General features: G+C 66.2%; 49 protein-coding genes, 1 rRNA gene and 1 pseudogene (1 of these 51 running past the window's edge). 14 read left to right on the top strand and 37 right to left on the bottom strand.

Features of this window, described 5'->3' with window-relative positions:
- Nucleotides 1–694, top strand: partial view of a helix-turn-helix domain-containing protein gene (locus AB0H61_RS32955; RefSeq protein ID WP_357311655.1) — the 3' portion only. Its footprint begins 194 nt before the window's first position; the window shows 694 of its 888 coding nt (coding positions 195–888); the start codon falls outside the window, past its left edge; it ends in the stop codon at nucleotides 692–694.
- Between the two features lie 39 nt (nucleotides 695–733).
- On the opposite strand, the gene AB0H61_RS32950 is transcribed toward AB0H61_RS32955, so the two are convergent.
- Nucleotides 734–1,612, bottom strand: coding sequence for a LysR family transcriptional regulator (locus tag AB0H61_RS32950; RefSeq protein WP_357311654.1), 879 nt, complete (start codon nucleotides 1,610–1,612; stop codon nucleotides 734–736).
- 101 nt (nucleotides 1,613–1,713) lie between these two features.
- On the opposite strand from AB0H61_RS32950, the gene AB0H61_RS32945 reads away from it, so the two are divergent.
- A complete protein-coding gene (locus AB0H61_RS32945; RefSeq protein WP_357311653.1) occupies nucleotides 1,714–2,349 on the top strand; it encodes a DUF1579 family protein in 636 nt (211 codons plus the stop codon).
- Nucleotides 2,350–2,450: 101 nt separating this feature from the next.
- Here the strand turns inward: AB0H61_RS32945 and AB0H61_RS32940 are convergent, their stop codons facing one another.
- Nucleotides 2,451–3,425 carry a helix-turn-helix domain-containing protein gene (locus AB0H61_RS32940; protein ID WP_357311652.1) on the bottom strand — a complete coding sequence of 325 codons (975 nt, stop codon included), beginning with the start codon at nucleotides 3,423–3,425 and terminating at the stop codon, nucleotides 2,451–2,453.
- A 106-nt stretch (nucleotides 3,426–3,531) separates the two neighbouring features.
- Between AB0H61_RS32940 and AB0H61_RS32935 the strand changes: the two genes are divergently transcribed.
- Nucleotides 3,532–4,584 (top strand): nuclear transport factor 2 family protein, encoded by a 1,053-nt coding sequence (locus AB0H61_RS32935; RefSeq protein ID WP_357311651.1) that lies wholly within the window; start codon nucleotides 3,532–3,534, stop codon nucleotides 4,582–4,584.
- A 76-nt stretch (nucleotides 4,585–4,660) separates the two neighbouring features.
- Here AB0H61_RS32935 and AB0H61_RS32930 read toward each other — a convergent pair whose 3' ends face one another.
- The gene (locus AB0H61_RS32930; protein ID WP_357311650.1) at nucleotides 4,661–5,413 is read right to left on the bottom strand and encodes an AraC family transcriptional regulator; all 753 of its coding nucleotides are present in this window, start codon (nucleotides 5,411–5,413) and stop codon (nucleotides 4,661–4,663) included.
- 71 nt (nucleotides 5,414–5,484) lie between these two features.
- Here AB0H61_RS32930 and AB0H61_RS32925 point away from each other — a divergent pair, with 71 nt between their 5' ends.
- On the top strand, nucleotides 5,485–6,453 hold the full coding sequence (locus AB0H61_RS32925; protein WP_357311649.1) for an alpha/beta hydrolase: 969 nt from the start codon (nucleotides 5,485–5,487) through the stop codon (nucleotides 6,451–6,453).
- 19 nt (nucleotides 6,454–6,472) lie between these two features.
- On the opposite strand, the gene AB0H61_RS32920 is transcribed toward AB0H61_RS32925, so the two are convergent.
- Nucleotides 6,473–6,943 (bottom strand): DUF6194 family protein, encoded by a 471-nt coding sequence (locus AB0H61_RS32920; protein ID WP_357311648.1) that lies wholly within the window; start codon nucleotides 6,941–6,943, stop codon nucleotides 6,473–6,475.
- Between the two features lie 62 nt (nucleotides 6,944–7,005).
- Between AB0H61_RS32920 and AB0H61_RS32915 the strand changes: the two genes are divergently transcribed.
- Nucleotides 7,006–7,728 (top strand): MerR family transcriptional regulator, encoded by a 723-nt coding sequence (locus AB0H61_RS32915; RefSeq protein WP_357311647.1) that lies wholly within the window; start codon nucleotides 7,006–7,008, stop codon nucleotides 7,726–7,728.
- 42 nt (nucleotides 7,729–7,770) lie between these two features.
- Here the strand turns inward: AB0H61_RS32915 and AB0H61_RS32910 are convergent, their stop codons facing one another.
- The 6 genes and pseudogenes from AB0H61_RS32910 to AB0H61_RS32885 form a co-directional block, all read right to left on the bottom strand.
- Nucleotides 7,771–9,120 (bottom strand): diacylglycerol kinase family protein, encoded by a 1,350-nt coding sequence (locus AB0H61_RS32910; protein ID WP_357311646.1) that lies wholly within the window; start codon nucleotides 9,118–9,120, stop codon nucleotides 7,771–7,773.
- Between the two features lie 79 nt (nucleotides 9,121–9,199).
- Nucleotides 9,200–10,915: a SulP family inorganic anion transporter gene (locus AB0H61_RS32905; protein ID WP_357311645.1), complete on the bottom strand. Its 1,716-nt coding sequence runs from the start codon at nucleotides 10,913–10,915 to the stop codon at nucleotides 9,200–9,202.
- A gap of 8 nt (nucleotides 10,916–10,923) precedes the next feature.
- Entirely contained in the window at nucleotides 10,924–13,722 is a 2,799-nt protein-coding gene (locus AB0H61_RS32900) for a cation-translocating P-type ATPase (protein ID WP_357311644.1), read from the bottom strand.
- A 28-nt stretch (nucleotides 13,723–13,750) separates the two neighbouring features.
- Entirely contained in the window at nucleotides 13,751–14,641 is an 891-nt protein-coding gene (gene ppk2 / locus AB0H61_RS32895) for a polyphosphate kinase 2 (protein ID WP_357311643.1), read from the bottom strand.
- 152 nt (nucleotides 14,642–14,793) lie between these two features.
- Nucleotides 14,794–14,988: pseudogene (locus AB0H61_RS32890) on the bottom strand (three-helix bundle dimerization domain-containing protein); the annotation flags it as partial.
- A gap of 326 nt (nucleotides 14,989–15,314) precedes the next feature.
- Nucleotides 15,315–16,508, bottom strand: a complete 1,194-nt coding sequence (locus tag AB0H61_RS32885; protein ID WP_357311642.1) for a serine hydrolase domain-containing protein — start codon at nucleotides 16,506–16,508, stop codon at nucleotides 15,315–15,317.
- 518 nt (nucleotides 16,509–17,026) lie between these two features.
- Here AB0H61_RS32885 and AB0H61_RS32880 point away from each other — a divergent pair.
- Nucleotides 17,027–19,528, top strand: a complete 2,502-nt coding sequence (locus tag AB0H61_RS32880; protein WP_357311641.1) for an MFS transporter — start codon at nucleotides 17,027–17,029, stop codon at nucleotides 19,526–19,528.
- Nucleotides 19,529–19,542: 14 nt separating this feature from the next.
- On the opposite strand, the gene AB0H61_RS32875 is transcribed toward AB0H61_RS32880, so the two are convergent.
- From AB0H61_RS32875 to AB0H61_RS32850, 6 genes are all read right to left on the bottom strand, one after another.
- Nucleotides 19,543–20,139, bottom strand: a complete 597-nt coding sequence (locus tag AB0H61_RS32875; RefSeq protein WP_357311640.1) for a helix-turn-helix domain-containing protein — start codon at nucleotides 20,137–20,139, stop codon at nucleotides 19,543–19,545.
- Complete coding sequence (locus tag AB0H61_RS32870) at nucleotides 20,136–21,356, bottom strand: cytochrome P450 (protein WP_357311639.1); 1,221 nt, start codon at nucleotides 21,354–21,356, stop codon at nucleotides 20,136–20,138. Before AB0H61_RS32870 ends, AB0H61_RS32875 begins: the two co-directional genes overlap by 4 nt.
- An 88-nt stretch (nucleotides 21,357–21,444) precedes the next feature.
- The gene (car, locus tag AB0H61_RS32865) at nucleotides 21,445–24,921 is read right to left on the bottom strand and encodes a carboxylic acid reductase (protein WP_357311638.1); all 3,477 of its coding nucleotides are present in this window, start codon (nucleotides 24,919–24,921) and stop codon (nucleotides 21,445–21,447) included.
- A gap of 140 nt (nucleotides 24,922–25,061) precedes the next feature.
- The gene (locus AB0H61_RS32860; protein WP_357311637.1) at nucleotides 25,062–25,820 is read right to left on the bottom strand and encodes an acyl-ACP thioesterase domain-containing protein; all 759 of its coding nucleotides are present in this window, start codon (nucleotides 25,818–25,820) and stop codon (nucleotides 25,062–25,064) included.
- 68 nt (nucleotides 25,821–25,888) lie between these two features.
- Entirely contained in the window at nucleotides 25,889–26,245 is a 357-nt protein-coding gene (locus AB0H61_RS32855) for a DUF3703 domain-containing protein (RefSeq protein ID WP_357311636.1), read from the bottom strand.
- Between the two features lie 105 nt (nucleotides 26,246–26,350).
- The gene (locus AB0H61_RS32850) at nucleotides 26,351–27,196 is read right to left on the bottom strand and encodes a helix-turn-helix transcriptional regulator (protein ID WP_357311635.1); all 846 of its coding nucleotides are present in this window, start codon (nucleotides 27,194–27,196) and stop codon (nucleotides 26,351–26,353) included.
- 333 nt (nucleotides 27,197–27,529) lie between these two features.
- Here AB0H61_RS32850 and AB0H61_RS32845 point away from each other — a divergent pair, with 333 nt between their 5' ends.
- Nucleotides 27,530–28,420, top strand: a complete 891-nt coding sequence (locus AB0H61_RS32845; protein WP_357311634.1) for a helix-turn-helix transcriptional regulator — start codon at nucleotides 27,530–27,532, stop codon at nucleotides 28,418–28,420.
- A 70-nt stretch (nucleotides 28,421–28,490) separates the two neighbouring features.
- Here the strand turns inward: AB0H61_RS32845 and AB0H61_RS32840 are convergent, their stop codons facing one another.
- Entirely contained in the window at nucleotides 28,491–28,712 is a 222-nt protein-coding gene (locus tag AB0H61_RS32840; RefSeq protein WP_357311633.1) for a DUF397 domain-containing protein, read from the bottom strand.
- 170 nt (nucleotides 28,713–28,882) lie between these two features.
- Here AB0H61_RS32840 and AB0H61_RS32835 point away from each other — a divergent pair, with 170 nt between their 5' ends.
- The 4 genes from AB0H61_RS32835 (at nucleotide 28,883) to AB0H61_RS32820 (ending at nucleotide 34,299) form a co-directional block, all read left to right on the top strand.
- Entirely contained in the window at nucleotides 28,883–29,803 is a 921-nt protein-coding gene (locus AB0H61_RS32835; RefSeq protein WP_357311632.1) for a BTAD domain-containing putative transcriptional regulator, read from the top strand.
- Nucleotides 29,804–29,889: 86 nt separating this feature from the next.
- Complete coding sequence (locus AB0H61_RS32830; protein WP_357311631.1) at nucleotides 29,890–31,794, top strand: hypothetical protein; 1,905 nt, start codon at nucleotides 29,890–29,892, stop codon at nucleotides 31,792–31,794.
- Nucleotides 31,795–31,997: 203 nt separating this feature from the next.
- On the top strand, nucleotides 31,998–32,930 hold the full coding sequence (locus AB0H61_RS32825; protein ID WP_357311630.1) for a hypothetical protein: 933 nt from the start codon (nucleotides 31,998–32,000) through the stop codon (nucleotides 32,928–32,930).
- Nucleotides 32,920–34,299: a DUF4407 domain-containing protein gene (locus tag AB0H61_RS32820; protein WP_357311629.1), complete on the top strand. Its 1,380-nt coding sequence runs from the start codon at nucleotides 32,920–32,922 to the stop codon at nucleotides 34,297–34,299. The genes AB0H61_RS32825 and AB0H61_RS32820 overlap by 11 nt, the downstream gene beginning before the upstream one ends.
- 51 nt (nucleotides 34,300–34,350) lie before the next feature.
- Here AB0H61_RS32820 and der read toward each other — a convergent pair whose 3' ends face one another.
- The 12 genes from der to AB0H61_RS32760 form a co-directional block, all read right to left on the bottom strand.
- The gene (der, locus tag AB0H61_RS32815; protein ID WP_357311628.1) at nucleotides 34,351–35,766 is read right to left on the bottom strand and encodes a ribosome biogenesis GTPase Der; all 1,416 of its coding nucleotides are present in this window, start codon (nucleotides 35,764–35,766) and stop codon (nucleotides 34,351–34,353) included.
- Nucleotides 35,763–36,440 carry a (d)CMP kinase gene (cmk, locus tag AB0H61_RS32810; protein ID WP_357311698.1) on the bottom strand — a complete coding sequence of 226 codons (678 nt, stop codon included), beginning with the start codon at nucleotides 36,438–36,440 and terminating at the stop codon, nucleotides 35,763–35,765. Before cmk ends, der begins: the two co-directional genes overlap by 4 nt.
- Nucleotides 36,441–36,511: 71 nt before the next feature.
- Nucleotides 36,512–37,699 carry a pseudouridine synthase gene (locus tag AB0H61_RS32805; protein ID WP_357311627.1) on the bottom strand — a complete coding sequence of 396 codons (1,188 nt, stop codon included), beginning with the start codon at nucleotides 37,697–37,699 and terminating at the stop codon, nucleotides 36,512–36,514.
- Nucleotides 37,700–37,707: 8 nt separating this feature from the next.
- Nucleotides 37,708–38,559, bottom strand: a complete 852-nt coding sequence (gene scpB / locus AB0H61_RS32800) for an SMC-Scp complex subunit ScpB (protein ID WP_357311626.1) — start codon at nucleotides 38,557–38,559, stop codon at nucleotides 37,708–37,710.
- The gene (locus AB0H61_RS32795; protein ID WP_357311697.1) at nucleotides 38,556–39,368 is read right to left on the bottom strand and encodes a segregation/condensation protein A; all 813 of its coding nucleotides are present in this window, start codon (nucleotides 39,366–39,368) and stop codon (nucleotides 38,556–38,558) included. Before AB0H61_RS32795 ends, scpB begins: the two co-directional genes overlap by 4 nt.
- A 164-nt stretch (nucleotides 39,369–39,532) precedes the next feature.
- Nucleotides 39,533–40,477, bottom strand: coding sequence for a ParA family protein (locus tag AB0H61_RS32790; RefSeq protein ID WP_357311696.1), 945 nt, complete (start codon nucleotides 40,475–40,477; stop codon nucleotides 39,533–39,535).
- Nucleotides 40,478–40,817: 340 nt separating this feature from the next.
- Nucleotides 40,818–41,771 carry a site-specific tyrosine recombinase XerD gene (gene xerD / locus AB0H61_RS32785; protein WP_357311625.1) on the bottom strand — a complete coding sequence of 318 codons (954 nt, stop codon included), beginning with the start codon at nucleotides 41,769–41,771 and terminating at the stop codon, nucleotides 40,818–40,820.
- Nucleotides 41,772–41,782: 11 nt separating this feature from the next.
- Entirely contained in the window at nucleotides 41,783–42,439 is a 657-nt protein-coding gene (locus AB0H61_RS32780) for an NUDIX hydrolase (RefSeq protein ID WP_357311624.1), read from the bottom strand.
- 182 nt (nucleotides 42,440–42,621) lie between these two features.
- A complete protein-coding gene (locus AB0H61_RS32775; RefSeq protein WP_357311623.1) occupies nucleotides 42,622–44,343 on the bottom strand; it encodes a CTP synthase in 1,722 nt (573 codons plus the stop codon).
- 290 nt (nucleotides 44,344–44,633) lie between these two features.
- Nucleotides 44,634–45,578 (bottom strand): copper transporter, encoded by a 945-nt coding sequence (locus AB0H61_RS32770; RefSeq protein ID WP_357311622.1) that lies wholly within the window; start codon nucleotides 45,576–45,578, stop codon nucleotides 44,634–44,636.
- Between the two features lie 30 nt (nucleotides 45,579–45,608).
- Entirely contained in the window at nucleotides 45,609–46,823 is a 1,215-nt protein-coding gene (steA, locus tag AB0H61_RS32765) for a putative cytokinetic ring protein SteA (RefSeq protein ID WP_357311621.1), read from the bottom strand.
- A gap of 106 nt (nucleotides 46,824–46,929) precedes the next feature.
- Entirely contained in the window at nucleotides 46,930–47,127 is a 198-nt protein-coding gene (locus AB0H61_RS32760) for a hypothetical protein (RefSeq protein ID WP_357311620.1), read from the bottom strand.
- Between AB0H61_RS32760 and AB0H61_RS32755 the strand changes: the two genes are divergently transcribed.
- Entirely contained in the window at nucleotides 47,093–47,473 is a 381-nt protein-coding gene (locus AB0H61_RS32755) for an SHOCT domain-containing protein (protein WP_357311695.1), read from the top strand. The two genes, AB0H61_RS32760 and AB0H61_RS32755, sit on opposite strands and share 35 nt — an antisense overlap.
- Nucleotides 47,474–47,561: 88 nt before the next feature.
- On the opposite strand, the gene AB0H61_RS32750 is transcribed toward AB0H61_RS32755, so the two are convergent.
- Complete coding sequence (locus AB0H61_RS32750; protein WP_357311619.1) at nucleotides 47,562–48,851, bottom strand: NtaA/DmoA family FMN-dependent monooxygenase; 1,290 nt, start codon at nucleotides 48,849–48,851, stop codon at nucleotides 47,562–47,564.
- 543 nt (nucleotides 48,852–49,394) lie between these two features.
- Here AB0H61_RS32750 and AB0H61_RS32745 point away from each other — a divergent pair.
- A complete protein-coding gene (locus AB0H61_RS32745) occupies nucleotides 49,395–49,814 on the top strand; it encodes an SRPBCC family protein (protein WP_357311618.1) in 420 nt (139 codons plus the stop codon).
- 100 nt (nucleotides 49,815–49,914) lie between these two features.
- On the opposite strand, the gene recN is transcribed toward AB0H61_RS32745, so the two are convergent.
- The 6 genes from recN to AB0H61_RS32715 all read right to left on the bottom strand — a co-directional run bounded on the left by recN (nucleotide 49,915) and on the right by AB0H61_RS32715 (nucleotide 56,609).
- Nucleotides 49,915–51,684: a DNA repair protein RecN gene (gene recN / locus AB0H61_RS32740; RefSeq protein WP_357311617.1), complete on the bottom strand. Its 1,770-nt coding sequence runs from the start codon at nucleotides 51,682–51,684 to the stop codon at nucleotides 49,915–49,917.
- A complete protein-coding gene (locus AB0H61_RS32735) occupies nucleotides 51,684–52,697 on the bottom strand; it encodes an NAD kinase (protein WP_357311616.1) in 1,014 nt (337 codons plus the stop codon). The genes recN and AB0H61_RS32735 overlap by 1 nt, the downstream gene beginning before the upstream one ends.
- The gene (locus AB0H61_RS32730) at nucleotides 52,694–53,515 is read right to left on the bottom strand and encodes a TlyA family RNA methyltransferase (protein ID WP_357311615.1); all 822 of its coding nucleotides are present in this window, start codon (nucleotides 53,513–53,515) and stop codon (nucleotides 52,694–52,696) included. The genes AB0H61_RS32735 and AB0H61_RS32730 overlap by 4 nt, the downstream gene beginning before the upstream one ends.
- A gap of 1 nt (nucleotide 53,516) precedes the next feature.
- Nucleotides 53,517–53,789: a hypothetical protein gene (locus AB0H61_RS32725; protein ID WP_357311614.1), complete on the bottom strand. Its 273-nt coding sequence runs from the start codon at nucleotides 53,787–53,789 to the stop codon at nucleotides 53,517–53,519.
- A 49-nt stretch (nucleotides 53,790–53,838) separates the two neighbouring features.
- Nucleotides 53,839–54,747, bottom strand: coding sequence for an HAD-IIA family hydrolase (locus AB0H61_RS32720; protein ID WP_357311613.1), 909 nt, complete (start codon nucleotides 54,745–54,747; stop codon nucleotides 53,839–53,841).
- An 824-nt stretch (nucleotides 54,748–55,571) separates the two neighbouring features.
- Nucleotides 55,572–56,609 (bottom strand): hypothetical protein, encoded by a 1,038-nt coding sequence (locus AB0H61_RS32715; RefSeq protein ID WP_357311694.1) that lies wholly within the window; start codon nucleotides 56,607–56,609, stop codon nucleotides 55,572–55,574.
- A gap of 408 nt (nucleotides 56,610–57,017) precedes the next feature.
- Here AB0H61_RS32715 and AB0H61_RS32710 point away from each other — a divergent pair, with 408 nt between their 5' ends.
- The gene (locus AB0H61_RS32710; protein WP_357311701.1) at nucleotides 57,018–57,296 is read left to right on the top strand and encodes a hypothetical protein; all 279 of its coding nucleotides are present in this window, start codon (nucleotides 57,018–57,020) and stop codon (nucleotides 57,294–57,296) included.
- Between the two features lie 284 nt (nucleotides 57,297–57,580).
- Here AB0H61_RS32710 and rrf read toward each other — a convergent pair.
- Nucleotides 57,581–57,671, bottom strand: a 5S ribosomal RNA gene (rrf, locus tag AB0H61_RS32705); the annotation flags it as partial.

Below are 57,671 nucleotides of genomic sequence, written 5' to 3'. Positions count from 1 at the left end.
GATACTTGCCGCCCTTGCCCGCGCCCTGCGGCTGGACTCCGACGAACGCGACCACCTGTTCCGGCTCGCCGGACGCGAGCCCGCCGCGGAGAGCGGCACCGCCGCACACGTCCAACCGGCCCTGCTGGCACTGCTCGACGAGCTGCACGCCACCCCCGCACAGATCATTACCGACCTGCACGAAACCGTGGTGCAGAACCGGCTGGCCGTGGCGCTGCTCGGCCCGCCGGTCCCGGCCGAAGGTCACGCGACGAGCTTCGTCTACCGCTGGTTCACCGACCCGGCCAGCCGAACCGTGTATCCGGCGGCCGACCATCCGCACCATGCCAAGGTGATGGTGTCCGACCTACGTGCCGCTGTCGCCCGCCGCGACCACGACGCGCGCTCCAGAGATATGGTCGCGCGCCTGCGCCGGGCCAGCGCCGAGTTCGCCGAACTCTGGGATACCGGCGACGTGGCCGTCCGGCGCGGCGACCGCAAACGCATCAACCACCCCACGCTCGGCGTACTGGATGTCAACTGCCAGAACCTGTTCAGCGAGGATGGACGTCAACGGCTCCAATTCTTCACGGCCCCGCCGGGGAGCCCCGCGGTCGAACAATTGCGACTGCTCGCCGTCATCGGTACCCAGGATCTCACCGACGAACATCTCGACACCACGAATTCGGACCACAGACACGTTCGAATGCTTTGATACGCAACGCGTTCGAAGAGGGCCTGGCTCACCGCATCGCTACCTACCCGCGGCGCCCGCGGCCGCCTCGACGAAGTACCGGACCGCAGCGCGCTGATCATCTTTGCGCCAGGCGACCGCCATGACCGCAGGTTCGATACCGGTGACCGGCGTGACGCCGATTCCGGGGCGGCGGTAGATCTCCGCGTTTCCGGCGGACAGTAAGACGATGCCGCTGCCTGCCTCGACCGCGGCGAAAGTCTCCTCGGCGTTCCATACCGTCGCCCCGATCCGGACGGGATGGCTGCCGCGCTCGGCGAGAGCGAGCCAGTGATCGCGCAGTGATCCCACGCTTTCCGGCATAGCGATGAACGGTTCGTCGAGCAGGTCGGCGAAGTCGATTCCGTTGCGTCCCGCCAGCCAGTGATCATGGCAGAAAGCGACCCAGCGCGGCTCTCGGACCAGCACACGAACGTTGAACGAGTCGTGTCCGGGGAAGGGCAGCCAAAGGAAGGCGACGTCGACCTCTTCCGAGCCGAGCCCGGCGGTGGCGTCGTCCCAATTGACGTGCCGCAATCTGGTGCGCCAAGTCGGGTGAGTTCGCACAAACCCCTCGCGCGCAGCAGACAGCAGTCCCCGGCCGACGCTGGTGGATATTCCGACGGTAAGCACCGAGTTCTCCGCCGCCGCCGCGGCGGAGACAACGCGTTGCGCTTCGCGCCACTGCTCCAGCAGTGCTCGTGCCTGCAGCAGCAAGGCTGCGCCCGCCGCGGTCAATCCGATGCCACGCTTGTCCCGGACGATCAGAGCCACCCGGAGCTGCTGTTCGAGCTGGCGGATCTGTTTACTCAGCGCAGGCTGGGTGATGAACAGGCGCTCAGCAGCCCGAGTGAAGTTCAGCTCCTCGGCGAGAACCGTGAAGTATCGCAGGTCCCGCAAGTGCGCCTCCATAACCATTGGTTATCACACCTGTTATTGGACGGTCCACCGGTCACTGCCCACAGTGGTGCCATGGTTTCTGAGGTTCAGGTCGACTTTCCTTGCGACGAACAACACAGTCTCGAACACTGGCCGCTGTCGCGCTGCTCGCGCTCACGGTCCTCGGCGCCGGTTGTTCGGACCAGACCCAACCTCCCTCCGCAGCGGCCGAGTCGACCATCGTGCAGCCCGAGCAGCAGGATGCCGGACATAGGCGGCTGAACCAGCTCGTCGGCGAATGGACCGGCGCGAAGTCGACCTTCGTCGCCGGGGGCACCGCCGAGAACCCCGTCCGGCGCGAAATCGTGTCGCGCTGGCGGTGGATCGACAAGACCGGCAATAACTTCCTGCAGGAGGAGGCCGAGGGCACCGTCGGCGGGCCACCGTACTACCGGCTGGGTCTACTCGGCTACGCACCGACCGACAACCGCTACGAATGGACCACCGTGGACAGCGTCACGCCCATGACGATGAGCTACAAAGGGGCCCAGAACTCCGGCGGCGCAGCCGATATCACGATGGCGGGCGAGTTCACCGACCCCGGCATCCTCGGACCACAACTCACCGGCAAGACAATCCCGATGCGCACGTTGATCAAGCTGGAATCGCAGGATCGCGTGGTCATGGAGATCTACTTTTCGCCGCCCGGGGATTCGGAACGGCTCGCCGACCGCGTGGAACTCACCCGCCGCAGGTAGCGCCGCTGTGGGCCGCCGGTCTGCGCCGCTTACTGCGGTTCGCGCTGCCCGGTGGTCACCTATCTCGGGTACGGACGGAAGCGCTGAAGCTGTACCGCAGGCTAGCTCGAGGTGACTGGAGTATTGCTGGCGTGAAATGTGGTGCGGTAGGCCTGCGGTGAGACCCCGGTGAGGCGGGTGAAGTGATAGCGCAGTGTATTCGAGGCCCCGAACCCGGTCTCCTCGGCGATGCGGTCGATGGACAGGGTGGTGGTTTCCAATAGCTGCTGGGCGCGGTTGGTGCGGGCGCGCAAGAGCCACTGCAGCGGTGTGGTGCCGATCTGGGCGCGGAAGTGCCGGTTCAGACTTCGGATACTGGTTTGGGTGTGGCGGGCGATGTCCTGCAGCGTCAACGGGTGATGGAGATTGGCTTCCATCCAGTCCAGTGTGTTTTGCAGAAACGCGTCATGCCCGCCCGGGGCGGGGTACTCGATGAACTGTGCCTGACCGCCGTCGCGTTGCGGTGGCATGACGATGCGCCGCGCCGTTGCGGCGGCCTGGGAGGCACCGAGATCGCGCCGGAGCAGGTGCAGGCAGAGGTCGAGTCCGGCGGCGACACCGGCCGAGGTGAGCAGGCTGCCGTTGTCGATGAACAGCACCGCGGGGTCGACGTCGATACGCGGGTAGCGGTGGGCGAGTTCGGCGGCATACTGCCAGTGCGTTGTCGCGCGCATGCCGTCGAGCAGGCCGGTGGCGGCCAGGGTGAACGCGCCGATGCAGACCGATGCCAGTCGGGCTCCCCGCGCGGCGCAGGCACGGAGTGCGTCGAGCACCGGATCGGGCGGCGCGGCAAGGTAATCGACGCGGCTGGGAATGACGATCGTGTCGGCATCGATCAAGGCGTCCAGGTCCCACGGGGTGTGCAGTTGGACAGCGCCCAGTCCGGCGTCGGTGGTCACGCTGCGGCCGGGCGCGGTGATCCGAATGTCGTACTGCTTGGTGCCGGTGGCCCTGTTGGCCGTTCCGAAGACCTGACCGGGGATGGCGAGTTCGAAACCGACGACGCCGTCGAGTGCGAGAACCGCGACGATATGCATGGCCAAAATTTAGCGCACATCGGCATTCTGGCCACTGGCTGGCGGATGCCTCGGGTCGCAAGATCGAAGCCGGAGTGACCACCCGAACGATCGAGGAGCGCCCACCGTGGCTGATGATCTGCCTGCCTTCTACACCGAATTCCAGCTTCCCGAAACCGCGCTCGCGGTAGCGGCGTATCGGTTCGCCGAACAGACCGAACCCGCTTTCGTCTTCCATCACAGCGTGCGCAGTTTCGTCTATGCCCGAGTGCTCGCCGAGCGGCGTGGGCTGGTGCCGACCGCCGACTACGACGAGGAACTGCTCTTCCTCGGCTGCATCCTGCACGACCTCGGATTGACCGAGCAGGGCAACGGAGACCAGCGATTCGAAGTCGACGGAGCCGATGTCGCCGCGACATTCCTGCGCGAGCACACGGTCGACGAACGACGGATCGACATCGTGTGGGACGCCATCGCACTGCACGCCGTTGATGGGATCGCCGCCCGCAAACGTCCGGAGATCGCGCTGACCCAGGCCGGTACCGGCGCCGATGTGATCGGACGGGACCGCGAAGTCCTGCCTGCCGATCTGGTCGAGCGAGTGCACGCCGTATTCCCGCGGGCCGATCTCGGCTACGCATTGACCGATGCGATCGTGGCGCAGGCCATCGGGAAAGCCAGTAAGGCCGGACCGTTGAGTTTTCCCGGCCAGTTGCTGCGCAGGCACCTGCCGGTCGGAGCGATGCCGGACTGGCACGATCTGCTGGCGGACAACGGTTGGGGCGATCGGCCCGCTGCTGCCCGGACGGAGGGCGTAGCCGCCACTCCCGAACAGCTGGGCCGGTTGTTCATGCGCAACCTCGCGGCGCGTGACCTGGATGGTCTTGTGTCACTGTACGAACCGGAAGCAACATTCGTACCGGCGCCGGGCGTGGTCGTCTCCGGCACCGCCGCGATTCGGGACAGTCTGCGCGGCTATATCGAGCGTGGCGCGCGAATCAATCTGGAATTGCGCAAGGTTCACACCGTCGGTGATCTGGCTACCATGTCCAGCGTCGCGACGGCTACCGGAGTCGGACCGAACGGGGACGTTCTCACCACGACGACCACCGAGGTTTTGCGCCGCCAACCGGATGGCCGCTGGTTGTACGTGGTCGACGATCCCTTCTTCGGAGCTTGACGGCGGCTGTCCGGCATGCGGGCGCGCGGTTAGGCGGAGCCCGCTGACGGCATGAAACCTACTTGGATGCCATACGTCATCGGATGTCGAGCGTCACCGAAGCACTGAGCAGTGCGGTCAGTGACAAGCCGAACGTGCGCCGGAACGTTTCGCTCAGGTGTGACGGGGAGGCGAATCCGGCATCGGCGGCGCACCGGGTGAGGTCGTGCCCGGCGTCCAGGCTCGCGAAGACCATGCGCAGGCGGGCCCACTGCCGATACCGGCGGAATGTGGTGCCGGTGTGTGCGGCGAACATCCGCAGGAAATGGAATTCCGACATCCCGGCGGCATTGGCCGCGAGCTCCGCACGGATGTGCATGGTCGGGTCGGCACGAATATCGCGCACGATCGCACCGATGCGGGGATCGATCGGATATGACGGTTGCGAAACCGACATCAGGCGCTCGAGCCCCGCGACACCGGCGCGGGCGGCGGTGATGAGAACAGCCTCGGCGCTCGGATCGACAACGGCGGGCCGGGCTCTGCCGCCCGATCCACCGGCGATCCCGGCGATCGCCGCGCTCCCGGGTTCGGTGAACAGCAATGCGATCCGTCCCTCCGAGACAATCCGGTGCGGCACCCGGGCGGGTACGAAAATACTGCGGGCGACGATCGTCTCGTCCTCCGCGGTGTCCACCGCGAACGGTTCGTCCAAGCTCAGCCCCAGGCATGCGATCGACGTGGCGTGCATCCCGACACCCAGATCCGGGCCGATATATCCGGCATGCCAAGGCCGCATCCACAGCACGGGCGCACCAGCGCAGGTTTGTGAAAGCGCGACTCCGGTCATATCCGCCAGGCTAATCGGTGCCCGGCGCGGCCGTGCCGGTGCGAGACGTGATGACAGGGAGATGAGCGGCGATGACGACCGAGACAGGTGCGGCGAAGCCGAGCTGGCAGACCAGAGCTGTCACAGCGCTGTTGGCGGCGGGCGGCCAGCGGCAGATGCTCGGCAGCCCGGCACGGCTTCGAGCAGCGCTGGAGAAACGCGACCGGCGCGTCGAAGACGTACGGCCCCCGGCGTTCCTGCGCAAGGAGGCGACCGTCACCCGGGACGACCTCGACGGTTGGCCCGTGTACCGGATAACGCCGAAAGCCGTTTCCACCGACGTAACCGTGGTTTTCCTGCACGGCGGCGGCTTCATCCGCGAGATCGTCCGCCCGCATTGGAGTTTCGTCCGCGCACTCGGCGCCGCCGTTCCGGCGGAGTGCGTGGTCCCGATCTATCCGCTTGTCCCGCACGGCCGGGCCGCCGACATGGTGGCCACCACCGCCGCGATACTCGCCAGGACGATCGAACAGCGAGGCTCCGGAAGGACCGTGGTCATGGGTAACTCGGCCGGCGGCGGGCTGGCACTGGCGGCAACACAAGTCCTGGGCGATCACGGTGGGCCGCAACCATCCCGGGTCGTGCTGATATCCCCTTGGCTCGACGTCACCATGAGCGACCCGGCGCTGGCCGCGATCGAACCGGACGATCCATTCCATCAGCGGCCCGGGCTGGCCGAGATCGGGCGGCTCTACGCCGACGGCCTCGATACCCGCGACCCCCGGGTCAGCCCGCTGTACGGTCCCGTCGAAGGACTGCCGCCGCTCACAGTCTTCTGCGGTACTCGCGAAATGACCGTGATCGACGCACGAACCCTGACTCGCCGGGCCGAAGCCGCCGGAGTACCGGTCGACTACCACGAGGGTGCCGCATTACCCCACAACTATGCCCTCATGCCCACCCCCGAAGGACGCGCGGCCCGCGAGATCATCATCGACGCCTGCCGGACCCCACACCACGATCGGCACGCCGTCCCCGCCGCCCGGAAACCCGGCCCATAACGACGAGACCATCGGGGTATTAATGCGATCCGATGCGCCGCTGGTAGCGGGTGCGGGCCCGGTCGTGTGCGGTGCGGAGAAGCTCCAGGATCGGCTCCCGCGTCTGCCTGCCCGGGTTCACCACTGCCAGCCATGCCGCACTGCCGTACACGGGGTGTGCCAGCACGGTGTCGAGCCTGCTCGGGTCACCGCCGCGGTCGGTGATGTCGCGGGGATCGTGGCCGGTCCATCGGACGAAGGCTTCCTTACCGGCGTTGACGTTCACGCGGAAGACACCGGGCCGGTTCAGATCCGATCCGGTGTCGTCCGGATAGTCCTTGGTCACGATCGTCGCGAACGGCTGGCCCGTGGCCGGGACCTGGCGATCGGGTGCGTAGTAGAAGAACGTGTCCCCCCAGGCGATTTCGGGTGAACCGTCGCCGGGCCCCGGCCTGAGTGTCAGCACTTCCCCCAGGGATTCGATGAAGTCGATGATCTCGTCGATACTCATGTATTCCAGCGTTACATTGGAGTGCTTGTGTGGACTCGACTCCCATATAGGGCGGTGAAGACGTGAAAAGTCTCAACTCGCGTGGTCTTCGTACTGTCGATATCGCACGCCGGGCCGGGTACTCGGTCCAGCAGATCCGCAACCTCGAACGCGAGGGCGTACTCCCGCCCGCATTGCGCACCTCGTCCGGATACCGGCTCTATGACGGGTCACATGTGCACTCCGCACGCGCCTACCGCAGTCTGGCGGCGGGTACCGGTCCGATCGAAGCCAAGAAGATCATGCGTGCCGCGCACACGAACCAGCTCTCGGAGCTGCTCGCCCTTCTCGACGCGGCGCACGCTCGACTCGACAGGGAACGTCGCGATCTCGAGGCGGCCAAGGCGGCCGCCAGGGCGATCGCCGCGGAGCCCATCGACGATATGCGACAGTCGGATGAAATGAGCATCTCCGAGCTGGCCGGCGCGCTCGATGTACGACCGACAACACTGCGGCACTGGGACCTTGTCGGTCTGGTCGTACCGGGTCGAGACCGCGTCCGAGGAGCACGCAGATACACACCCGACCAGGTCCGCGACGCACGGATCGTGCACCAACTGCGGTTGGCCGGCTACCGCATCACGCAATTACAGGCCCTGATGCCCGAGCTGCGTCGTCCACATCGCTCGGACGACGTCATCGCCCGTCTGGCTGCCCGAGACATAAGCGTCCGAACGCGATCCAAAGAGCTCCTCGAAGCCGCTGCCGCACTCAGCGCACTACTCTCACCACCGACCGCCGAATGATCGTCGAGTCCGGTCGACGAACGCGGAATATGAACTGTGGACTCAATTGTCGGGCTGTGATTCGGCCGGATTCCGAAAGCGACGTGCACTGTCACGGAGTCGAATCCAATCGAGCACCGGTGCGGAAGGGCGCACACCCGGCCGTATACGGGGCACCCGAATTCGTAAGGCGCCGGGGCGGATACTGCACTCGACCGGGGTCTGGAGCAGGAGCGATTCCCCGTCTACTCCGACGGGAATCTCCGGGGTGTGCGCATCGATGACCACCGCATCCGCGGTCCACTGCGTCAGTCCGCGGTTTCGGGTGCGGCGCAGCAGGCCGATGGCCTGTCGAGTGTTCGCGACCGACAGCGTGACCACCCCGAGTACGCCGCGGTCGAGGCGGTCGCGGCGGCTCAGTCCGGCCAGATCGCTGTTTCCGTAAGGGTTGTTGCTGACCAGGACCGCCTGTGGCCGGTCGATTGTCGTATCACCGATGCGTGCGATGAGCTGTGAACCGGTCTCTCCGGCGAGGAGGTCCGGCAGCATTTGCAGCACCGTTGCCGTCTTGTCGGCGCGGTAGGCGGGGCTGCGCACCACCTCGGCATAGACACCGAAGGAGGCGTTGTTCACGAAGGGGCGTCCGTTGATAGTGCCGAGGTCGATACGCAGTTCGACACCGTCGCGGAGCGCGTCGAGTGAGGTTGAGGGGTCGGTGCGGTCGAGACCGAGGTCCATCGCGAAGTGGTTGCGGGTTCCGGCGCTGATCACCAGGAACGGCAGGTCGTGTTCGGCCGCGATGCCCGCGACGAGCGCCTGGGTGCCGTCGCCGCCGGCGACTCCGAGCAGGTCCGCTCCCCTGGCGACCGCTTGTCGGGCCACGGCCACGACGTCGACGGTGCCAGGGCCTTCGAGCAATACGACCTCGGCGCCGAGTTCTTGTGCTTTGCGCTGTAGGTCGAACTTCGCGACCTTCCCGCCGCCGGAGTGCGGATTCATGATCAGGAATGGGTGTTTCGGTGCCGATGCCGGATATTCACGCATATGCGTCTGCGAATCCTCACGGCGCAGCGCGGCACGCGCACAGATCAGCGCCAGCAGCGCCAGCGCGTACGCGAGCAGCACCACCCACAGCAGGTGCGCGCGGATGAAGAGGACCAGGACGACGATCGGCGCAATGATCATCACACTCAGCGCGATCCACCGGATCACCCTGCGGCGGATCAGGAACCAGTACAACGCCGCCACCGTGACGACGACGCCGCCGATCCCCACGAGGAGCAGCCCCAACGTGCCGCGCAACCCGGCGAACACTATGGGTACGGCTGCCGCCGCGGCGGCGAACGCGAACGCCGCGCGTGCCAACCAGCTCCGGGTATTGGCGTCGCGATCAGCGGTGCTCGACCGGCTCATCGCCGGGCCCTCGCATTCCTCGGTGTCGGGCGGGTGGTGTCATCGTGGTTCATGATGTGCCTCGTCTCGGGTAGTCGGTTCAACGATCGGTCGAACGGCCGGTATGTCCGGTTCGGTGGTGGAATGCGCTGACCGCCGCGTCGATGGTGGGATAGAAGTGCGTCGCGTCGAACCGTTCGTTCACCCCGAATCGGATCAGGCGGTCTTTGATCGGTCCCTTCATCTCCGCGAACGCCAGCCGAATCCCCTTGCCCTCCAGATACCTGTCGAGGTCGACCAGCTCATCGACGGCGGTGGTGTCGAGACCGGTGATCGGCTCGGCGGCGACGATGACCCATTCGACCGGGGTCGGAGCCTTCGCAACCACCGAGCGCACGTAGGAGTCGAAGATTTCCCCGTTGGCGAAGAACAGGGGTGCATCGAACCGCACCAGCACGAGGCCGGGAATGCGTTGGCCGCCGGGGTGGCGTTCGATGTCGTGGAAGCCCGGGCGATCCCCGGTTCGGATGAGTTCGGTCCGGTGTGGCTGCCAAGCCCGCGTGACCACCGCGACGAAGGACAGCCCGATCGCGACGAGTATGCCCTGTAGTACTCCCACCAGCGCGACCCCGAGGAACGCCGCGACCGCGAGTCCGAACTCGATGGTGCTCATGCGCCACATTCGGATCATGCCGCCGACGTCGATCAACGCCGTAGCCGCGACGATCACCACGGCCCCGAGTGCCGCATCGGGCAGATAGGCGGTGACCCCGGGGGCGACAAGGACGAACAGCAATACCGCGAGTGCGCCGACGACACCGGCCAATTGCGTATGAGCGCCGCTTTGTTCGGCCACCGGGGTTCGTGACCCGCTCGCCGAGACCGGGAAGCCACCGAACAGGCCGCCCGCGATATTGGCGGCCCCGATCGCCTTCATCTCGGTACTGCCGTTGACGTCCTCGCCGTGCCGGGAGGCGAAGGTTCGCGACAGCACGCCGGTATCGGCGAAGGCGATCAGCGCGATCCCGGCCGCGGGGCCGACCAGATGTCCGACATCGTGCCAGGTGATTCCGCCGAAGGATGGTAGCGGCAGACCTTCGGGAAGGGCTCCGACCATATCGATGTCGTCGGTGAGATCGGCCGCCGCCGACAGCGCCATCGCCGCGACGACCGCGACCAGGACTCCGGGGACGATAGGAAGCCAGAGACGAAACGCCACGATGATCGCGAGCGCGCCGATGCCGACGGCGGCGGCGATCGGGTCGATTTCCCTGTTGAACACCGATTTTCCGATCTCGGCGATTTCACCGAGTACACCCGGGGCCTCCACGGAGAACCCGAGCAGTTTGGGAAGCTGCCCGACGACGACGATGAGCGCGATCGCATTCAGGTATCCCAGCCGGATGGGTTTGGACAGCAGCTCGGTGACGAAGCCCAAATTCAGGAATCCGCCGACGAGAAGAATGATGCCCATGAGCACGCCCAGGACGCCGGCGAGCGCGAGCGCGCTTTCCGGATCATCGGCCACGGCCAGCGGAAGCACGGCCGCGGCAATGAGCGGTGCCAGCGATGAATCCGGGCCGAGCACAAGAATTTTCGACGGACCGACCACCGCGTAGGTGAGCAGCGGCACGATGGTGGCGTAGAGCCCGGCGTAGGCCGGTAGCCCGGCAGCTTCGGCGTAGCCCATTCCGGCGGGGATGAGCAGGGCGGTCAGGACCAATCCGGCGGTGATGTCGGTGCGCAGCCATTCCCTGCGGTACTGCCGGGCCGTCGCGATCCCGGGTAGCCGGCCCAGAGTTTCGACCCAGGACATGGTCGGCCTCAGCGCAGACGTGCGCGCTGCGGTTCCACGGCGACCGCGGTGGGTATCGGTGCGGGCGGCGTGGACCGGAGACGGCGTCGGCGCCGCAGTGCCTTCTCCGCTTCCACGACGATCGGGATGATCATCGACCAACCGAGGCAGGCCAGCCATTGGCCGCCGGTCAGCGACGTCGTCATGAGCAGGTCTTGCAGGAAGCCGATTTCGACGGCGCAGACGGTGACGATGATCGGGATCGACAGGATTTTGAGCGCGCTCAGAACCGGTGGGGTTACACCGGATTCCGGATCGCGTCGCATGACGAGGCCGCTGAGAATCGAACCGAAGGACAGCACCACGAATGCCGTGGTCATGGGGACGTTCGCCTCGGTGGTACTCATATCGCCCGGGGCGAGAAGCATGGCGGCGAGTGTGACCGCGAACTGCAGAATTCCGTACGCCAACCACTGTGTGAACGCCGCGCGGTTGGCTATCGGCTTCGCGGGGTCACGGGGCGGCTTGTTCATCAGGTCGGGCGCCGGAGGATCGACCATGATGACGGCCACCGGGAACAGGGTGATGAAGAAGTGCTGGAACAGCACCATCAGCGGGGTGAGCGCGACCCCGTCGTTGATGTCGAAGATGCTCGCGACGAGGAACAGCAGAACCAGTGAGAACAGCTTCGACATCTGATAGCGGATATAGGACACGATCTTGTCGTAGATGTTGCGACCCAGGTGGATCGCGGTGATCAGGGTCCCGAAGTTGTCGTCGGTGAGCACCATCTTGCCCGCCTGCTTGGTGACCTCGCTGCCCGAGCCCATGGCAACGCCGATATCGGCTTTCTTCAGGGCGGCGGCGTCGTTGACGGCGTCGCCGGTCATGGCCACGACCGCCCCGCCTTTCTGCATGATGTCGGCCAGGCGCAATTTGTCCTGGGGGGTGACACGGCCGAATACGTGCAGGTCCGGAAGCGCCGCCGACAGGGCCTCGTCGGACATGGCCTGGAGTTCGGCCCCGCCGATCGCGCCCGGGCCGAGTCCGAGTTCGGCGCCGATGGCGGAGGCGGTGACCGCGTGGTCGCCGGTGATCATCCGGACGTCGATGCCGGCCTGGTGCGCGGTACGCACCGAGGTGATCGCCTCCGGGCGAAGAGGATCGATGATCCCCGCCATGCCGACGAAGGTGAGGTCCTCGACGAAGGACATGGGGTCGGATCGCACCGCGTCCTCCTGCCCGTCGAGGCGGCGGGCGGCGAAGGCCAGCACGCGAAGTCCCTTCTCGGACATGGTCCGGATCGCCGCGGTCAGTTCCTCGCGTACCTCATCGATCGGCACCGTTACCCGACCCGGCCGGAAGGCGGTCCCGCATCGAGCCAGGACCATATCGGGTGCGCCCTTGACCAGTTCTACGAACTGGGTGGCGCCGTCGACCTGGAGGTGGTGGAACGTCGCCATGAATTTGTATGCCGAGTCGAACGGCACCGCCGCCACACGTGGATAGTTCCGCCGGGTGAGTGCGGCATCGACGCCGATCTTCGCCGCGAGCACCACCAGCGCGGCCTCGGTCGGATCGCCGACGACCTCGCCGGTGTCGGAGACGGTGGCGTCGCTGTCGAGGCACAACCCGTAGGCCAGCAAGGTGAAATCCGGGGTGGGATCGCCTGCGGCGTGGGTGATCTTGCCCGATTTGCTGTAGCCCTCACCTTCCACCGAGTACCACCGGGTGTGGAAGTACAGCGACCGGACGGTCATCTGATTCATCGTCAGTGTGCCGGTCTTATCCGAATTGATGGCGCTGGTCGCGCCGAGCGTCTCGACGTCGGTGAGGTTCTTCACGACGGCTTTGGCTTCGGCGAGCTGACGCGCGCCATAGGCCAGCATCGCTTGGACAAATGTCGGGAGGCCGGTCGGGATCGCCGAAACGCCCATGGAAATGCCCAGCAGCAGAAGGGTTGTGAGGTCGTCACCCCGGCTGATTCCGATGACCAGGATAATCGCTACCGACGTCCATGCGATGACGCCGAGCACCTTGGTGAGCGAATCCAATTCGCGCTGTAGCGGAGACTTTTTCGGTGCGACCGCCGAGAGCATCGACGCGATCCGGCCCATCTGGGTATTCATGCCGGTTTCGGTGATCACCATGGTGGCGGTGCCACGGGTGACCGAGGTGTTCTGAAAGACCATATCGGTGCGGTCACCGAGGGCGATATCGGCGTCGTCGAGGGTTTGGGGGTTCTTCGCGACCGGTGCGCTCTCACCGGTGAGGGCCGCCTCCTGCGTTTCCAAGGTGGCCGAGGTGAGCAAGCGGCCGTCCGCGGGGACGATATCGCCCGCTTCGAGCTGGACGATGTCGCCGGGCACGAGTTCGGTGGCGTCGAGCTGGATCAGGACGCCGTCGCGCATCGTCCGTGCCTGCGGTATCTGCATTTTCGCCAGCGCGTCCACGCTGGCGCGCGCTTTCAATTCCTGCCGTGTGCCAAGCACCACATTGAGCCCGACGAGCACCGCGACCACGAGCGCCGTCGAGATCTCACCGATAACGATGCTGACCACCGCCACCGCGACCAGCATCAGGTTCATCGGATCCTTCAGTTGTAGCAGCCCGAGCACCCACATCGACGGAACCGGCTCGGACACAATCGCATTGGAGCCATACCGGCGGCGGCGTTCATCCACATCGGCGGCCCCCAGACCGGACTGCGCATCGGAGGCCAGTGCCGACACGACGGACCCGGCGTCCTGCGCGTGCCAACTCGGCGGCGTCTGCGCGGTGGTGAGTCCGTGCGCCTGGTCGTTCGGCGCGGCGTGGGTGGATGCCATGACCGCTCGTCCTTTCCCGGCTCGACGCTCAGTAGGGAGTCGGAATCCAGTGCAGTGGTTGCATCGGCGCCTGGTAGCCGTGGGCACTCTGCCGCTGTGGCAGGGATATATCCGGGTGGTGCAGAGGTCCGTAGGGGATCCGGCTCAGGAGGTGGCTGATGATGTTGAGCCGCCCGCGCTTCTTGTCGTCGTTGACCGCGACGTACCAAGGCGCCCAGCCGGTGTCGGTGAGGTGGAACATCTCGTCGCGGGCCCGGGAGTAGTCGTACCACCGGCTGTAGGACTTCAGATCCAGATCCGACAGCTTCCAGATCTTGCGAGGATCGTCGATACGGCTCTGCAGTCGCAGTGTCTGCTGCTCCTCGCTGACCTCCAGCCAGTACTTCAGCAGAATCACCCCGGAGTCCACGATCGCGCGTTCGACCGCCGGGATCAGTTGAAGGAAATGCTGTGCTTGCTCCTGGGTGCAGAAACCCATTACCCGTTCCACACCGGCGCGGTTGTACCAACTGCGGTCGAAGATCACGATCTCCCCTGCCGCGGGAAGATAGGGCAGGTAGCGCTGCACATACATCTGCGACTTCTCACGCTCGGTCGGCGCCGGCAGGGCGACGACACGGAAGACCCGCGGGCTCACCCTGGCGGTAATCGTCTTGATCACGCCACCCTTGCCCGCGGTGTCGCGGCCCTCGAACAGGATGCAGATCCGCGCCCCCGACGCCTTCACCCACTCCTGCAACGCGACGAGTTCGGCATCCAGCGGCCGCAGCAGTCGGCGGTACTCCTTGTTCTTCATCGGTCGGGCGGTGCCGGGCTCCCGCGCTGCTCCGAGCTCGACCAATTCGCCATTCGACGCCCGCGAACCGGTGCTACCGGATCTTTTCGGCCTGGCCTTCTTGCGATCGGACTTCTTTCCCACCATTCTCCTCACAGGTCGTTCGAATGCCGCGATTCGGGCGGCCGTTCGACTGCGGAGCTCGGTTTGCCAGCCGACTGCATCGTTAGCAGTTGCTGCGACTCGGCGTATTTGCCGAGATCCTGTACTACAGGAGCGATCGCGGCTACCTCCGATACTCGGTTACCGATATCGTGTCGCGCTGCTTTTTCGACGAGAAGTGGCACGAAATCCCGTATACGCCCCGCCGCGAAGCGCTTGTGAATATTGCGAACAATGTGCTCTATGTCAACAGGTGAGACAGCAGGGTATCGAGTGATCAGACGTTCGATCACCTGCTCGACCTGGAGCAATTCATCATCGCCGGTCATCGGACCATCGTCGTACCGTCGAGGAACTCCAGTCAAGACACAAGTTGGACTCCGCAGCATGCTTCGCATTGAATGCGGCAACGCTGCTGTGCGCAGTATACTTTCACGTCGAACTCGATGCCCGCGCGCCCGTTTCAACGAGAGCATCTCGACACATGGCGAGAAGCAGGATGATACGGCGCCGACATTGCTACAGATTCCAAATTGCTTCTAAATTGCTCAGAGCGCCCCATCAGCCATTTGAAACCCTGCTGTCAGCCGAGATGTTTGCGCTCCACGATCATCGGCAGGTATCGACGGACACAGCCGCATGGACCGGTCCCCGGTCAGAATACTTTCGGCGGATTGACGGGCAGGAGCAGTGTACCGATGGCATTTCCGATGGGGACGGCGTTGTCGATATCCGTGTCGGCGGCCGGTCCGAGCGTGACGTACACGACGATCGCGGTCTTGGAATTCGTTTCGTAGAGAGCGACACCGTGATAGCCCCCGAACGCCGGGTCCATGAACAGCCAACTATTGAAATGGACGGTCCCGTAAGCGAAGTACTTCTCCGGGGTCAACGGCCCCAACCCGGCCGTCTTGGCCGCCATCATCTCCTCGAACACCGTGTCGGAGACCACCTCACCGGTGCCGAGCGCACGAACCCATCGTCCGACCTCGGCCACCGTGGAGTTCATATTGCCGCTGTTGAGGAAGGCCGTGGGATTCCAGAAGGTCGAGTCTTCGAAGACGCCGCGTTCGTTGGTGTAGCCGTGCAGGATCGGTTCGGTCATCTGAGGAGTCAGCACGACACTGCTCTTATCCATGCCGAGCGGCTCGAAGATCCGCTCCTTCAGCAGATCACCCAAGGGGCGGCCGGTTGCCTTCTCGAGGACGACCCCGAGCAGACATGAATCGCTGTGCGCGTAGGCCCAATCGGTCCCCGGTTCGAACAGCGGCGGGCGCGAGTTCGCCAGGTCGAAGATTTCCTGAGCGGTAAAGCCCTTCATAGGATTTGCGTAGAAGATCTTCAGGAACTCGGGGTTTGTCACGTAATCCGAGATCCCGGTCGTGCCATTGGCGAGCATGCGGGGCGTGATCTTGTCGGCCCGTGGAAAGTCGGGCACCCACTTGGCGATGGGCTCGTCGAGGCCCAGCGTTCCCGCTTCGCCGAGCTGTAAAAGCACCGTCGACAGCATGGGCTCCATCGGCTGGCCGACGCGCAGTTGCATATCCCGCGTCGCGGGCACAGCCAGCGGGGATTCGCCGAGCGCCCCGGTCACGATGACTTCGTCACCGCGCCACACGCCGAATACAGCGGCGCTGAGGTGGAGTTCGGACATGTGCGCGCGCACGATATCCACGATCTTCTCGGCGTTCGGGTCGTCGCTCTGCTCGATATTCCGAGGCAGCGAGGTAATGCGCTGCTCGGTTTCGTCGCGATCATTCGATCCGCACGCGACGGCGGCGACGGCGAGGGCGATAGCGACCGTAGTCGTTGCCGCCGCGTGTAGTCGGCGGCGCGTAGCAGATCTCATCAATCTCGATCCCTTCTGCGCGGGAGTCGATCGGGAGTTGCTCTGCCCGCAATTTACCCCGCCGCCACCACCGCGCGAGGGCGATTTATTTTGTGCGCGGCTACCGGCCCGAGAACACGACGGCCGGCCCCGTACCCGGCCGCTCAGCTCGGACCGAGGCCCGTGCGGCATCCTGCCGCCACCGCCCCGCGATATGAAGTGTTCGACGCCTGGAAAACAGTGCCCGTTATCGACCGCGTCGTTGCCCATCCGACCGAGACGTTGCGACGCGATGGCGCGTGAGCCGGGCTGCCCGGCCGGATCGCATGCGGACGGTATGTATAGTGACCCACCACAACTAGTTGTTCGCGCTGATCAAATCTGCTGGTGGGGAATGGGACTCGCGGGCGCCGTGCGATGGCGCCGGTCTCGCAACGACGGCGGTCGCGTACCCGAAGTATTCATCGGCAACAGTAGTTTCGTTTGCGGCACTTGGCTTTACTCCACGACAGACGGTCGAAAAGAACCAGGGCTTCTCTATGACGAATTCCACCACCACCCGGGCACCGGTCCCGGAATCAGGCGCGTCGCTGTCGCATCGGCAGATCCTGACCATTTTGTCCGGCCTACTGCTCGGCATCTTCCTGGCCGCGCTGGATCAGAACATTGTCAGCGTGGCGATCGTGCAGATCGCCAACAGCCTGAACGGTTTCGACGAACAGGCCTGGGCGACAACGGCCTATTTGATCACCGCGACCATCACCACCCCGCTATACGGCAAGCTGGCCGATATATACGGGCGAAAGCCGTTCTATCTCACGGCGATCGGCTTGTTCGTGATCGGTTCGGTGGCATGCACCTTCGCCACCTCGATGTACCAGCTGGCCGGATTCCGCGCGTTCCAGGGCCTGGGCGCGGGTGGGTTGATGTCGCTGGCCTTCACCATTATCGGCGATATCGTGCCCGCCCGGGAACGGGTGCGTTACCAGGGCTATTTCATGATCGTGTTCGGCTCGGCCACTGTTCTCGGTCCGGTGCTGGGCGGATTCTTCTCGAACTACGCCGAACTAGGTGGCCTCGAGGGTTGGCGCTGGGTGTTCCTGGTCAATGTTCCGGTCGGCGTGCTGGCGTTTCTGGTGGTCGCCAAGGTGTTGAACGTGCCGCATCAGCGCCAGCGGCATCGGATCGACTGGTTCGGCGCGCTGACACTCACCGTATGCGCGGTGCCGCTGTTGATCGTGGCCGAGCAGGGCAGGGAGTGGGGTTGGAGCTCGGATCGCGCCCTGCTCTGCTACGGGGTCGGTGCGGCGGGGCTGGTGCTGTTCATCCTCGTCGAATTCCTGATGAAGGATGCCGCGTTGATCCCGCTGCGGCTGTTCCGGAGCTCCACGTTCAGCGTTGCCATTGTGGGCGGATTCATTGTCGGTGTCGCGATGTTCGGCGCGATTGTCCTGGTGCCGTTGTACTTCCAGGTCGTGCGCGGCTACTCACCGACCAAGGCCGGTCTGCTGATGCTGCCGCTGGTGCTCGGCATCATGGTCGGATCGCAGATCGCCGGAGTGATCACCAAGAAGACCGGGCGCTACAAGATACTGCCGGTCATCGGATCGTTCGTTATCGCGCTCGGGTCCGCGCTGCACGCGCTGGTGGAATACGACAGCCCGCTCTGGCAACCGCTGCTCTGCGGCGGGATCATCGGCTTCGGGCTCGGCGGATGTATGCAGACCCTCATCATCGCCGCGCAGAATGCGGGGCCGCCGGTGGATATGGGAGTGTCTACCGCGGCGGCCACCTTCTTCCGCCAGATCGGGGGGACCCTGGGCGTCGCGGTATTCCTGACGATCCTGTTCAATCTGTTGCCGCACCGGATCATCGATGCGTTCGGCGGGCATCTGCCGGAGGGCTTCGACTCCGCCCAGCTCACCAGCATGCAGAGCAGCACAAGCGGGCTCGCGGCCCTGCCGGGGGAAGTTCGGGTGCCGATCCTGACCGGATTCACCGAATCCATGCAGGCCGTATTCCTGGTCGCCGCGGCCATCGCGGTGCTCGCCTGCGTGGTGCTGATGTTCATGAAGGAGATTCCGCTCCAGGACGTCGCCGCCGCGCTCGCGGAGCCGGAAGCGACGGAGCCCTCCGAGTCGAGCTGGGACGAGGCACAGATCTGGGAGGGTGCCGCGGAAGTACTGTCCGAACCCGAACCGGTGCTGGCCGCGGCCGCGCATCACAGTGGCGGACCGCACCGGGTTTCGGCGATATCCGCCGAGGCGGTGACCGAAGATCCTGTTCCGGAACGGTTTTCGATCGGCGGCCGGGTATGCCGGGAGGACGGGCATCCGGTCCCCGCCGCCGCGCTCACCCTCATCGATCAGCGCGGCCACCAGGCCGCCCGTGCCATCGGCGAGGGCGATGGCGCCTACTCCATCGCCGCGCCCGACCCGGGCAATTACGTGCTGATCGCCGCGGCGACCGGGCATCAGCCCGCCGCCGTCAGCGTGACGGTCGGCTGGCGGACGCACAAGCTCGATCTGACCCTGCTCGGATCCGGCGAGTTGTCCGGTGTGGTCCGTTCGGCTCGTCGTGGCACTCCGCTCGAGGGCGCCACGATTACGCTCACGGACCCGCACGGCGAGGTCGTCGGCGCGGCCGTCAGCGCGAGCGACGGCGCGTACCTGTGCCGTGGCGTGGTCCCGGGCACCTACACCCTGGTGGCGGTGGCCGACCATATGCGGCCGGGCGCGACGACCCTCACGGTGCCGGACAGCGGATTGCTGCGCCACGATGTGGAACTCGCGCCGATGGCGGTGCTCGCCGGATCGGCCAGGGCCGACGATGACCGGGCGGTACCCGATATTCAGATCACCGTCCTGGATGCCGCGGGCGACCTGACCGCGTCCGCGCGCACCGACGAGCACGGCAGGTACGTCGTGCCGGATCTGCCGGAGGGTCAGTACACCGTCGTCGCGCGCGGCTACCCTCCGGTGACCAGCCGCGTCATGGTATCCGGCGGCGAGGTCGCCCACGATGTGCGCCTCGGCTACTGACCCGGCCGGGAGCCTCAGCCATTCGGATTATATTGTGCGACAAGACGTTCGAGCGTTTCGGTGACGACCGGCGCGACGAACCGCTCGAGCATCGCGCGCTCGTCGGCCTCATCGCGGCCGGGCGCGGTGAGGAACGACATGATCACACGGGCCGCCCAGCGGGCCAGCCGGGACCGGTCGGCGTCAGCCATGGTCGCGGTCGGGAGCAGCCCGGCCCCGATCGCCTCGATGACATCGGAGGTCCGGCCGATCTCGTTGGCCAGTCCGGCATCGCCCGCGCCGAACCAGGCGATCAGGGTCGGGTCGGCCCGCACCAGCCGGATCGAGGCCATCATCGCGGCGACGACCCGCTCGCCGGGATCCGCGACGCCGGCCACCTCCGTGGCGACGGCGGCGGCGACCTGGCGCGCCTCGCGGTGTACGAAGGCGATACGCAAGGACTGGCGGTTCGGGAAGTACCGATACAGCGTCGCCCGCGAGCATCCCGCCGCGCGTGCCACATCGCCCATGCCGGTATTCGTCACGCCGCGTTCGACGAACAGTTGGGCTGCGGCGTCGAGAATCTGCTCGGCTGCGATATCCGCGCGGGTGGGCCGCAGCCAGTCGTTCACGCCGACACCCGGAACGGCACTCGATCCGGCCACCGCACATAGCTGCCGGGGGCGTAGCGGACCCCGTCGATATCGACGTCGAAATCGGGACAGCGGGCCAGTAACTCCTCCAGCGCGACACAGGCCACCATCCGGGCGGCAGCAGCGCCGAGGCAGTGATGATTGCCATGGCTGAAGGTCAGGATCCGGGTGGGTCGGCGCAACACCTCGAGTTCGCCCGCGGTCGGACCGAATTGCCGTTCATCGTGATTCGCCGAGGCATACAGCAAGAGCGCCCGACGCCCGGCCGGAATCACGGTGCCGTCGATCTCGACATCATGCGTGAGCGTGCGCGCCAAACCCTGCACGGGCGAGGTGAGCCGCAGGAACTCCTCCACCGCATCGGGAATGAGCGCGGGATTGTCGATGAGCAGGCGGCGCTGATCGGGATAGCGGGTGAGTAACTGCACCGCGCCGCCGAGATTGCCGGTGGTGGTGTCGTTGCCGCCGGTGATCATGGTGAATGCGAATCCGAGGATCGAGATGATGCCCGCGTAGTCACCGTCCGCACCCATTCCCGAGGCGACCAGGTGCGAGATGGTGTCGTCGCAGGGTTCGGCCCGGCGGCGCTCGATCAATCCGGTGAAGTACTGCATCAATTCACCCACCGCCTCCTGGGCGTGCAACGGGCTGCCGCCCGCCGAGGCGGTCATGATGAGATCGGTCCATTCGTCGAAGCGCGCCCGATCCCCCTCCGGCACACCGAGATAGTGCGCGACCACCATACTCGGCAGCGGCTTGAACAGTTCGACGACGATATCACCCTCCCCCGCCGCGCGCAGTCGCTCCAGCCGCTCCACGACGAATGCCCGGACCTGCGGTTCGACCGACCGCACCTGACGCGGGGTGAATCCCTTCATCACCTGCTTGCGGAAGGTGGTGTGGTCCGGCGGGTCGGTGAACACGAACGGCCGCGGCTGCGGGAGCCCGATCTCGTCGAGCGGGGTGTAGTCGACGGTCAGGCCCTGTGCCGAGGAGAACGTCGCGACATCCCGCGCGGCCGCGTAGACGTCCGCGTAGCGGGACAGCACGTAGTAGTCGCTGCCCGGATCGTCCTGCGGGATGACGTGGTGCACCGGATCGTGGTCGCGCAGCTCGCGATACATCGTCCAGGGGTCACGCCACGTCTCCCCGCTCCGCAACTCGAAGCGCGGCCGCTGAGACAACTCTGTCTTCATGGCACAAGCATAAGACAAACTATAGAAGTTGTATAGAACGAGTTCTAGTTACGGACCGCTGCTCGTCGCCGCGACCGGCCGACAACCGTCAGCGCAGGAGACCCCACTGCCGCAGGTCGGTGCCGTACTTCGTGATCAAGGCCGCCGACAGGTGCGGAATGTCGCCGTCCGGCCCTGGATTCGCGGCTTGCACGGCGGCTTGGAACCGCTTGGCGGGCAGCGCGGCGCCGGGCAGCGGCCTACTCGGCCTGCGGTAGGCGTGCAGTAGGGGCAGCAGCGAATGCCTGCGTTGGTCTTCGGGTAGTCGGCGCAACGCGGTCTCGAAGCGGGAGAACCACTCTCGATAGTCGGTGATACGCCGAATGGGGTGGCCCGCCTCGATCAGCCAGTCCACGAAGGTATCCAGGGAGATGCCGTCCTCGTGCGGATTGAGGACGTCATAGGTCCGGAAACCCGCCGTCGTCCGGGCGCCGAGCGATGTGATGGCCGCCGCGGTGAAATCCACGGGGAGACCGTCGTAGTGGGCGCGTTGCCGGTTACCTTCGGCGTCGGTCTCGTAGAAGGAGTACGGGGCGATTCCGGTGACCAGCAGACTGAGCAACAGCCTCGTGAACATATCGGGGAGATTCACCTGACCCGCGTAGCGGCTGTGCGCCAGGATCATGTCCGAACGGAACACCGCGACCGGGAGACCGTAGCGATCGTGCACCTCGCGCAACAGCACCTCACCGGCCCATTTACTGTTCCCGTACCCGTTGGCGTAGCTCTCGTCCACGGCACGGACCGGGCTCATGAGCCGGATATCGCCGTCCTCGTCGAAGTCGGCGGGGTCGATCTGCGCGGCGACCGCGACGGTCGAGAGATAGGTGATCGGCTTGCGCCGGGTGGTGAGCGCCAGGCGGATGAGTTCGGCGGTGCCGACGACATTGGGGCCGAACAACTCTCGATATGGGAGCACATGGTTGACCAATGCGGCCGGGTGGACGATCACATCGACGGTATCGGCCAGGCGATGCCAGGTGGCCTCGTCCAGACCGAGATTCGGGTCTCCGACATCCCCGGCAATGACCTCCAGGCGGGATGCGGCCAGCTCGTGGAAGTACCGGGCCGATTCGGTATCGCCGGTTTCGAAGGCGGAGGTGAGCCGCTGCCGGGCCGCGCTGGCGTCGACACCGCGCACCAGGCAGATCAATTGTCCGCCGGTCGAATTCAGACGCTCGAGCCATTCGAGACAGAGGAATCGGCCCAGATAGCCGTTCGCGCCGGTCAGCAGTACGGTATGCGCGCCGGTAGCGAGGGGCAGCGCCCCCGCGGCGGCGAGGGTCGGTGCGTCGATGAATTTGTCCAGTGCGAGTTCCCGGGCCCTGACCGTAGCGCCCGCACCGTGCACCGATTCGAAGCTCGGTCGCCGTGAACCCGAGTTTCGTTCCGTCTCTATGTAATTCGCCAACCGGCGCAAATCGTTCGCCGGGCTGGTCACCACACCGACCGGCACCTCGACGCCGAAGATATCCCGCAACAGCGTCGAGAAGGACAGCGCGGACAGCGAATCGCCGCCCACATCGATGAAATGCGCGTCGGGGCGGAGATCGGTAGTCGCACAACCCAATAGGGCCCGAATCGCACGACCGACGGTCTCCAGGACCGGCCGGTCCACGGCGCCGTGGTGCAGGGTCACCAACTCCGCGGCCTGGGCCACCGCGAGATCGGCATACAGTTGCTCCAGCCGCGCACCGTAGTGCGCTTCGAGCTTGGGCCGCAGCAGCTTTCCGATGCCGGAGAGCAATCCGTTGCCGACGGTGAACGGCTCGGTCTCGATCAGGAAGTCGCGCGGAATCTCGTAGGAGTGCAGATCCGCATCCTTGGCGAGCTGCCGCAACGATTCACCGAGTGCGGTTTTCAACACCGCGGGCGACATGACCAGCGCGTCGGCGGTCGGTACGATCACCGCGAGCAGATAGGCGCGTTCGCTGCTGCCGTAAACGAAGATCTGGCGGATCAGCGGGCTGCTGGCGAAGGCCGCCTCGACCGCCGCGACGGTGACGAATTCACCCTGAGACAGTTTGAGGACATTATTGCGGCGGTCGACGTAGACGAGTTCGTCCGGACCGAGCTCGGCGACGATATCGCCGGTGCGGTAAAAGCCGTCCGCGTCGAAGATTTCAGCGGTGATCTCCGGTCGCTTGTAGTATCCGGGGATCATGGCGGTGGTCTTGATCAGGAGTTCGCCGCGTGGGTGCGGTTGGTCGGTGCGGAAATAGCCGAGTTCGGGAACGTCGCTCAGTGTGTAATCGAGAACCGGTGGGCGCCGCACCCGGTTGTCGATCACCAGGCCGCCGCCCGCCTCGGTGGAGCCGTAGCCATCGTGCAGCTCCAGCTCCAGCACCGATTCGACGAACGCCTTCATCTCCGCCGCCAGCGGCGCGCTGCCGCACAGCACCGACATGAAGCGTCCGCCCAGGAAGTGTTCGCGCAGTTCGGCTTTCACCTCAGCCACGAGCGCGTCCGGGTCGCGGCCCGGCGCGGATCGTCGATCCACCTCGTACTGGAAGCGCTGGAACACCATGTCGCACACCCGCGGCACGAAGAACAGCTCGGTGGGGCGCACCAGGGCGATGTCCTCGAACAGTGTCGACATATCGCTCTCGGCGGTGAAATAGGCGGTGCCGCCGCGCGCCAGCACCCCGTGCAGTGTCAATCGACCGGCGACGTGGCTCATCGGCATGTAGTTCAGGTTGATCGCGGCGACCAACGGCTGGCCCAGCCACATCGCGGTCACCAAACGCTCGGTATACATGGCGCCCTTGGGCGTTCCGGTGCTGCCGGAGGTGTAGATGAGCAGCGAGAGTCGATCGTCGTCCGCCTCGACCAGCGGCGCTGAATCTCGTGTGCGACCGCGGTCGAGCGCCGTCTCCAGGGTTTCGATCACGACATCGCGATCCGCCAGGCGAGCGCGCGCGGATTCGAAGGCGGCCTGCCGCGCCTCGTCCAGGGGGTGGTAGTCGAAGACGAGCAGGGTGGCGGGTGCCGCGCCGGCCAGAATGCAGTCGACGGCGTGATCGAGCAGTTCGGCGCTGGTAGCGAGGATTCGCGGCGCGGTCTCGGCAAGGATCGGATTCAGTTGCGCGACAGGCGCACTCGCCTGCAACGGCACCGCCACCGCACCGAGGTGCACGCAGGCGAGGTCGACAGTCGTGTAGTCGACGCTGGTGAAGCCGAGAATGGCGACGAAATCGCCCGTCCGTATCGGGTTTTCGGGCGCGCTGTGCCAATCGGCCGCGAGTGCGCCGACCCGAGACCAGAGTTCGCGGTAGGTGACGGTGGTGAAGGCGGGCAGCAATCGCATCGCGCGACGGCCGGTCTCGTCGGTGACGATCTCGAACTCGCGCCTGCCGAGCGCGGGACGGTCGGCGTAACCCTCCATCAGCGTCGCGACGATCTGCGGGAGACCGATTCCGGTCTCCCGGATCGCCGCGCTGATCGACTCGATCGGGGTGGCGTCGCGAATATCGCGATTATCGGCGTACAAATCCGCTATGCGTCGGGCGCTCCGGGTCTCCGCCATCGGCCGACCTCCTTGGTGAGTTACGCCTGCCCCCACCAGCAACGTTAGCGTAACTAAAGAGTTGGGTCACGGACAGAACCGGACAACGTCCGGTTGCCCACCTCCATTCTGAAGGCAAGCGCCTCCAGATGGCTAGCCGGTCAGATCGGCGTCACCCGCGCGACCGCGCGTGGCTCATCTGCCACGGCGATCCAGATATCGAGGGCGGACCCGGTGCGGCGACCGACCAACCGGACCTCCTCCCCCGCCTGCAGCGGCTTCGCGTACTCGATGACCACGCGATGCGCACCGGCGGTCAGATCCGGATAAGCCGCCAGCCGTTCCTCGACCGCGCCCAGATAGACGGCGTTGTTGACGTGGTCCAGCAGGTCGATATCGGCGACGCGCAGCGGGAACCGCAGTTCGTCGACGCCCGCTTCGTCCGCGGCGGGCAGCGGATCGGTCAGGACGGCCTTCCAGCGCAGGCGGTGTTCGGTAGTGGCGGCCATCATCGGTGCCATGAACCGGTCGCTCATGCGGGCGGGCATGCCGGTCTCGGTTCCGAAATGGATCAGGAAACCCTCGGTCTCGATCAGCCCGCCACCGCTGCCGCAGATCTGCACACGCATGTTGCACCAGCGGTTGGACAGCGCCGAACACCATCTGCGCAGCGTGACATGTTCGCCGAATTCGATCGGCTTCAGCACATCGATCACGGTCCGGCGCACCACCCACCCCCGATGGGTGTCGCCGTCCTCGACCGCGTCCAGGTGTTCGAACCCGATGTCCTGCAGATACCGGGCGACAGCATCCAGCCGCACCCGTTGGTGGCGGTCGATATCGCCGTATCGAACCGGCCATCCAGTCTGGAACGGGGTTCCGGTGGTCGGCAGTTCCGGCAGCACGCTGGGAATGACCATGCCCGGATAATGCCAGGCGATGAGCACCCCCGCGTACCTCGGGTCGACACCGGGGACCGCCGTGGAACCTAGCTGCGGGCGGTTTCGCCGCGGCCCTCGGCAAGGATGCGATTCAACTCGGCGGGGATCGGCATCGAGGTCCTGATGCCGACGGCGGTACGGCCGGTATTGCCGGTGGGGACGCGGCCGAGGGAGGATCCGATACCCGCGACGGACAGACGCACCACTTGGCCGAATGCCTCACGCCGGTCGCGGCAGCGCAGCGCGAGGCGGAGCATATGCCAGTGCGCGCGGGTATGCGGCCACGGCCAGGACTGCGACAGGATGTGAGCATTCTCGAGTGCATGCCACATGTCGTCGAGATCGGTTGTGGTGCGGGCCGATTCGAGTTCAGCCTCGAAGGCGATGCGTACGGTCTGCGGCATGCGGGCCACGGTTCCTCCCATGGGTCGAACGGATTGTCGCCCCAGCGTGCCGTCCCGGGAGGCATGCGGACTTGAACAAACCTGCTGCATGCCATCGTGCACGTCTCACCGCGGCAGGCGGGCCACCCACCGGATGCCGGCGAATTCCGAGGGCGGCGCGCCGAACATGCGGCGGCAGACCCTGGTCAGATGAGCGCTGTCGGCGAATCCGGCGCCATGGGCCACCGCCGTCAGCGAGTCTCCGGATGCCAGCAACTCGATGGCCCGCTGCATCCGCAGCCAGCGCACATACGGCCGCAACGGCAGCCCGATATCGGCCGAGAATACGTGCGCCAGACGACTTTCCGAGAGATGCACACTCTCAGCGAGATCTCGGAGCCGGATCGGCCCCGAGTCCAGCCGATCGGGAAGGAGGCGAAGCAACTCCGCGACCGCGCGATGGCGCTGTCCGGCGTTCGGGCGTGCAGCCTCCGTATCCAGCCACCCGGAGTCGCCGAGCATGGCGGTGCGCATCCATTCGCGCACCGCGGCGCGCACAGATTCCAGTGAGTCGGTTCCGCTCCCTGCCGCGCCGACGCCCCACAACCATCCGCTAGCGGAATCCACGCCCAACGCGGCGGCCGCGCGACCCCACGCCACGGCTGCCTCCCCCGGTTGCGCCACGCCGGCCAGCGCGGCGCCGGCGGCGGATTCCGGATCGAAGTGCATCAGCAGACCGTCGCGCGCGCCCCGGACGACCGCGTGCGGCACATCGGCCGGGACGACCCCGGCGCGGCAGGTGAATTCATGACCGGCCGCGTCTCGCAATACCACCTCGTCCTCGCGGCTCACCAGCACCTGCACGCTGTGGTGGGCGTGTAGGTCGGCCGTGCCGATCCGGCCGTCGATCACCAGGAGGCCGGGGCGCATCATTGCGCTGCCTCGCCAGCCGGTTCCGCCTTCAGCACTCATTCCGACAGTGTCGCGCCCACACCGGCGGCCCACGCGAACGAGGTACCTCGGAACCGACTCGCCAAGCTCCGGACCAACACCGTCGATGATCGAACATTCTGCGCCCCAACAACTTACACGCGCACACAGTCGGTTACACAGCGCCTCCGCCGACGCCGCGCGCCGGGCGACCGAACAGCGACGGACAGCCTCCACGACCCGCGCCGCCGCCCCGTCGGCTCCGTGAATCACGAAAAGACCAGTACATCGATACGCCTATTGACGCGCGGGAATCATGGTGGTTCGATTTGAATCGCTATGGGTCGCATGAATCAAGCCGGAAACGATACGCCGATGGATGAGGCAACCGCCTCGCATCCCGCCGACTCGGGTGCGGACGCACGCAATGCGCTTGCGGCCGAGTTGCGGCGGCTGCGCGATCTCGCGGGCATTTCCGGACGAGACCTCGCGAGCCGGGTCGGTATCAGCCAGTCGAAGCTCTCGCGGATCGAGACGGGCATCGCCGTCCCCTCGCTTCCGCAGGTGCTGGATTGGGCCAGAGAAGTCGACGCCGCGCCCGAGACCCAGAATTTGTTGCGGCGCCTGACGAAGGCGGCACATTCCGAGGCCAACGAGGTCACCCCGTGGCGTTCCGAGCTGGAAACCCGCGACCACCTCCAGGACGACATCCGCGACCACGAGGCGGGCGCGGATCGCATCCGCAACTTCCAGCCTTCACTGGTGCCGGGCCTGCTGCAAACTGCCGAATACGCGCGCAGGGTGTTCGCGAAGTTCCAATTCCCGTACACCACACAAGATCTCGCGTCCGCAGTCGCAGCCCGGCTGAACCGCCAACTGGCGTTGTTCGACCAGGACAAGAAATTCGAGTTCCTGATCACCGAGGCCGCACTGCGGCTACGGCCCGGCCCACACCATGTCCTACTCGCCCAACTCGACCGGATCGCGTCGATCAGCACCTTGGACAATGTATCGATCGGACTGATTCGCTACGACGTCGAGGCGACCACCACGATCCCGCACGGCTTCGTCATCTACGAAAGCGAGGACGACGCGCTGGTCTCCCTCGAAATGGTGGATGCGAACCGGCTGATCCGAGCGCCCGAGGAGGTCGAGCTCTACCTCGGGCGGTGGGATCTACTGCGGCAGATGGCGGTATTCGACGACGATGCCCGGACCTTCCTGTCCGCACTCGTCGCCGATATCCGCAGATCAGCGAGCGATTGACATGTCCGGTCGCACCGCACGAGGGGTGGTGGTGCCGCAGCAACCCCGCTGCGGCACCACCTCGGCGGCGCTAGGCGCCGAGATCGAACTCCCCGGCGCGCACCCCGGCCAGGAACGCCCGCCACTCCGACGGCGTGAACCACAGCACCGGACTGAACAGGTCCTTCGAGTCGCGCACCGCGACCCACCCATCGAAGAAGGCGACCTCGACGCAGTCGCCACCTCCATCACTGAAGGTACTCTTTGCGAACCTCGCGATGAAATCGTACTCGCTAAATGCATTGTCGCTCATGACTTCTCCTTCGCCTCCGGAGACCCTTTGTCCCCGCTTCGATATCAAGGAAAAGCCCTCGCGATGGGTAGATGACTCGGAACCGATAGGTGCGCAACTGGATTCGGATAGGTCATCCGATAGGCGAGCTCGAGCAGATGAGGAACAGCTACATGTCTACCGAAGACAGCATGAGAACGCAGCCGATCGTGCAGTTCCGGCTGCTCGGCATGTTCGAGGCTTACGTCGGCGACACTCCGGTATCGCTGGGCGGACGGCGGGAGCGCCGCCTGCTCGTAGCGCTTCTTTCGGAGGCCGGAAAACCCATCCCTCGCGGCAAACTGATCGAGTGGGTCTGGGATGACTCCCCGAAGAAGCCGGACCCATCGCTCAACGAGATCGTCAGCATTGTGCGCACGAAGTACCTACGACCCCTCGGACTGGACCGAAAACTTCGCCATCTCGACGGCACGTACCGACTGGATGTGCCCCCGGAATGGGTCGACGTGCACGTATTCCGCATGTTGACCGATCGAGCGGCGCAAGTCGATGACGATCAGGCACGCGAATTCCTGTCCTCGGCAGTGCAATTGATTCACGGCAAGCCACTGATGGGCATGGAAGGCCGGCGCATCGACGGATACCGGGCGCAATTGACGAACGCCTGCCGCAGCGCCGAACTCCGACTCAATCAGATCGAGGTCGAGCAGGGCCACGCCCTCGAGCGGATCCCGTCGCTGCAACGGCTGCACGCGGAGATTCCGCATGACACGCAGGGCGCCGAACTCTATATGACCGCGCTCCACCTGGTCGGACGCACCGCCGAGGCGCTGAGATGCTATGGGCGAGTCCACGGATTGCTGATCAGACTCGGCCTCGTAATTCCCGATGAATTCACCGCTCTACAGGAGCGATTCCTGCGCGAGGGCCCGCGACTCGGTCACCAGTCGATTGATGAGGCAACCATGGCACCGGACGACCACACCGAGGATCAGCACGACGATCCGAAACCGACTGCCGACAACCATGATCCGGTCACCAACGTCTTCACCTACGTCGAGCAGGTGCACAGTCGGAACGTCGTTTTCGGTGTCCAGCAGAGGCCGAGTTGACCAAACCAACGGACGGCTCCGGAGGGCCGAACCTCGGACCTATGCCGCATCGCGACGGGCGGACAGGTCCATCGGGTGTGCAGGGCATGTCGAATATCGTCTTCACCTTCATCGAGTCCGCCGCCATCAACAAGGCAGCGTTCGGCATGCCATATCAGACCGACGCTCGGACAGGCCTCGGTACCGGCCGCATCCCCGATGATGAAGTCGCCGGTGCCACCGCGCATTACGTCGAGCCGAAATGCCACGCGGAAGCCAGATCGTTACTTCTGGAGCACCGCATGGTTGTCCTGTGGGGGCCCACAGGAAGCGGCAAACGCACCGCGGCGATCAATCTGCTCCGCGAGGTTGCCACCGAGCCGCTCATCTCGTTGTCGCCGCAGAAGAATATTCGCCAGTTGGCACGCCGTGAGTACGGGGAGCACGGATACGCGATCTTCGACCACAGCGCTGAGCCCGACAGAAGTCGTAACAGCTTCGCGCATGGAATTCTTCGCGACCGGCTGATGGACGCGCAAGCCTTCCTGGTCCTGACAACCACGACGAAACCGGATGAGAGTTCCGACGTACTCCGGTACGTCGAATGGTCCGGGCCGGACCCACTGCTGGTCGTCGAGTCGCATATGTCAGCGCATCTGCCCGCTCGAACCCGGGAGATCTTGTGCAACAGACTTACCGGCACCGTATCGATGCGGGACTTGACCGATCTGGCTGCCCAGTTGGACTCGGGCCGGTCGCTGGAGAACGCGTTCGATCACCTGGACGCCACCGCTCGCAAAGCTGTTACGGATTGGTTCGACCGGGGGCCCGACCACCGTCAAGTAGCAGAAGTCACCGCGCTCGCGTTTGCGCGCAAGTCCGATGACCGAACTTTCGAAGCGATGGCGGCAGCATGCCATAAGCTGCTCGACTCGGATCCGCCCGAACGGACTGCCACCGCCGAAAACAAGTACCCGCAGAGCCGGCGCGAATGGAGTCACTCCGACGGCCTGATCATGCGTGAAGTGGTGAACTCCGATATCGGTCGACGGTCGCAGGTCGATTTCCGCTCTCCCGCCTATCAGCGACATGTCCTTCGCGAGCTGTGGGATCGGATGGGCAGCGACTACTGGATCGCATTCCATACCTGGCTGGACGGCTTGAAGTTAGGCACTACCCCCGGGATCCGGTCGGTTGCCGACGGCTTGGCTGTTCTCGCGGAAGTCGGCTTCGATGAGGCACGCCACGCACTCGATCGGTGGTCGACAGGCAGCAAGGGCACCGAGGGCCAGTTCGTCTGCGTGGTTGCGTTGTCCCGGATGGCACTTCGCGACGACCTCGCGCCGTTGTCGCTTCGGATCGCCTCGACATGGATCCATGACGAGAACGAATGGCGTCGGTGGGTTGCGGCGGCAGCCTTCGAATCCGCCCTGGGCGCCAGATACCCACATGAGGCAACCGAACAACTGTGGTCGCTGTGTTTGCGGGCCTACGACGCGAATCCCGACATCACTCGTGTCATCGGAAACCTCTTCACCAATCTCACCGGAACCGAGCATGCGGGCCGGGTACTCCGACTACTGTCGAACGAACTGAAATCCGAGAACGTGCGCCGTCGGAGGGTCGCCCGTTCCATCGGGCATGCCGTGTTCACCGCGAGAGACGGCTCGGGGCGCTTGTCTTTCCACACGTTCATCGAGCACTATCCCGAATGGGCCGATGGCATTGCGCACCTGAATACCGCACTCCAACATACGAACTCACGAGCGATCCAGTCCATTCGCGGACACTCCGAAATGTCGCCCTTCGACAACACGACCGAGGCAGGCAGCAGCCTACTGGAGGACGATGCGGACGACATCACCGCCGATGACGACGATCGGTGGATTATCGAGACGAATCGGGCGATCTCCCCGCCGAGTCGTGTCGGTGCCGATGCGGCCACCGCCGCCTTTGCCGCCTATCTCACCGCCATCGCCCAACCCAGAACAGACAACAGGGATATCCCATGAATCATCGTTACCCGATCGTCGATACTCGCCGCCTCGCGCCTGTCACGAAGGGAAAGTTGTTCGGCCCGCGGCGAACTCGAACCATCGATGATCTGCCGAGCGGCAGGGCCGACCATCGGCTCGTCTATCGGGTCGACGGCGACTACGTACTCGATAACTTCGCCCTGCCACTCGACTCCCCTACCGTGCTCGATGCGTCACATGTGAGCCTGGTCGACGTTTCGAAGGATGCGGCCGTCGAGGTCGAGCTCGAGATTCCGTCGATGGATGCCTCGTCCTTCACCGTTCGAGCCACCTTCCAATGCACGGTGAATGATCCGATCGCAGTGGTCCAGGAGGGAACCTCCGATATCGCAAAAACTTTGGAGGTATATCTGAAGAGTCACTATCCGCTCGAGGAGATAGGGCGCGCCCACAACCTCGAAGAAATCAATGATGTCCGGCGCATACTCAACGCACAGGCGGAGGCATTCACCACGTTCATGCCGCCGAAACTGCCCGGTGTACAGGTAAAGTTCGCGAGCGCACAAGTTCTGACGCCTTCCGAGCTCACGGGGTTCTACAACTCCGTTCGCGAGGAGACCTTCCGTAGCAAACTGGAGATTCTCCAGCAGCGCAACATGCAGCAGCAACAGTCCACCCGATCCGACTTCGAGCACAAGGAAGCCGATCTGGCGCACGCGCATCGCAACGATCTGCAGTCGAAACAGTTGAGACATGAGCTCGACCGATACCAGTTGCTCACCACCGCGGTGCCCAGCGACATGGTCGACATGATGCGATACGCGGTCACCACCGGAGCGATGAGTCACATCGACTTCCTCAATACCGTCAGCCAAATGCAGAGGGAGAGTGATGAATACGATCGCGAAACATATCGACGCGAATGGGAAGCCGTACGCGCCGACAGACGTGTGGAACTGCAAGCCAAGGTCGAGGTCATCCAAGGCTTGATTGCCCGAGGACACCTCGACACCGTGGCACTGAGCGGGCTCGAGGATGCGATCGATGAACTGCTCAACCGATCGTCCGACCATCCCGATCGGGCCCGGCCATCGCCGAGAAGCATCGAGGCGAATCCGCCGGACGTCGCCGACGATGACTTGGTGGAGGTGAGGGAGGAAGATGGCCCGTGAGTCTTCAGGACGCCCGATCCGTCCGACAATGACCCACCGGCCCACCACGGCCCTGCCCACCGCGGACGAATTGCCGACAATCCGACAACGGACCGCCCCGGCGAGCGGTCGGTTCTCCAAGTGGTTGCGGTCTCTGGCCGGAGTCTCCGAAGATATCCTCGACTGGGTACCGGAGGAGCGGCCACGCTATGCCATGCTCGGTGCGATCATCCTGAATACCGGTGCGTTAGCGGGACTTTCATTTATCGTGGTCCTGTCCGATCTCGCGCAGGGCCAATGGTTCCTGCTACTGCCGTTCGGCATCATGTGGGGCTACCTCGTCATGACCTTTGATCGGTGGCTGATCGCCAGCACCAACGGCGTTCCGCAATGGTCCAGGATCCGGGTGTTCGGGCCACGGCTCGCGATTTCGGTACTGCTGGGTATCGCCATCGCCGAGCCACTTGTCCTGTGGGTATTCCGAGCCCCCGTTCAGGTCGAAATCGAGGAGTACCGCCGAGCACAGATCGGGCAGTACGAGAGCTCTCTGTACGAGTGCAACCCCATAACAGGCGCACCACCAGCCGGGCGCGACTGTGAAAACCTGCGGGTGAATATCGCGGGATCTCCGGAAGCCGTTCAACAACAGCTGACCCGAGCAATGGACCAGCTGAGACAGTCGACGACAAACATCGATGAAATCAATCGACAGCTGGACGAATTGGAGCGCCTCGCACGAGATGAATGCGCCGGTACCCCGGGGCCTGGGCTTACCGGGCGTGCCGGTGAGGGCAGCGCATGCTTGCGTAACCGCCAGCTGGCCGACCAGTATCGGCTCGACATTCGAATCGACAAGCAATACGCAGATTTGATCGCCCAGCAGAACCGGATCGATGACCTCAATCGGCAACTCGGACAGGCGCAGCAGATAAGCGGCGCCGAGATCGCAGCGGCCATCTCCGAGAAGGTCTCCGAGAAACGAGAGACACTGCGCGGAAGCGGAATTCTCGATCAGATCGACGCGCTCGACCGGCTCACAGCCGACACTCCGACTGTCGGGATTGCGACGTGGGTATTGCGACTGCTGCTCATCATGATCGACAGCCTGCCGGTGCTGAGCAAGCTCATGAGCGGTACGACGACCTACGATCGGTTGGTCACGCGGCGGCTGGCATCGGCGAATCGGCAGCACAGCAGACATATACAACTGGACGAGCGCGCACACGCGGTCGACATGGAGATCGGCACGCAGGTCGTCGAACAAGAACTGCGCCGCAGCACCGACGATCTGATGGAAACCGATCATGCGGAAAGAGCACGCCGAAAAGCAACGCTGCACGCGCACATGGGCGAGTTCGCCGCCGAACTCGAACGCAAGTACCGACGGTGATGCCACAAGGGCCCCGGGACAATTCATATCCCGGGGCCCTTCGCGCTCGAACTACTTCTTGCGATCCCGCTTCTCCCGGACACGCACCGAGATGCGGACCGGTGAACCATCGAACCCGAATTCCTCGCGCAGTCGTCGCTCCAGGAAGCGGCGGTAGCCCGCTTCCAGGAAGCCGGTGGTGAAGAGCACGAAGGTCGGGGGGCGGGTGGCGGCCTGGGTGGCGAAGAGCACACGGGGCAGGCGACCGCCGCGCATGGGCGGCGGGGTGGCCGCGATGACCTCTTTGAGCCAGGTGTTCAGGCGGCCCGTCGGGATGCGCTTATCCCAGGATTCCAGTGCGGTTTCCATGGCCGGGACCAGTTTCTGCACGGCGCGGCCGGTATGCGCGGAGATGTTCACCCGCTGAGCCCACGGGACGCGGACCAGTTCGCGGTCCACCTCCTTCTCCAACACCAGGCGCCGGTCCTCGTCGACCAGATCCCATTTGTTGAAGGCCAGTACCAGGGCGCGACCGGAGTCGGCGACCAGGCTGATGACCCGCAGGTCCTGCTCGGTGATCGGCTGCGAGGCATCGATCAGCATGATCGCGACCTCGGAGGCTTCGAGCGCGGATTTGGTCCGCAGCGAAGCGTAGAACTCGGTGCCGCTGGCGTTGGAGACTTTGCGGCGCAGGCCCGCGGTGTCGACGAATTTCCAGATCTTGTCGCCCAATTCGACGAGTGAGTCGACCGGGTCGACGGTGGTGCCGGCGACATCGTGCACCACCGAGCGCTCGTCGCCCGAAAGCTTGTTGAGCAGACTGGATTTGCCGACATTCGGCTTGCCGACCAGCGAGACACGGCGCGGGCCGGAGCCGCCGGTGCCCTCGCGCGGGGTCTCCGGGAGGGCGGCGAGTACGTCGTCGAGCAGGTCACCGGTGCCGCGGCCGTGCGCGGCGCTGACCATGCGCGGTTCACCGAGGCCGAGCGACCACAGGGTCGCCGCCTCGGATTCGACGCGCTGGTCATCGACCTTGTTGGCGACCAGGATCACCGGGATCTTGGAGCGCCGCAGCTTCTTCACCGCCGCCTCGTCGGTGGCGGTGGCGCCGACGGTGCCGTCGACCACCAGCAGGATGGCGTCGGCGGTCTCCATGGCCAGTTCGGCCTGGCGCGCCACATGCTGTTGCAGTCCCTTGGCGTCGGGTTCCCAGCCGCCGGTGTCCTGCACCCAGAAGCGCCTGCCGGACCAATTGGCCTCATAGGAGACGCGGTCCCGGGTCACCCCGGGGATGTCCTCGACGACGGCCTCGCGGCGTCCGAGGATGCGGTTGACCAACGTGGACTTGCCGACGTTCGGGCGGCCGACGACCGCGAGGGTCGGCATGGCGAGGTGTTCCTCGTCCTCCAGAACGCCTTCGAAATCGGCGATCTCCCACTCGGATTCGTCGCTCCAGATACCGTCGCCGGCGAGTACGTCTTCGTTCATTGGGCGCCTCCCGGCGAGCTCGTTGAAACCTGCTGCGCGACGACGCGATATAACTCGTCGATAACCTCGTCCTTGGTCAGCTCGCTGGTGTCGACCAGGACCGCGTCGGCGGCCGGGCGCAGCGGGGAGACCTTGCGGGTGGAGTCGAGATTGTCACGGCGCTGCACATCGGCGAGCACGGCTTCGTAATCGTCGCCGCGGCCCTCGGCGATGTTCTGCTGATTGCGCCGTTGGGCGCGGGCCTCCGCCGAAGCGGTCAGATAGATCTTGGCGTCGGCACCGGGCAGCACCACGGTGCCGATATCGCGGCCCTCGACCACGATTCGCTGTGCGCTGAAGGCGATTTCACGCTGTAGCGCGACCAGCAGCTCACGCACCTCGGCCACCGCGGACACCGCGGAGACGGCCTTGGTGACCGCGTCGCCGCGAATCTCGGACGAGACGTCCTCGCCGTCGAGTTCGATGACCTCGCGACTGGGATCGGTGCCGATGGTCAGCGGCAGCTCCTTGACGGCCGCGCCGATGGCGGCGGCATCCGTGAGCTCGATACCCGCGCGCAGCACCCGCAGGGTGGCGACGCGGTACATGGCGCCGGTGTCCAGGTAGCGCGCATCCAACCGGGTTGCCAGCAGCCGCGAGACACTCGACTTTCCGGTACCCGAAGGCCCGTCCATGGCAACGACCAAAGACTCAGTGCCCGAAAGCTTCCCCGCTGCGTCAAGCTGCACCGGAACCTCCACACCGTTCACAACGACACCGCCTCGTAGAGTTTGCCGACTTCATCGCGACCGAGCACCCGCAGCGTGCCGGGCCGCTGATCACCCAGAACCACCGGACCGATATTGGTGCGCACCAACCGGGTCACCGGATGGCCGACCGCGTCCAGCAGGCGGCGCACGATGTGCTTACGCCCTTCGTGCAACACCAGTTTCACCAGGGAACGTCCCTCCCCCAGTTCGAGCACCTGGAAACGGTCCACCTTGGCGGGGCCGTCCTCGAGCTCGATGCCTTCTCGCAACCGTTTGCCGATGATCTTGTTATTGACCTCGCCGTGCACCGTCGCCAGATAGGTCTTGGAAACCTCGAACGACGGGTGCATGAGCCGGTGCGCGAGATCGCCGTCATTGGTGAGCAGCAGCAGCCCCTCGGTGTCGGCGTCGAGCCGCCCGACGTGGAACAGCCGCTGCCCGGCCGCGATCCGCTCGGCGACGATATCGCCGACGCATGGGCGGCCCAGATCGTCGGACATCGTGGACTGCCAGCCCTTGGGCTTGTTCAGCGCCAGATGCACCAGTTCCTCGCGCACCATCACGCGGGTGCCATCGACCCGGACCACGGCGTTCTGCGGGTCGATGCGCAGGCCCTGCTCGCGCACGATGAGCCCATCGACTTCGACCCGGCCCTGCGCGATCATTTCCTCGGCGGCGCGACGCGACGCGACACCCGCCTTGGCGAGCACCTTCTGCAGCCGCTCACCCTCGCCCCACGGCATCTTGGTGTGGGTTTCGGTGATCTCGGGTTCCGCGTGCTGGCGACGGGCCGGTTTGGCATTGCTCAGCAGCGGCGGCCCGGAGACCTGGCGCTGCGGTTTGGGGTTCTTGGCCTTGCGACCGGTCGGCGCGGGCGCCTGGGCGGGCCGCCGCGCGGTGCCGCCGCGCTGGGCCGATCCACCCGAGGCCGTGCCACCCTGCGAATACCCACCGCGGGCCGTTCCTCGATGCCCGCTGCCGCGTTGCGCGTCACCCGGGGAGCCGCCATGCCTAGCGCTGCCGCCGCGCTGGTCGTTCTCCCAGGCCCCCCTCTCGGCGGCGGCTCCGCGCTGTGCCGCGCGGGCGCCGCGGGAGCCCGTGTTGCGGGTCGCGCCACCCCTGGCGGGCTGGTCGCTGCGTTTCCTACGATCCGGTGTGCCATCTCGGCGAGCGGAAGTATTCATCTGTCCTGTCAGTCCTCGGTGCCGAGATCCAGGTCGGACTCGGCGGGTTTTTTCAGCCTGGTGTAACGGGGATCCGTATCCAGACTGTCGTTGATCTCATCGATCAGGTCGACGCCCGGAAGCAGGGGCGCCAGCGGTGGCAGATCCGACAGCGAGGCAAGTCCGATCCGTTCCAGGAACAGTTCGGTCGTGCAGTACTGCGTGCCGTTCGTTTCCGGGTCGACACCAGCCTCGGCGATCAATCCACGAGCCAGCAGCGTTCGCATCACACCGTCGACATTCACGCCCCGGACCGCGCTGACCCTGGTTCGGGTCACCGGTTGGCGGTAGGCCACCACCGCCAATGTTTCCAACGCCGCCCGGGTCAATTTGGTCCGGGCACCGTCGAGCAACACCCGTTCCACATAGGGTGCGTACTCGCTGCGAGTATAGAAGCGCCACCCGTCCCCGACGAAACGCAGGTCGATGCCGCTGCCCCTGGCGGAGAGCTCGGCCGACATCGCGCGCAGCGCCGCCTCGACCCGCTCGGTGGTGTCGTCCAGGGCCGCGGCCAGCTGTTCTACCGGGGCGGGAGCGTCCACAACCAGCAGCATGGCTTCCAGCGCGCTGCGGAATTCGGTGTCGTCGAGGACCTCGGGGGTGAACTCCGCCACTGTCGGCCCTGGCGTCGGCCGAGCGTCGGAGTCGGGCGCGTCCAGGTCGACTGTGCTCGAGATCTCGGATTCGTCCGGCCGATCCGCGCGATCCACGGCCGCGGACGCGGCCGTGGGAGCCGCCGAGCCGGAACCGCCCGCCGTGCCCGAGATGTCCACCAAATCCGCGGACCCGGTATCCATCGCCTGCTCGCTGGGCTCGTTCACCCGTAGTCCTCCTCGATCATGACGGTCTGCGCCTGCTCCGCATCCGGGTCGAGCTCGCCGATCCAGCTGACCGCGAGCGGGCCGAGCGGGTCCGGCTGGTCGAACTCGATCGTCTTACCCCGGTAGAGCTCGAGCAACGCCAGGAAGCGCGCGACGATCTGCACCGCCACCTCGCAATCGGCGACCAGCTCGGCGAAGGTGGTCCAACCGCCCGCCCCGCGTTCCTTGAGCCGCTCCAAGACCCGCGCCGCTTCCTCGGCGACCGAGATCGCGTGCGAATGCAGGTGATCGAGCCCGACCTTGGGGATCGGACGAGGCCGGAAGGCCACGGCGGCGATCTGGGCGAAGCCTGCCGCGTCGACTCCCAGCGTAACCTCGGGCATCAGGTCGGCGAAGCGTTCCTCCAGGCCGACGGCGCGCGGGTAGCGGCGCAGCGCGACGGCCTCCAGCTCGCCCAGCAGTTCGGCGACCTGTTTGAACGCGCGGTACTGCAGCAGGCGCGCGAAGAGCAGATCGCGGGCCTCCAGCAGCTCCAGATCCTCGGTATCGGTCACCTCGCCCGACGGCAGCAACCGGGCCGCCTTCAAATCGAGCAGCGTCGCGGCGACCACCAGGAATTCGGTGGTCTGGTCCAGGATCTTATCCGCGCGCAGCCCTGATTCCTCGGCCATATTCGAGGTCAAAGCCTTGGTGTAGGCGATGAATTCGTCGGTGACCTGGTGCAACGCCACCTCGGTGACATCCAACTTGCGCGAACTGATCAGGGTCAGCAGCAGATCGAACGGGCCCTGGAAGTTGCTGAGCTTCAGGTGGAATCCGGACGGCTGCGCCGGTTCTCCGGGCGTCTCGGTGGCCTCCGACGCGGCAGCGGGCGCCGCTGGTACAGGCACGACGGCACCGCCCGGCGCCGCGATATCGTCCGAGCCGGACTTTTCCGTGCTTGTCGTCTGTGGCGCCCGGGTTCTCGCGTCGCTCACCGGCCGGACCGGTGGATGACTTCCCGCGCCATCGCCCGATACGATTCGGCCCCACCGGATTTCGGCGCCCACGTGGTGATGGGCTCACCCGCGACGCTGGCGTCCGGGAAACGGACGGTGCGCGAGATGGCGGTGTCGTACACCAGGTCGCCGAAGACCTCGACGACGCGAGCCATGACCTGACGCGAATGTAGTAGCCGGGCGTCGAACATGGTTACCACGATGCCGTAGAGGCTCAGCCGCGGGTTCAGCCGGTCGCGCACCTTCTCCACGGTGTCGTTGAGCAGCGCGAGTCCACGCAGCGAGAAGTACTCGCACTCCATCGGAATGATCACGCCATCCGAACAGGCCAGCGCGTTCACGGTCAGTAAGCCCAGCGACGGCTGGCAGTCGATGAGGATGTAGTCGTAGCGGTTGCGCACCGGTTCCAGTGCACGGCCCAGCGTCTGCTCCCGGCCGACCTCGTTGACCAGCTGGATCTCCGCCGCCGAGAGGTCGATATTGCTGGGCAGCAGATCCAAATTCTCGACCCGGGTCGGCATCAGCACATCGTCGATGGAGGTGCGGGATCCGATCAGCAGGTTGTGCACGGTCAGATCCAGGTCGTGGTGCGCGACACCGAGGCCCGCCGAGAGCGCGCCCTGCGGGTCGAGATCCACCAGCAGCACTCGGCGGCCGTATTCGGCCAGCGCGGCACCGAGATTGATGGTCGAGGTGGTCTTGCCGACCCCGCCCTTCTGGTTGCACATGGCGACAATAAGCGCGTCACCTTGCCTGGACACTGGTGGCGGGTCCGGCACGAGACGCAGCGGACGCCCCGTGGGCCCGAGTTCCGCGCTCTCCGGTACAGGTTCGGCCCCGTTGCCCCACAGCGTTTCCGCCGCGGCGTCCGAGTACGGTCCCGGCGGGGGGCCCGTAAGCGGCTGCGCCCCAGCACCCATCGGCGATTCTGCCGCTCCGGCTGTCGTCACGATCCGCTGCTCCTTATGCGTTCTGCCTGTTGCCTCGCCCGAGCGTAGCGAGGCCGATCAGGCCCGACCTCGCTTTCGTACGGTCCAGCTCTCGATAGACGCTACCGCTTGACAGGTCGAGACCCACGTTCGGACACGCGACACGGCGTCCCATAGTATGCGTGCTGTCCCACCCCACCCCGCCGCGTGACGCGACCGAGCTGCCGGAAGTACCCGGACCGGACGATACCCGGTGCGCGGACAGCGAGGAACTCCCCGGATTTACCAGCGGTGGCATCGATAGTCGGCTGCGGAGCCTGCCTCGGGTCCGCTAGTGGGCGCGCGGATGCGCGGTCGACCAGACTTCACGCAGCGTATTGACGGTCACCAGCGTGTAGATCTGGGTGGTGGTCACCGAGGCGTGTCCCAGGAGTTCCTGCACCACACGGACATCCGCGCCGCCGTCGAGGAGGTGGGTGGCGAAGGAGTGGCGCAGCGTGTGCGGGGAGACGGCGGCGCCGATGCCCGCGCGCTCGGCGGCGGTCTGCAACACCTGCCAGGCACTCTGCCGGGACAGACGCCCGCCTCGGGCGTTCAGGAACAGCGCTCCGCCGTTGCTCTTTCCGCTGGCCGCCAGCATCGGACGGCCGCGGACCAGGTACGCGTCGACAGCGGCAAGGGCGGGGCGACCGATCGGGACCAGCCGCTGTTTGCCGCCCTTACCGTGCAGGACAACGGCGCGTTCGCCGGAATCGATATCGTCGACGTCGAGGCCGACCATTTCCGAGATCCGCGCGCCGGTCGAATAGAGCAGTTCCAGCAGGCCACGGTCACGCAGGCCACGCGGACCGCCGTCGGCGCCGGAGACGGGGTCGGCGGGGTTCGTCGGCCCGCCGCCCGCCGCCTCCAGCAAACGCAGCACCTGCTCGTAGGGCAATGCCTTGGGCAGCCGACGGCCCGGTGCCGGCGGCTTGACGGCGTGCGCGACATCGGTGGTGGTGATGCCCTCGGCGGCGGCGAAGCGGTGCAGCCCGCGCACCGCGATCAACGCGCGCGCGACGGAGCTCGCGGCCAATGGCGGATGCTCGGCGCCGCCCGCCCGCAACGCCATGGTGAACTCGGCGACGTCGGCCTCGACAACCCTGTCGAGTTCGGTGATGCCGCGGGCTGTCAGGAAATCCCGGTAGCGGTCCAGATCGCGACGGTAGGCGCCGAGGGTGTTGCGCGCCGCTCCGCGCTCGACCGCGAGATGGTCGAGATAGGCGTCGATTTCGCGCGCGAGCACCTCGGATCCCGTCAGTCCGCGGACTGCTGCCGCGCCTGGCGGCGCAGGAAGGCGGTGGGCTGACCCGGCCACGGCGCGTCGGCGGGTCGTAGCGTGATGCCGTCCGCGCGGGCCGCGGCGAGGGCCAGCACGCCCGCCACCGCCGTCGCGTTGACGATCTCCCCCGCCAGCGCCGCGCGCACGGCCGCACTGACGGGCATGCGCACCACCTGCAGGTCCGCTTCCTCGTTCTCCGGCTCCGGCTGGTCGACCTCGTACAGTCCACGCGCCAGGTAGACCCGTAATGCTTCGTCGGTGAAGCCCGGCGAGAGCGCCACGTCGACCAGCACCGACCAGTCCCGAGCGGCCAGCCCGGTCTCCTCGGCCAGCTCACGCCGGGCCGCCTCGAGCGGATCCTCACCGTGCACGTCCAACAGACCGGCGGGCAGTTCCAGCAACCGCCCTCCGATCGGATGCCGGTACTGATCAATGAGCACCAGCTCATCGTTGTCATCGATCGCGGCGATCGCTACCGCGGCGTGATGTTCGATCACCTCGCGCTCGACGACCCTGCCACCGGGCATCGCGACCTGATCCAACCGCAGCGCGAGAATGGCCCCGCTGTAGACGGTTCTGCTGGACACGATCTCGAAATCGTGGCTGCCTCGGCTCGCCTCGTTCGGACTCACGACCGCACCTCACTCACCTCGGGCTCGCCGGATGCGACCACATCGCACCGCCCGTGCCCCGCCGACACTCCGCCGCAGGTTATACCCACCGCGCGCCCGCTGCACTCCCACACGACCGCGACGCCCCGTGCGCCGGGTAGCGTCGCGAACGAATCGCTCGTCCGCTCGCGACGCTCACTCACTCAGGAATTCTGTTCCGCGTTCGCCAATTCGTCATCCGGCATGTCGACCGGAAGCCGTTCGGCCAGCTTGTATTTCAGCGCCGCCGAGATCAGCGACGCGAAAAGCGGATGCGGACGGGTCGGACGGCTCTTGAGCTCCGGATGCGCCTGGGTGGCCACGAAGAACGGGTGTACGTCGGCCGGGTACTCGACGAATTCGACCAGGTGCCCGTCCGGGGAGGTCCCGCTGAATCGCAGGCCGCTCGCGGCGATCTTGTCGCGGTAGGCGTTGTTCACCTCGTACCGGTGCCGGTGGCGTTCGGAGACATTCTCGCTGCCGTAGGCGTGCGCGACGACCGAGCCCTTGGCCAGGGTCGCCGGATAGGCGCCCAGCCGCATGGTGCCTCCGAGATCGGCCGCACCGGCGACGATCTCCTCCTGATCGGCCATGGTCGAGATCACCGGATGCGGGGTGTCCGGCTCGAATTCGGCCGAGTTGGCCTCGGTCAGCCCGACCGAACGGGCCGCTTCGATCACCACGCACTGGAGGCCGAGACAGAGACCGAGCAGCGGAATGCCGCGGGTCCGGGCGAAGCGGATCGCGCCGACCTTGCCCTCGATGCCGCGGATGCCGAACCCGCCGGGGATCAGTACCGCGTCCACCTCGCGCAGCGCGTTGGCCGCGCCCGCCTCGGTCTCGCATTCGTCGGAGGGCACCCAGCGGATCTGCACCTTGGCCCGCGAGGCGAATCCGCCCGCGCGCAGTGCCTCGGTGACCGACAGGTAGGCGTCCGGCAGGTCGACGTACTTGCCGACCAGCGCCACCTCGACGGTCTCGCGCGGCGAATGCACCCGATCGAGCAGATCGCCCCAGACGGTCCAGTCGACGTCGCGGAACGGCAGGCCGAGCCTGCGCACCACGTAGGCGTCCAGGCCCTCGCGGTGCAGCACCTTCGGGATGTCGTAGATGGACGGCGCGTCCGGGGTGGAGATGCAAGCGTCGACTTCGACGTCGCACATCAGCGCGATCTTGCTCTTCAGCGCCTGCGGCACCTCGCGGTCGCAGCGCAGGATCAACGCGTCGGGCTGGATACCGATATTGCGCAGCGCGGCGACCGAGTGCTGGGTCGGCTTGGTCTTCAACTCGCCCGAGGGCGCCAGATACGGCACCAGCGAGACGTGCAGGAAGAAGACGTTGTCCCGGCCGACGTCGTGGCGGATCTGGCGGGCCGCCTCCAGGAAGGGCTGTGACTCGATGTCGCCGACGGTGCCGCCGATCTCGGTGATCACCACGTCGGGCACCTGCCCCTGGAGATCCGGACCCTGCATCGCGAGGATTCGGCTCTTGATCTCGTCGGTGATGTGCGGGATGACCTGCACCGTGTCACCGAGGTATTCGCCGCGTCGCTCCTTGGCGATGACCGACGAATAGATTTGCCCCGTGGTGACATTCGCGTCCCGGGACAGGTCGCGGTCCAGGAACCGCTCGTAGTGGCCGACGTCGAGATCGGTCTCGGCGCCATCCTCCGTCACGAACACCTCTCCGTGCTGGAACGGATTCATGGTGCCCGGATCGACGTTCAGATACGGGTCGAGTTTCTGCATGGTGACGCGCAGACCGCGCGCCGTCAGCAGCTGACCGAGGCTGGAAGCGGTAAGGCCTTTACCCAATGAGGAGGCGACACCACCGCTGACGAAGATGTGTTTCGTGGCAGTTCGCGCCTGAATCCGTGTTTGACCCACGGGTCTTCACGGTAACACGGATGCGTTGCGCCGATCGCATGCCACGCACGTTTGCCTGGAAGTCGCTGCGGGTTGTCGACGGGGCCCGGTGCACGGCGTTCACACCCTGAGCTCGGCGTTGCGGATGTGCGGGGGCACGGTGTGCCGATGCGGCGGCCGGGCGACTGTGAGACAACTCGCCTCGACATCCGACCGGTATCGCGCTACCGCACCCCGGTGAATATCGCTGGAACACCACCCCGGCGGCCGGTTGGCCGGGACATGACGCCGGAAAGCAGTGGCGAAGTCAGCTAGCGCGGCAGCCCGGAGAGGGTCAATGACGTCGCCTTCGTACCGGTACCGTAGCGGCCCGCTCCCCCGTTGAGCTGCTCGGTCAGGCCGAGCACCGCGGTGACGCGCCCGATCTCACGGTCCAGATTGTCGACGGTGGTCACGGTGGTGGCCAGTGCCGAATCGGAACGGGTGGCGTCGATCGGGCCGGAATTGTCGGCCGCACCCGGCCTGCCCGCGAGCACCGTGCCCGCGCCCCGGCCGCGCAGTGCGCCCGCGAAACGGGCGATATTCGAACCTTGGGAATTCTCAGCGGATTTCGCGCCGTTGCCGGTGATGACGAGGGCAAGCTGGGCCGGATGTACCGGGGTGTCGCCGTAGGCGAGGAATCCGCCGCCGCGCAGGGTTTCCAGTACCAGACCGAGTTCCTGCGGGGTGCTGCGCGGTTGCGCGTTGACCGGATCGAGCAGCAGCGCCAGGCCGAGCAGATCGCCCGCCATACTGCCCTGATCGACCGCGCCGGTGCGCAGTTGGGCTCCGGCCGGGATGACATTGGTGAGTGTGGTGCGCATCCGGTCACCTTCGTCGGCATCCACGAAGGCATCGGTGAGTGCGATCCGGCCGGTCACCGTGGCGCCCGAGGTCTCCAGGCCCTTGGTCACCGACTCGATATCGGCGGGATCGGCATCCGGGGTGGTGAAGACGACGACGCTGCGGTCGGCGAGGGTGCCGCCCAGTATGCGACCCGCCGAATCCGCGATGAAGCGGTCGGCGGCGTCCAGTTCGACGGCGAGCTCCCGGTTCTGCGTGAACAGTGTGTCGACCTGCTGACGCAGTTCGGTTTTATCCGAGCGCAATCCGGACAGCATGTCCGCCGCCAGCGTTTGGGAACCGAGTACCACGCCGATCGCGATCGAGAGGAAGATCGCGACGATCGACATGGCGTGCTGGCGAAACGAAATCATGATCCTCCTGTGCTCGTGGCCGGCAGACCCCTATAGGCCGCCGGCGCCGACTAGGCCCTGCGCCCACAGCGCGAGCCGGTTCCAGCTATCGATGGCCCAGTTCGTGACCTCACCGCCGGTGTTGGAGGCAAGCAGCACCACGATCACCGCGACCAGCGCCGCGAGCACCACCATGGCGATGGCGACACCGGACATTCGGTTGCGGTAGAGGGTGGCGACGGCTTTGGCGTCCATCAGCTTGGTGCCGATCTTGAGCCGGGTCAGGAAGGTGGCCGGATTGCTGTCGCGGCGACCGCGATCGAAGAAGTCGTCCAGCGAGGCGGCCGCGCCCGCGGTCACGATCAGTGCCGCGCCGTGGTGGTGTGCCAGCAGCAGGGCCAGATCGGCGGGGGCACCGGAGGAGGGGAAAGTGGTGGCGCCGATACCGAGGTCTTGGATGCGCTCCAGACCCCTGGCGTGACCGTCGGTGTCGGCAGGCAGGATCACCTCGGCGCCGGATTTCAGGGTGGCGGTGGTGATTTCGTCCGGATCACCGACGATCAGGTCGGGCCGGTAGCCGCGCTTCATCAGGGTGTCCGCGCCGCGGCCGACCCCGACCATGATCGGGGCGTACTCCTTGATGAACGGCTTGAGTCGCTTGAGATCGTCCGCGTGATCGGAACCGTCGGCCACCACGACGACATGCCGGTTCCTCATGCATAGTTCCAGCTCGGGTACCCCGATGCCGTCGATCAGCAGTGCGCTTTCCGTGCGGATGAACTCGATGGTGTTGCCCGCGAAGGCCTCCAGGTGGTCGGCCAGACCGTTGCGGGCCTCGATCATCCGTTCCGTGATGCCGGATTCGGTGAGCTCGATGCCCTCGACCAGAACCTCGGGTTCCTTCTTGGTGAGCTTGTCGGCGTAGACGACGCCCTCGGCGATGCGGACCTTGGCTCCGTCCTTGATTCTGGTGAAGGCATCCGAGCTGACCGTATCCAGCAGCAGGACCCCGTTGGCCACCAGAACCTCCGGGCCGAGATTGGGATACCTGCCGGAGATCGACGGCGAGGTGTTGACGACCGCGGTGACGCCGGCTTCGACGAGCCGGTCGGCGGTCATCCGGTCCAGATCCATCTCGTCGAGGACCGCGACATCGCCGGGGCCTACGCGCCGCAGCAGACGCCGGGTGTTTCGATCAACCCGGGCCACCCCGGTGAGCCCGGGCAGCGATTCGGTGTTCTTCGACAACATGGCCAGCATCTTCATGGCCCGATGATGGTCGCGAACCCTCAATCATTGGTGGAGGCGCGCCGTAACATACATCACATTCGTCACTGTGATACTTCCTGTAACAAATCCCGACCGCCCGGATCTATTTGCGCGACGCAATTGACCACACCACGGTTTTTGCCGTGAAATCACCCGCTGCGTGTGAGGGAATCGGGACGCCGCGCAGCCATGGTTGAACCACGTCGCATGAAAGCGCGATGCCATCGTGCTGACGGCGCCCCGGTGCCGCGGCCTCGGAAAGGGCGATCGACATGTCTTTTTGGGACATTATCTGGTTCATCGTGGTGAGCTTCCTCTTCGTCGCTTACCTGATGGTGCTGTTCTCGATCCTCACGGACCTGTTCCGTGATAAGGACACATCGGGCTGGGCGAAAGCGATTTGGGTGGTCTTCCTGCTCATATGCCCATTCCTGGCGGCCCTGATTTATCTGATCGTCCGTGGGAAGAGCATGGCGGAACGACGCGTGGCCGATACGCTCGAATTGAAGGCCGCCCAGGACGAATACATCCGCAAGGTCGCGGGGGCCGACGCGGCATCACAGATCGCGACCGGGAAGAAGTTGCTCGACGAAGGCGCGATCAGCGCCGAGGAGTTCGAGCAGATCAAGCGCACCGCACTGCAATAGCCGCGCATTCGACAGGCTTGCGGCGCTGCCCGCCCACCGCCGCAAGTCCGTCGAGACGCATTCGGCATGCGGAGCTCCGGAGCGCGGCTCAGTCCGGGAGAGCGGGCAGTTCGAGATTCGCGCGGAAGGTGTCGCCGACATAGTCGGTGCCGACGATGCCACGGCGACGCAGTTCCGGGAGCAGTCCGTTCAGCAGGAAGTCACGGGTGCGCGGCTCGGCGAGACCGCCGAGTGAGATGACGTCGAGGACACCCGCGTTGTAGCGTTCCTCGATCGCATCCGCGAGTTGCTCCGGCGTCCCCGCGGCAGCCCAGTGACCGGTGTCTTTCGATGCGATGATCAACTCGCGCAACGTCTTTCCCGTTCGAGCAAGCTTGGCGAAGATCTCCGCCCGCCCGCGCCTGCGGTTGACCGAAGAGACGTCGGGCAGCAGATCGTCCGGAATCGGCCGATCCAGCGGTAGCGCGGAAAGGTCTACGCCGCCGCCGAACATATCCTCGAGCACCGCGCGGCCCGCATCGAGATCGATGGCCTCGGCCTGCTCCCGCACAACCCGGCGCACCTCCGCTTCCGACGCACCGTAGGTGGCGTGGAAGGAACTCATGATCAGGGGCAACCCGTCGGCGCGTCCGAATTCGGTGGCGCGAGTACGGATCCGCTTGGTGTAGGTGACGGCGTCTTCCAGTGTCGGCAGCGAAGTGAAGACCACTTCCGCGAACCGGGCGCCGAGTTCGACGCCGCCGTCGGACTGTCCCGCTTGGAACTGCACCGGCCTGCGCTGCGGCAGCGGTGGAATATTCAGCGGTCCGCGCACCGTGAAGAACTGTCCCACATGGTCGATCGGGTGCACCAGGCCGGAATCCAGCACCGCGCCGCCGCGACCGTCGGGGGTCAGCGCGCCCGGGCGCCAGCTGTCGTAGAGCGCGTTGACGACCTTTATCGATTCGGCCGCCTGCGCGCACCGCTCCTCCGGACTGGGCAACTCCTGGTCGCCGTAGTTCTCCTCACCGACCGAGGAGGTAACCGCATTCCATGCGGCGCGACCATTGCTGATGTGGTCGACCGTGCCGAACAGCCGTGCCAGGTTGTAGGGGTGGTGGAAGGTCGTCGTCACCGTCGCGATGAGTCCGACGTGCGAGGTGACCGCGCTCAGAGCCGAGAGAAAGATCAACGGCTCCTGCGCGCCGATCGCGCCCTGCGCACCGAAACTCAGCAGGTCCGCCGCGAACAATGCGTCGAATCCGTTGTCCTCGGCGATCTTCGCGATCTCGATCGAGGAGGCGACGGTGGACACCTCGGGGTCGAGCGCGGCCGAATAGACGTTCACCGCCCCGCTCACACCCGTCACCGTCTTGAGCGGCCTACGCCGTGCAACCATGTGATATCTCCTCCGGATGGTCGTCAGTGCTCGCTCGTCGAGGGCGGGTCCGTCGGCAGCTTGGCGGCCCGCCAGGCCGGAAAGCCACCCTCGACGTGTGCCCATGCGGCAGCCCGGAGGCGACCGGTCCCGATCCGTTGATCGGGTTTCCCACCGCTGTTCTCCTCGTCTGCCCGCCACGTGATCACGTCCGGCACACATTCCGGGTCGCCTTTCACGCTGCGCCGAATCGCCGCCGGAGACAACGGACTCGATCATGCTGATTCCAACCGACGACCGGATTCGCCCTCGCCGCCGGGGATGCCCGCGCTCGCCTCGGACACCGTGGTGAGCGCGGGCGCCCGCACCACCGAGACCGCGGCGTGGTCAGCAGTGCGAACCGACCACCTTCGACACGATCGCCGTACTCGTCGCCGCGCGCGCCGGGACACGTAGCATCCCGATGTCCGCGCCGCGCGGCTGTGATTCGAGTGACACGCCTCACGGTGTGGTGGCGTGATACCTATACACTTCCCGTCACAGACAGCTCAAAGAGGAGACATCATGGCCAGCAGCACCGTTGATGCCGTCATCCCGGCCCCGCGTGAGGTCGTCTACCGGTTCTTCGCCGAGCGTGACGGGATCAATCCGTACCTGCCGGTCGATTTCACGCTGAAGAAGCCGGGCACGCCCACGCCGAACGGTGTCGGCGCGCAGTACCAGATCGGCAAGGCCGGGGTCGGGTTCGTCGAGGAGACCACCGATCTGGTCCCCGGCGAGCGGATGGAATACAAGATCATCAAGGGCGCCCCGGTCAAGCGCCACGTCGGCATCATCACCTTCACCGACGCCGATAACGGGACCCTGGTCTCGTACACGATGGAGTCGGAGCCCATCCTGCCGGTACCCGCGAAGGTGCTCGAATTCGGGCTGCGCAATCTGATCAACCAGTTCATCAAGGGTGCGCAGAAGGCGCTGGGCTGAGTTCATCGCCGGGCACCGCTGACGAACCCTCGCGCGCATAGCGTGCGAGGGTTCGTCCGTATTCGGGTCCGGAATCCGGAGCAAGTGCAGGACGCCCCGGTCAGGCGGGGGTGCGCTCCGCCCGCGCCGTCTCGAGAAGTTCCTCGGCATGCGCGCGTCCGGTTTCGGTGTCATCCAGACCAGCCAGCATCCGCGCCAGCTCGATGACGCGCTCATCCTTGGTCAGCGCGCGAACACCGCTGTTGACCTTGCCCTTGCCGTCATCGGACTTATCGACCACCAAGTGGGTGTCGGCGAAGGCCGCAACCTGCGGCAGGTGGGTCACCACGATCACCTGGTGGGTGCGCGCAAGACGGGCAAGACGACGCCCGATCTCCACCGCGGCGCGGCCGCCGACACCCGCGTCGACCTCGTCGAAGACCATGGTTGCCCCGTGATCCGAACTGGCCAGCACCACCTCGAGCGCGAGCATGACACGGGAGAGTTCACCACCGGATGCGCTCTTGCTCAACGGAAGTGACTGCGCACCGGAATGCGCGGAGAGCCGGAACTCCACCTCGTCCACCCCGGACGAACCGGCGTGCAGCTCTATCCCGCCGACAGTGAGCGGCGCCGAATCCTGCGCGCCCGCGGGCACCGGCCGCACGTCGACCTCGAGCCGCGCCTTACCCATGGCCAGCCCGCCGAGTTCCGCGCTGACCGCCGAGGCGAGCTTGCTCGCCGACCTGGTGCGTGCGGTCGTCAACTTACGCGCCGCCTCCCGCACCTTCTCCGCCGCGACACCCACCTCTCTGTCGAGTTTCGCGAGGGCTTCCTCGGAGACGTCCAGTGAATCCAGCCGGGTGCGGGCGTCATCGGCCCATGCGATGACCCCGTCGATATCGGGAGCGTATTTGCGGGTCAGGCTCTTGAGTTCGGCCTGCCGGATGAGCAGCGAATCCAGCGCGCCCGGATCCGAGGGCAGGTCCGACAGATACCCGCTGAGGTCGGTGGTGAGATCGACCACCACCGCGATCGCCTCCCCCAGCCGCGGCGCGAGCACGGATAGCGCCGGATCATCCGCCGATTCCAGGCGGGCACGGGCGGCGCCGAGCAATTCCAGTGCGCCGGAACCGGCTTCGGGCGAATCGGACGGACCGGCCAGCGCATCGTGTGCGGTCGCGGCAGCCTCGCGCAACGAATCCAGATCGCTGAGCCTGCGTACCTCGTCCACGATCCGCACATCCTCGCCGGGTTCCGGGGCGATGGCGTCGATTTCGTTCAGCGAATGTTTGAGCCGATCCGCCTCGAGTGCGAGTTCGCGGCTACGGGCCGTGCGCTCGAGGAGTTCGGCGCGGGCAGCCAGCCACGAGCGCCGGTACACCTGATATTTGCGCAACAGCGGCCCGACGGTGTCGCCCGCGAACTGGTCCAGTGCGTTGAGCTGTTGATCGGGGCGCTGCAACCGCAACTGATCGTTCTGGCCGTGGACGGTGAGCAGCGGCGCGGTGAATTCGGCGAGCACCGAGGCCGGAACCCCTCGCCCGCCCAGATGCGCGCGCGAGCGTCCGTCGGTGCCCACCGTGCGCACCGCGATAATGCTGCCGTCGTCGTCGGTTCGGGCCGCCGACGATTCCAGCACCTCGGCGACCTCCGCGCGGGCCGCCTCGTTCACATCCTCGACGGTGAACCGCCCCTCCACTACCGCGCGCTGGGCGCCGAGCCGGACCCGGCCCGCATCGGCCCGCGCTCCGCTCAGCAGGTGCAGGCTGGTGACCACCATGGTCTTACCCGCGCCGGTCTCACCGGTGAGGACGGTCAGCCCCTCGTGGAATTGCGCGGTGGCGGTGGATATGACGCCGAGTCCGTCAATCCTGATCTCTGTCAGCACTAGTCCTCACCCACCCCGCCAGCTCCGCTGGCTGCCGTCCCCCTGCTGCTCTCCGTTCGCCGTCGGCCACGCCAGCCGGTCACGGGCAACTGGAACTTGCGCACCATCCGATCCGCGAACGGCGCGGAGTCCAGCCGCACCCAGCGCACGGGTTCGGCGCCGCGGACCGCTTCCACCCGGCCACCGCGCGGCAGAGCCAGGGTACGCCTGCCATCCAGGAAAACTATCGCATCATGGCCCGTCGCAACCGATTCCACCGCGATCCGAGACTCGGGGCTGGTCACCAGCGGCCGCGCGAACAGGGCATGCGCATTGCTCGGAATCACCAGCAGCGCCTCGAGCTCCGGCCACACCACCGGGCCGCCCGCGGAGAACGCGTAGGCGGTGGAACCGGTCGGGGTGGACAAGAGGATGCCGTCGCAGCCGAATGCCGAAACCGGGCGGCCATCGACCTCCAGCACAACCTCGAGGACCCCCATCCGGGACGCGTTCTCGATACTGGCCTCGTTCAACGCCCAGCCGGATTCGACGATTTCGTCGTCCACCCGAACCGTGACGTCGATGGTCATCCGGTGTTCGATGCGGTAGTCGCCGCGCACCACCTGGGCCAGCGCCTCGTCCAGATGCTCGGCCTCGGCCTCGGTGAGAAACCCGATGCGGCCCAGGTTGATTCCCAGCACCGGCACCGACGCGGGTCTGGCCAATTCGGCGGCACGCAGGAAGGTCCCGTCGCCGCCGAGTACCAGCACCATCTCGCAGCCGACCGCCGCATCGGGATCGTGCGGGACCACCCGCGCCGGATACCCGCCGGGTTCGGCCACCGCCAGCACATTGGCGTTGGGATCCTCGCATTCGAACCGGGTGCTATCGGCCTCGTCGGCCAGTACCCGCAAACCGATGCCCGCGTCCGCGAAGATCTTCGCGACGCGATGGGCGGTTTCGATGATCTCCGCCCGTCCCGGATGCGAGACCAGCAGAATTTCCCGTCCGCCGGCCCCGGCAGGCGCGTTCACTGTGGACCCTCCTCAACCGCACGATCGACGAGGGCCGCGACCTGCTCGCCGTCGTATTCGAACTGCCCTTCATTACGCAACCACAAGAAGTATTCGACATTCCCGGACGGACCGGGCAGCGGGCTGGCCACCGCGCCGAGCGTGCGCAGCCCGTGCGCAGCCGCGACCCGGGCGACCTCCCGCACCGCCTCCGCACGCAGGGCCGGATCTCGCACCACGCCACCGGATCCCACGCGCTCCTTACCCACCTCGAACTGCGGCTTCACCATGGGCAGCAGATCGGCGCCGGGCGCGGTGCAGGCGGCCAGTGCGGGCAACACCAGGCCGAGTGAGATGAACGACAGATCGCCGACGACCAGGTCGACGGTGCCGCCGATCATGTCGGGGGTGAGAATGCGGACATTGGTGCGGTCGAGGACCCGGACCCGCTCATCGTTCTGCAGCCGCCAGATCAGCTGGCCGTAACCGACGTCGACGGCGACCACCTCGCCCGCCTCCTTGGACAGCAACACATCGGTGAACCCCCCGGTCGACGCACCCGCATCCAGGCAGCGTTTACCCGCGACGGTGATACCGAGCGGCTCGAACGCCGCCAGCGCGCCCAACAACTTGTGCGCACCGCGCGACGCCCACGACACCTCGTCGGGTTGCTCACGCACCAGCAGCGGTGTGCCCGCCTCGACCGCGGTCGCCGGTTTCACGGCGACCGTTCCAGCTATCAGGACGCGGCCCGCGCCGATCAACTCGACCGCGTGCTCTCGCGATCGTGCCAACCCGCGGCGAACCAATTCGGCGTCCACCCGCGCGCGCCTGGCCACCTCAGATCTTGTCCACCGTGGCCAGGGCCTGGACGAGCACATCGTGCGCCTGTTCCAGGATGCGGGCGCGGCGGGTGATATCCGCGCCGGATTCGGTGCTGTCCGCCGCCGGATTCACCCAGTGCGACCGCGAGTCGAGTTCGGCGAGCAATGCGTCGATCTCACTGCGAATCCGCGCCGGGTCGGCGGGCTCCGGGCGCCCCGGCGCGCCGGACAGATGCTGGCCGGGCAGCGGGACACCGGGACGGGGTCCGTTCGAGCCGGGTGCAGTCATGCCGGGTCCATTCGGGCGGGGTATCGGAGTACTCATCGTGGGGACAACGCTATCGGATTTCCGAACCGGACGCGCGTACCGTCACCGCCCGGCCGGGGTTACGACGCAGCAGTTCGGCCAGATCCGCGCCGAGGTCGACCTCCGTTTCGGACTCGACGGGCGGCTGGTTGAGTGCGTCCAGGGAGGTCGCGACGTAGGTGGGGATCCGCTCGGCGGGCGCGGCACGCAACTCGTCGAGGGTGCTGACACCGGTGAGAACCAGCAGCGATTCCAGGCCGACCCGGTTCGCCCCCTCGATATCGGTATCCAGTCGGTCCCCGACCACCAGCGCGCTGCGGGTGCCCGCCCGCACCAGCGCGTCTTCCATCAGCGGTGCGAAAGGTTTACCGGCGACGATCGGCTCCCGCTCGGACGCGGCGCGCAGCGCGGCGACCATCGCGCCGTTACCCGGCGCCAGCCCGCGTTCGTTCGGCAAGGTCTTATCGGTATTCGCCGCGACCCACAACGCCTCGGCGCGCAATGCATAGGCGGCTTCGGCGAGATCCGGCCACGCCGTCTGCGGCGAATGTCCTTGCACCACAGCGGCGGGGGCATCGCCATCGAATCGGCGGATCGACTTCAGGCCGACCGCGTCGACCTCCCGCGCGAGATCATCCGTGCCGACGACCAGCACCGCCGCGCCCGGCGCGAGCCGCTCGGCCAGCAGGCGGGCCGCGGCCTGGGCACTCGTCACCACGTCGTCGGTTACCGCCGGAAAACCCAGTTCCGCCAAATGCTCGGCGACCACCTCGGGCCCACGGCTCGCGTTGTTCGTCACATAGACGAGCCGCTGCGCCGCAGCCGAATTCACGCCCCCGGCCAACGCCTCGGGCGCGCCCTCGATCACCACGGGACCCCGATACAGCGTTCCGTCCAGATCCAGCAGCAGGGCCTCATAGCGATCCCGTAATCGCGTCACACCACTCTCACTCCGTGTCACCGTTCGGCACCACGCCGTCCGCACTTGCGCCGGTTCGCCCGACGACGGCCAGGCCGACCCTCGCCCCCGATCCGACAACCTCGGCGGCAGGCCGAGACCTCCGCACACTACGCCAGACCGCCGACATCCGGCTGTCGACTTCGTCACCTCCGTCGATGCCCGGCCGAGGATTCCGCTCTCGCGCGATCGGTTGTGCGCCGCGTCGCTGACACCTCACGACACCGGCCTGTGCACGAAATATTCCGGCCCAGCGCGGATTTCCGCAAGTGCGACTACCGGCGATCAGCGAAGTTCGTCGGCCCAGGGGGCACAGACGTCCAGCTGTCCCCAGGCAGGGCGGGGTGATCCGAGCCTGGGCGGTACAGATCCGCGCTGAGCAAATCACCGACGCCAGACTGGCCCTCCGGAAGAACCGGATCTACCCGATGACATCCGGGCTTCGGACCTCGACTCCGCGGTTCGAAACGATCTGCTCAGCTCCGATGACCGCGGTTTCAGGCGCAGTGGCTCCGATGATCGCGCGCCGATTCCGGTGAACGTTGCGACGCAGATCTGCGTGATAACGGCGGCGAGCGGTTTCGATTCCAGCTCCGTGTCTCGGACACAGAACTCCGCGGTGATCCCGTCGGGCAGGCCCGCCAGCGGCACTCCCGTGGTCGCGGCATGGGTGTGTGCGGGACAGTCGAGGTCTTCGGATGCGAAGAAGCTGTCCACGGCATTCCACACACAGTTGGGCTTCCGGCGGCGCAAACAACTGTGGCCCCGAACTGCGGGTCCGGGGCCAGAGTTGAACCGGGTGTCGTCTACTGGTCGCCGGTCAGTTCGGCGGCGCGTTCCTCGGCGTCGGTTTCGCCATCGAGGTCGGCGGAGGCGGAGTTGAGGAACCACTGGAGGCCCTCGTCGGTGCGTCCCGCGGCGACCAGGGCGTCGGCGTAGGCGTAGAAGAGCCGGGCCGCCGCCGAGCCGGTGCGGACGGGATCGAGGTCGGGGGTTTGCAGGGTCACCACGGCCTGGTCGTATTGGCCGAGATCCATACGAGCGCCCGCGACGACGATGCGGAGTTCGGTGGCCTCATCGCCGGTGAGGGTGCGTGCCTCATCGCTACGACCGAGTTCGATGGCGCGTTCGGGACGGCCGAGCCCGCGTTCGCAGTCGGCCATGACGGCGAGGAGGCCGGAACCTCCCGACATGCGGCGGGCGGTGCGCAGCTCGGAGAGGGCTTCTGCCCATTCGCCCGCGTGGTAAGCGGTGACACCGGCGGTTTCACGGACCACGGCAATCCGGCCGGCGCGTTGACGCGCGGCGCGGGCATGTGCGAGGGCCAGACCCGGGTCGTCGTCGATCAGGCGGACCGCCATCACGAGGTGGCGGGCGACAGTTTCAGCGTTGCCCTTGTCCAGGCTGAGCAGATCGCGTCGAACCGCGGGATCCAGGTCCGAAGCCTGAATGTCATCGGGCAGATCCGGTTCATCCGGACGGGGTGGCCTGCGATCCAGCCCTCGGCCGCCGGGGCCACCCGCCCGGGCGCCTTCACCACCGCGGCGACGATCCGCATCGCCACGCTCACCGAAATCACCGCGGCGATCATCGGAGCCGCCGCGCCTGGAACCGCGGTCATCGGAATCGCCGCCACGTTTGAAGCCACCGCGCTCGGCCGCATCCCCACTGCGCTTGAAGCCACCGCGCTCACCCGAATCGGATCTGTAGCCGCCACGTTCACCCGAGCCACCACCGCGGCTGAATCCGCCACGATCGTCGGAGTCGCCACCGCGCCTGGGGCCACCGCGCTCACCGGAGTCGCGGTTGTAGCCGCCGCGCTCACCCGAGCCACCGCGCTGGATACCACCACGATCACCGGAACCGCCACGGTTGAATCCGCCGCGGTCGCTGGAACCCGCGCCGCGGTTCGATGAGCCGCGGTCATCGGAATCGCGGCGGAAGCCACCACGATCACCCGAACCGCCACCGCGGCTGAAACCGCCACGCTCGCCGCCACGATTCGACCCGCCGCGATCATCGGCATCACCGCGGCGCTGGAAGCCACCACGATCACCGGAACCGCCGCCGCGGCTGTAACCGCCACGGTCACCGGCGCCACCACGATCACCCGAGTCACCGCGCTTGAAGCCGCCACGCTCGCCGGAATCACGGGTGTACCCGCCGCGTTCGCCCGAGCTATCGCGACTGAAACCACCGCGATCACCGGAAGCGCTGCCGCGCCTGAAGCCGCCGCCCTGACCGGAGTCGCGATGGGAACCGCTCCGGTCACCGGAGTCACCGCGGTGGAAACCACCGCGCGAGCCGGAGTCACCGCCGCGCTTGAAGCCGCCGCCCTGGCCGGAGTCGCGGTTGTACCCGCCGCGCTCACCCGAGCCACCGCGCTGGAAACCACCACGATCACCGGAAGCGCCGCGTCGGTCACCGGAATTGTCACGGGATCCGTACGTATTACGCTGCCCCGAGTCGCCGCCGCGACCCCCGGAACCCTCACCGCGCCGGAAGCCGCCGCGCTCACCCGAACCGCGTGAGCCGGACGCGCCTTCACCGGAGCGATGCTGGCGGCCTTCGCCCGATCCGGTGCCTCGGGACGGGCGGTCGGATCCCTCGCCGCGTCGGAAGGAGTTCCGACCGTCGTTCTGTTCCGACACGGTGATCCCTTTCTAGGTTCCGGAAGCCGGTGTTTCGTGGCCCCAACACAAATTCAACCACGCGCCGACCGTGGGGCAGAGACGCGGCAGCATGGCGCGGGCACGACAAGGTGCCCAAACGACGATAGGGGACCCAGAATCTGGGTCCCCTATCGTGAAGGATGTTCCGGCGGTGTCCTACTCTCCCACACCCTGTCGAGTGCAGTACCATCGGCGCTGGCAGGCTTAGCTTCCGGGTTCGGAATGGGACCGGGC

The sequence above is a fragment of the Nocardia sp. NPDC050710 genome (assembly GCF_040654375.1).
In the GTDB taxonomy this organism is placed as follows: Bacteria; Actinomycetota; Actinomycetes; order Mycobacteriales; family Mycobacteriaceae; genus Nocardia.
This window is presented reverse-complemented; position numbering and strand designations above follow the sequence as displayed.

What these genes read in the sequence shown, in the direction of transcription:
- AB0H61_RS32940 (WP_357311652.1), bottom strand. Translation starts at nt 3,425, where the DNA reads ATGCATATCGTCGCGGTTCTCGCACTCGACGGCGTCGTCGGTTTCGAA.
- car (WP_357311638.1), bottom strand. Translation starts at nt 24,921, where the DNA reads ATGGCGGAGACCCGGAGCGCCCGACGCATAGCGGATTTGTACGCCGAT.
- AB0H61_RS32830 (WP_357311631.1), top strand. Translation starts at nt 29,890, where the DNA reads ATGTCGAATATCGTCTTCACCTTCATCGAGTCCGCCGCCATCAACAAG.
- AB0H61_RS32930 (WP_357311650.1), bottom strand. Translation starts at nt 5,413, where the DNA reads ATGACCGGAGTCGCGCTTTCACAAACCTGCGCTGGTGCGCCCGTGCTG.
- AB0H61_RS32920 (WP_357311648.1), bottom strand. Translation starts at nt 6,943, where the DNA reads ATGAGTATCGACGAGATCATCGACTTCATCGAATCCCTGGGGGAAGTG.
- AB0H61_RS32835 (WP_357311632.1), top strand. Translation starts at nt 28,883, where the DNA reads ATGAGAACGCAGCCGATCGTGCAGTTCCGGCTGCTCGGCATGTTCGAG.
- steA (WP_357311621.1), bottom strand. Translation starts at nt 46,823, where the DNA reads ATGAAGATGCTGGCCATGTTGTCGAAGAACACCGAATCGCTGCCCGGG.
- der (WP_357311628.1), bottom strand. Translation starts at nt 35,766, where the DNA reads ATGAACGAAGACGTACTCGCCGGCGACGGTATCTGGAGCGACGAATCC.
- AB0H61_RS32880 (WP_357311641.1), top strand. Translation starts at nt 17,027, where the DNA reads ATGACGAATTCCACCACCACCCGGGCACCGGTCCCGGAATCAGGCGCG.
- AB0H61_RS32905 (WP_357311645.1), bottom strand. Translation starts at nt 10,915, where the DNA reads ATGTCCTGGGTCGAAACTCTGGGCCGGCTACCCGGGATCGCGACGGCC.
- AB0H61_RS32855 (WP_357311636.1), bottom strand. Translation starts at nt 26,245, where the DNA reads ATGCCGCAGACCGTACGCATCGCCTTCGAGGCTGAACTCGAATCGGCC.
- AB0H61_RS32750 (WP_357311619.1), bottom strand. Translation starts at nt 48,851, where the DNA reads ATGGTTGCACGGCGTAGGCCGCTCAAGACGGTGACGGGTGTGAGCGGG.
- AB0H61_RS32860 (WP_357311637.1), bottom strand. Translation starts at nt 25,820, where the DNA reads ATGGTCATTCCCAGCGTGCTGCCGGAACTGCCGACCACCGGAACCCCG.
- AB0H61_RS32805 (WP_357311627.1), bottom strand. Translation starts at nt 37,699, where the DNA reads ATGAATACTTCCGCTCGCCGAGATGGCACACCGGATCGTAGGAAACGC.
- AB0H61_RS32840 (WP_357311633.1), bottom strand. Translation starts at nt 28,712, where the DNA reads ATGAGCGACAATGCATTTAGCGAGTACGATTTCATCGCGAGGTTCGCA.
- AB0H61_RS32820 (WP_357311629.1), top strand. Translation starts at nt 32,920, where the DNA reads ATGGCCCGTGAGTCTTCAGGACGCCCGATCCGTCCGACAATGACCCAC.
- AB0H61_RS32745 (WP_357311618.1), top strand. Translation starts at nt 49,395, where the DNA reads ATGGCCAGCAGCACCGTTGATGCCGTCATCCCGGCCCCGCGTGAGGTC.
- AB0H61_RS32850 (WP_357311635.1), bottom strand. Translation starts at nt 27,196, where the DNA reads ATGAGTGCTGAAGGCGGAACCGGCTGGCGAGGCAGCGCAATGATGCGC.
- AB0H61_RS32885 (WP_357311642.1), bottom strand. Translation starts at nt 16,508, where the DNA reads ATGAGATCTGCTACGCGCCGCCGACTACACGCGGCGGCAACGACTACG.
- AB0H61_RS32925 (WP_357311649.1), top strand. Translation starts at nt 5,485, where the DNA reads ATGACGACCGAGACAGGTGCGGCGAAGCCGAGCTGGCAGACCAGAGCT.
- AB0H61_RS32910 (WP_357311646.1), bottom strand. Translation starts at nt 9,120, where the DNA reads ATGAGCCGGTCGAGCACCGCTGATCGCGACGCCAATACCCGGAGCTGG.
- AB0H61_RS32760 (WP_357311620.1), bottom strand. Translation starts at nt 47,127, where the DNA reads ATGAACCAGATAATGTCCCAAAAAGACATGTCGATCGCCCTTTCCGAG.
- AB0H61_RS32845 (WP_357311634.1), top strand. Translation starts at nt 27,530, where the DNA reads ATGGATGAGGCAACCGCCTCGCATCCCGCCGACTCGGGTGCGGACGCA.
- AB0H61_RS32770 (WP_357311622.1), bottom strand. Translation starts at nt 45,578, where the DNA reads ATGATTTCGTTTCGCCAGCACGCCATGTCGATCGTCGCGATCTTCCTC.
- AB0H61_RS32710 (WP_357311701.1), top strand. Translation starts at nt 57,018, where the DNA reads ATGGGAACCGCTCCGGTCACCGGAGTCACCGCGGTGGAAACCACCGCG.
- AB0H61_RS32870 (WP_357311639.1), bottom strand. Translation starts at nt 21,356, where the DNA reads ATGAAGACAGAGTTGTCTCAGCGGCCGCGCTTCGAGTTGCGGAGCGGG.
- AB0H61_RS32790 (WP_357311696.1), bottom strand. Translation starts at nt 40,477, where the DNA reads ATGGGTGCTGGGGCGCAGCCGCTTACGGGCCCCCCGCCGGGACCGTAC.
- cmk (WP_357311698.1), bottom strand. Translation starts at nt 36,440, where the DNA reads ATGGACGGGCCTTCGGGTACCGGAAAGTCGAGTGTCTCGCGGCTGCTG.
- AB0H61_RS32900 (WP_357311644.1), bottom strand. Translation starts at nt 13,722, where the DNA reads ATGGCATCCACCCACGCCGCGCCGAACGACCAGGCGCACGGACTCACC.
- AB0H61_RS32725 (WP_357311614.1), bottom strand. Translation starts at nt 53,789, where the DNA reads ATGACTGCACCCGGCTCGAACGGACCCCGTCCCGGTGTCCCGCTGCCC.